The 55,002-nt window shown below is 71.6% G+C and carries 57 protein-coding genes (2 of these 57 only partly in view); 22 read left to right on the forward strand and 35 right to left on the reverse strand.

Features of this window, described 5'->3' with window-relative positions:
- A protein-coding gene (gene xoxJ, locus ASG63_RS19310) for a rare earth element methanol dehydrogenase accessory protein XoxJ (protein ID WP_056220259.1) crosses the window boundary here: on the forward strand, positions 1-691 show its 3' portion. It extends 164 nt beyond the left edge of the window; 691 of the gene's 855 nt are visible here — the last part of the coding sequence; its start codon lies off the left edge, out of view; its stop codon occupies positions 689-691.
- 470 nt (positions 692-1,161) lie between these two features.
- On the opposite strand, the gene folK is transcribed toward xoxJ, so the two are convergent.
- The 16 genes from folK to ASG63_RS19390 form a co-directional block, all read right to left on the reverse strand.
- Entirely contained in the window at positions 1,162-1,653 is a 492-nt protein-coding gene (gene folK / locus ASG63_RS19315) for a 2-amino-4-hydroxy-6-hydroxymethyldihydropteridine diphosphokinase (protein ID WP_056220262.1), read from the reverse strand.
- Positions 1,650-2,024 carry a dihydroneopterin aldolase gene (gene folB, locus ASG63_RS19320; protein ID WP_056220265.1) on the reverse strand — a complete coding sequence of 125 codons (375 nt, stop codon included), beginning with the start codon at positions 2,022-2,024 and terminating at the stop codon, positions 1,650-1,652. The genes folK and folB overlap by 4 nt, the downstream gene beginning before the upstream one ends.
- Positions 2,021-2,794, reverse strand: coding sequence for a dihydropteroate synthase (folP, locus tag ASG63_RS19325; protein WP_156394257.1), 774 nt, complete (start codon positions 2,792-2,794; stop codon positions 2,021-2,023). The genes folB and folP overlap by 4 nt, the downstream gene beginning before the upstream one ends.
- 238 nt (positions 2,795-3,032) lie before the next feature.
- The gene (locus tag ASG63_RS19330) at positions 3,033-3,413 is read right to left on the reverse strand and encodes a hypothetical protein (RefSeq protein ID WP_056220271.1); all 381 of its coding nucleotides are present in this window, start codon (positions 3,411-3,413) and stop codon (positions 3,033-3,035) included.
- Complete coding sequence (locus ASG63_RS19335; protein WP_244472515.1) at positions 3,394-4,128, reverse strand: hypothetical protein; 735 nt, start codon at positions 4,126-4,128, stop codon at positions 3,394-3,396. Before ASG63_RS19335 ends, ASG63_RS19330 begins: the two co-directional genes overlap by 20 nt.
- A complete protein-coding gene (pqqE, locus tag ASG63_RS19340) occupies positions 4,125-5,282 on the reverse strand; it encodes a pyrroloquinoline quinone biosynthesis protein PqqE (protein WP_056220274.1) in 1,158 nt (385 codons plus the stop codon). Before pqqE ends, ASG63_RS19335 begins: the two co-directional genes overlap by 4 nt.
- Entirely contained in the window at positions 5,279-6,361 is a 1,083-nt protein-coding gene (gene pqqC, locus ASG63_RS19345; protein ID WP_056220277.1) for a pyrroloquinoline-quinone synthase PqqC, read from the reverse strand. The genes pqqE and pqqC overlap by 4 nt, the downstream gene beginning before the upstream one ends.
- 143 nt (positions 6,362-6,504) lie before the next feature.
- Entirely contained in the window at positions 6,505-7,407 is a 903-nt protein-coding gene (gene pqqB / locus ASG63_RS19350) for a pyrroloquinoline quinone biosynthesis protein PqqB (RefSeq protein WP_056220280.1), read from the reverse strand.
- Positions 7,408-7,450: 43 nt separating this feature from the next.
- Positions 7,451-7,540: a pyrroloquinoline quinone precursor peptide PqqA gene (gene pqqA / locus ASG63_RS19355; protein WP_055889187.1), complete on the reverse strand. Its 90-nt coding sequence runs from the start codon at positions 7,538-7,540 to the stop codon at positions 7,451-7,453.
- A gap of 200 nt (positions 7,541-7,740) precedes the next feature.
- On the reverse strand, positions 7,741-8,445 hold the full coding sequence (locus ASG63_RS19360) for a response regulator transcription factor (protein WP_055951546.1): 705 nt from the start codon (positions 8,443-8,445) through the stop codon (positions 7,741-7,743).
- Entirely contained in the window at positions 8,442-10,064 is a 1,623-nt protein-coding gene (locus ASG63_RS19365; RefSeq protein ID WP_056220283.1) for a sensor histidine kinase, read from the reverse strand. Before ASG63_RS19365 ends, ASG63_RS19360 begins: the two co-directional genes overlap by 4 nt.
- Positions 10,065-10,320: 256 nt before the next feature.
- Complete coding sequence (locus ASG63_RS19370) at positions 10,321-10,527, reverse strand: hypothetical protein (RefSeq protein ID WP_056220287.1); 207 nt, start codon at positions 10,525-10,527, stop codon at positions 10,321-10,323.
- 203 nt (positions 10,528-10,730) lie between these two features.
- Entirely contained in the window at positions 10,731-11,525 is a 795-nt protein-coding gene (locus ASG63_RS19375) for a formylmethanofuran dehydrogenase subunit C (protein WP_056220292.1), read from the reverse strand.
- Positions 11,522-12,478 (reverse strand): formylmethanofuran--tetrahydromethanopterin N-formyltransferase, encoded by a 957-nt coding sequence (fhcD, locus tag ASG63_RS19380; protein WP_056220295.1) that lies wholly within the window; start codon positions 12,476-12,478, stop codon positions 11,522-11,524. Before fhcD ends, ASG63_RS19375 begins: the two co-directional genes overlap by 4 nt.
- 33 nt (positions 12,479-12,511) lie before the next feature.
- On the reverse strand, positions 12,512-14,155 hold the full coding sequence (locus tag ASG63_RS19385; RefSeq protein ID WP_056220298.1) for a formylmethanofuran dehydrogenase subunit A: 1,644 nt from the start codon (positions 14,153-14,155) through the stop codon (positions 12,512-12,514).
- Positions 14,149-15,240 carry a hypothetical protein gene (locus tag ASG63_RS19390; RefSeq protein WP_056220301.1) on the reverse strand — a complete coding sequence of 364 codons (1,092 nt, stop codon included), beginning with the start codon at positions 15,238-15,240 and terminating at the stop codon, positions 14,149-14,151. The genes ASG63_RS19385 and ASG63_RS19390 overlap by 7 nt, the downstream gene beginning before the upstream one ends.
- Before the next feature lie 282 nt (positions 15,241-15,522).
- Between ASG63_RS19390 and ASG63_RS19395 the strand changes: the two genes are divergently transcribed.
- The 7 genes from ASG63_RS19395 (at position 15,523) to fae (ending at position 22,339) form a co-directional block, all read left to right on the forward strand.
- Complete coding sequence (locus ASG63_RS19395; RefSeq protein WP_082559405.1) at positions 15,523-16,509, forward strand: beta-ribofuranosylaminobenzene 5'-phosphate synthase family protein; 987 nt, start codon at positions 15,523-15,525, stop codon at positions 16,507-16,509.
- Between the two features lie 110 nt (positions 16,510-16,619).
- On the forward strand, positions 16,620-17,513 hold the full coding sequence (locus ASG63_RS19400; RefSeq protein WP_056220304.1) for an NAD(P)-dependent methylenetetrahydromethanopterin dehydrogenase: 894 nt from the start codon (positions 16,620-16,622) through the stop codon (positions 17,511-17,513).
- 104 nt (positions 17,514-17,617) lie between these two features.
- The gene (locus ASG63_RS19405; RefSeq protein WP_082559406.1) at positions 17,618-18,676 is read left to right on the forward strand and encodes an ATP-grasp domain-containing protein; all 1,059 of its coding nucleotides are present in this window, start codon (positions 17,618-17,620) and stop codon (positions 18,674-18,676) included.
- The gene (gene mch / locus ASG63_RS19410; RefSeq protein ID WP_056220310.1) at positions 18,673-19,659 is read left to right on the forward strand and encodes a methenyltetrahydromethanopterin cyclohydrolase; all 987 of its coding nucleotides are present in this window, start codon (positions 18,673-18,675) and stop codon (positions 19,657-19,659) included. Before ASG63_RS19405 ends, mch begins: the two co-directional genes overlap by 4 nt.
- A gap of 166 nt (positions 19,660-19,825) precedes the next feature.
- Positions 19,826-20,737, forward strand: a complete 912-nt coding sequence (locus tag ASG63_RS19415) for an ATP-grasp domain-containing protein (protein ID WP_056220313.1) — start codon at positions 19,826-19,828, stop codon at positions 20,735-20,737.
- Positions 20,734-21,579: a triphosphoribosyl-dephospho-CoA synthase gene (locus ASG63_RS19420; protein ID WP_056220316.1), complete on the forward strand. Its 846-nt coding sequence runs from the start codon at positions 20,734-20,736 to the stop codon at positions 21,577-21,579. Before ASG63_RS19415 ends, ASG63_RS19420 begins: the two co-directional genes overlap by 4 nt.
- 247 nt (positions 21,580-21,826) lie before the next feature.
- Positions 21,827-22,339 carry a formaldehyde-activating enzyme gene (fae, locus tag ASG63_RS19425; RefSeq protein ID WP_056220318.1) on the forward strand — a complete coding sequence of 171 codons (513 nt, stop codon included), beginning with the start codon at positions 21,827-21,829 and terminating at the stop codon, positions 22,337-22,339.
- Positions 22,340-22,475: 136 nt separating this feature from the next.
- On the opposite strand, the gene ASG63_RS19430 is transcribed toward fae, so the two are convergent.
- On the reverse strand, positions 22,476-23,159 hold the full coding sequence (locus ASG63_RS19430; RefSeq protein ID WP_056220320.1) for a HisA/HisF-related TIM barrel protein: 684 nt from the start codon (positions 23,157-23,159) through the stop codon (positions 22,476-22,478).
- 62 nt (positions 23,160-23,221) lie between these two features.
- On the opposite strand from ASG63_RS19430, the gene ASG63_RS19435 reads away from it, so the two are divergent.
- Both ASG63_RS19435 and ASG63_RS19440 read left to right on the forward strand, forming a co-directional pair.
- A complete protein-coding gene (locus ASG63_RS19435; RefSeq protein WP_244476309.1) occupies positions 23,222-24,247 on the forward strand; it encodes a hydantoinase/oxoprolinase family protein in 1,026 nt (341 codons plus the stop codon).
- Positions 24,248-24,268: 21 nt separating this feature from the next.
- On the forward strand, positions 24,269-24,469 hold the full coding sequence (locus ASG63_RS19440; protein WP_056220325.1) for a hypothetical protein: 201 nt from the start codon (positions 24,269-24,271) through the stop codon (positions 24,467-24,469).
- Positions 24,470-24,729: 260 nt separating this feature from the next.
- On the opposite strand, the gene ASG63_RS19445 is transcribed toward ASG63_RS19440, so the two are convergent.
- The 8 genes from ASG63_RS19445 to ASG63_RS19480 form a co-directional block, all read right to left on the reverse strand.
- A complete protein-coding gene (locus ASG63_RS19445) occupies positions 24,730-25,752 on the reverse strand; it encodes a zinc-binding alcohol dehydrogenase family protein (RefSeq protein ID WP_056220477.1) in 1,023 nt (340 codons plus the stop codon).
- Between the two features lie 418 nt (positions 25,753-26,170).
- Positions 26,171-27,199 carry a beta-propeller fold lactonase family protein gene (locus ASG63_RS19450; protein ID WP_443189816.1) on the reverse strand — a complete coding sequence of 343 codons (1,029 nt, stop codon included), beginning with the start codon at positions 27,197-27,199 and terminating at the stop codon, positions 26,171-26,173.
- Entirely contained in the window at positions 27,196-27,732 is a 537-nt protein-coding gene (locus ASG63_RS19455; RefSeq protein WP_056220328.1) for an SRPBCC family protein, read from the reverse strand. Before ASG63_RS19455 ends, ASG63_RS19450 begins: the two co-directional genes overlap by 4 nt.
- Positions 27,733-27,762: 30 nt before the next feature.
- Positions 27,763-28,359: a DUF447 domain-containing protein gene (locus tag ASG63_RS19460; RefSeq protein WP_056220330.1), complete on the reverse strand. Its 597-nt coding sequence runs from the start codon at positions 28,357-28,359 to the stop codon at positions 27,763-27,765.
- 4 nt (positions 28,360-28,363) lie between these two features.
- Positions 28,364-29,977, reverse strand: a complete 1,614-nt coding sequence (locus tag ASG63_RS19465; protein ID WP_056220332.1) for a DUF6513 domain-containing protein — start codon at positions 29,975-29,977, stop codon at positions 28,364-28,366.
- Positions 29,974-30,564, reverse strand: coding sequence for an amino acid kinase family protein (locus tag ASG63_RS19470; protein WP_056220334.1), 591 nt, complete (start codon positions 30,562-30,564; stop codon positions 29,974-29,976). The genes ASG63_RS19465 and ASG63_RS19470 overlap by 4 nt, the downstream gene beginning before the upstream one ends.
- The gene (locus ASG63_RS19475; RefSeq protein WP_056220336.1) at positions 30,564-31,292 is read right to left on the reverse strand and encodes a (5-formylfuran-3-yl)methyl phosphate synthase; all 729 of its coding nucleotides are present in this window, start codon (positions 31,290-31,292) and stop codon (positions 30,564-30,566) included. Before ASG63_RS19475 ends, ASG63_RS19470 begins: the two co-directional genes overlap by 1 nt.
- A 177-nt stretch (positions 31,293-31,469) precedes the next feature.
- On the reverse strand, positions 31,470-31,997 hold the full coding sequence (locus tag ASG63_RS19480; RefSeq protein WP_443189817.1) for a DUF3280 domain-containing protein: 528 nt from the start codon (positions 31,995-31,997) through the stop codon (positions 31,470-31,472).
- 338 nt (positions 31,998-32,335) lie between these two features.
- On the opposite strand from ASG63_RS19480, the gene ASG63_RS19485 reads away from it, so the two are divergent.
- From ASG63_RS19485 to ASG63_RS19530, 10 genes are all read left to right on the forward strand, one after another.
- Complete coding sequence (locus ASG63_RS19485; protein WP_082559408.1) at positions 32,336-33,613, forward strand: ABC transporter substrate-binding protein; 1,278 nt, start codon at positions 32,336-32,338, stop codon at positions 33,611-33,613.
- Between the two features lie 160 nt (positions 33,614-33,773).
- Positions 33,774-34,790: a YVTN family beta-propeller repeat protein gene (locus tag ASG63_RS19490; RefSeq protein ID WP_056220338.1), complete on the forward strand. Its 1,017-nt coding sequence runs from the start codon at positions 33,774-33,776 to the stop codon at positions 34,788-34,790.
- A gap of 244 nt (positions 34,791-35,034) precedes the next feature.
- Positions 35,035-35,469, forward strand: a complete 435-nt coding sequence (locus tag ASG63_RS19495; protein ID WP_056220340.1) for a hypothetical protein — start codon at positions 35,035-35,037, stop codon at positions 35,467-35,469.
- An 11-nt stretch (positions 35,470-35,480) separates the two neighbouring features.
- Complete coding sequence (locus ASG63_RS19500; protein WP_056220342.1) at positions 35,481-35,738, forward strand: hypothetical protein; 258 nt, start codon at positions 35,481-35,483, stop codon at positions 35,736-35,738.
- Entirely contained in the window at positions 35,735-36,478 is a 744-nt protein-coding gene (locus ASG63_RS19505; protein WP_056220345.1) for an ABC transporter ATP-binding protein, read from the forward strand. The genes ASG63_RS19500 and ASG63_RS19505 overlap by 4 nt, the downstream gene beginning before the upstream one ends.
- A 5-nt stretch (positions 36,479-36,483) precedes the next feature.
- The gene (locus ASG63_RS19510) at positions 36,484-37,371 is read left to right on the forward strand and encodes an ABC transporter permease (protein WP_056220490.1); all 888 of its coding nucleotides are present in this window, start codon (positions 36,484-36,486) and stop codon (positions 37,369-37,371) included.
- Positions 37,371-38,006, forward strand: a complete 636-nt coding sequence (locus tag ASG63_RS19515) for a hypothetical protein (RefSeq protein WP_056220347.1) — start codon at positions 37,371-37,373, stop codon at positions 38,004-38,006. Before ASG63_RS19510 ends, ASG63_RS19515 begins: the two co-directional genes overlap by 1 nt.
- Positions 38,007-38,270: 264 nt before the next feature.
- Positions 38,271-40,712 (forward strand): TonB-dependent receptor, encoded by a 2,442-nt coding sequence (locus ASG63_RS19520; RefSeq protein ID WP_056220349.1) that lies wholly within the window; start codon positions 38,271-38,273, stop codon positions 40,710-40,712.
- 386 nt (positions 40,713-41,098) lie between these two features.
- Complete coding sequence (locus tag ASG63_RS19525; RefSeq protein WP_056220352.1) at positions 41,099-41,482, forward strand: calcium-binding protein; 384 nt, start codon at positions 41,099-41,101, stop codon at positions 41,480-41,482.
- A gap of 41 nt (positions 41,483-41,523) precedes the next feature.
- Positions 41,524-41,883 carry a hypothetical protein gene (locus ASG63_RS19530; protein ID WP_056220355.1) on the forward strand — a complete coding sequence of 120 codons (360 nt, stop codon included), beginning with the start codon at positions 41,524-41,526 and terminating at the stop codon, positions 41,881-41,883.
- Between the two features lie 93 nt (positions 41,884-41,976).
- On the opposite strand, the gene ASG63_RS19535 is transcribed toward ASG63_RS19530, so the two are convergent.
- From ASG63_RS19535 to ASG63_RS19545, 3 genes are all read right to left on the reverse strand, one after another.
- Entirely contained in the window at positions 41,977-43,503 is a 1,527-nt protein-coding gene (locus ASG63_RS19535) for an undecaprenyl-phosphate glucose phosphotransferase (protein ID WP_056220358.1), read from the reverse strand.
- Positions 43,504-43,582: 79 nt separating this feature from the next.
- Positions 43,583-44,818, reverse strand: coding sequence for a glycosyltransferase family 4 protein (locus ASG63_RS19540; RefSeq protein ID WP_200917471.1), 1,236 nt, complete (start codon positions 44,816-44,818; stop codon positions 43,583-43,585).
- A gap of 212 nt (positions 44,819-45,030) precedes the next feature.
- Complete coding sequence (locus ASG63_RS19545; protein WP_056220364.1) at positions 45,031-45,603, reverse strand: polysaccharide biosynthesis/export family protein; 573 nt, start codon at positions 45,601-45,603, stop codon at positions 45,031-45,033.
- 186 nt (positions 45,604-45,789) lie between these two features.
- Between ASG63_RS19545 and ASG63_RS19550 the strand changes: the two genes are divergently transcribed.
- Positions 45,790-48,141, forward strand: a complete 2,352-nt coding sequence (locus tag ASG63_RS19550) for an exopolysaccharide transport family protein (protein ID WP_056220367.1) — start codon at positions 45,790-45,792, stop codon at positions 48,139-48,141.
- A gap of 82 nt (positions 48,142-48,223) precedes the next feature.
- Here ASG63_RS19550 and ASG63_RS19555 read toward each other — a convergent pair whose 3' ends face one another.
- Complete coding sequence (locus ASG63_RS19555) at positions 48,224-49,417, reverse strand: GNAT family N-acetyltransferase (protein WP_056220372.1); 1,194 nt, start codon at positions 49,415-49,417, stop codon at positions 48,224-48,226.
- 191 nt (positions 49,418-49,608) lie between these two features.
- On the opposite strand from ASG63_RS19555, the gene ASG63_RS19560 reads away from it, so the two are divergent.
- Positions 49,609-50,718 (forward strand): polysaccharide deacetylase family protein, encoded by a 1,110-nt coding sequence (locus ASG63_RS19560; RefSeq protein WP_082501143.1) that lies wholly within the window; start codon positions 49,609-49,611, stop codon positions 50,716-50,718.
- Between the two features lie 5 nt (positions 50,719-50,723).
- Here ASG63_RS19560 and ASG63_RS19565 read toward each other — a convergent pair whose 3' ends face one another.
- The 6 genes from ASG63_RS19565 to ASG63_RS19590 form a co-directional block, all read right to left on the reverse strand.
- Positions 50,724-51,134 carry a hypothetical protein gene (locus tag ASG63_RS19565; RefSeq protein ID WP_056220377.1) on the reverse strand — a complete coding sequence of 137 codons (411 nt, stop codon included), beginning with the start codon at positions 51,132-51,134 and terminating at the stop codon, positions 50,724-50,726.
- A gap of 123 nt (positions 51,135-51,257) precedes the next feature.
- Complete coding sequence (locus ASG63_RS19570) at positions 51,258-51,476, reverse strand: DUF2842 domain-containing protein (RefSeq protein ID WP_056220380.1); 219 nt, start codon at positions 51,474-51,476, stop codon at positions 51,258-51,260.
- A gap of 143 nt (positions 51,477-51,619) precedes the next feature.
- Entirely contained in the window at positions 51,620-52,393 is a 774-nt protein-coding gene (locus ASG63_RS19575) for an ABC transporter ATP-binding protein (RefSeq protein ID WP_056220383.1), read from the reverse strand.
- A gap of 1 nt (position 52,394) precedes the next feature.
- Positions 52,395-53,147: an ABC transporter permease gene (locus ASG63_RS19580; protein WP_056220386.1), complete on the reverse strand. Its 753-nt coding sequence runs from the start codon at positions 53,145-53,147 to the stop codon at positions 52,395-52,397.
- A gap of 145 nt (positions 53,148-53,292) precedes the next feature.
- Positions 53,293-53,622, reverse strand: a complete 330-nt coding sequence (locus ASG63_RS19585; protein ID WP_056220389.1) for a hypothetical protein — start codon at positions 53,620-53,622, stop codon at positions 53,293-53,295.
- A 427-nt stretch (positions 53,623-54,049) separates the two neighbouring features.
- On the reverse strand, positions 54,050-55,002 hold the 3' portion of the coding sequence (locus tag ASG63_RS19590; RefSeq protein ID WP_056220393.1) for an inorganic phosphate transporter. Its footprint extends 688 nt past the window's final position; only the last 953 of its 1,641 coding nucleotides appear in the window; its start codon lies beyond the right edge, outside the window — the gene reads right to left on this strand; it ends in the stop codon at positions 54,050-54,052.

The raw sequence follows: 55,002 nt of genomic DNA on the forward strand, positions 1-55,002 counted from the left end.
CGGCTTCGAGAACCGAATCGCCGCGATCATCGCCGACGAGCTCAAGGTCAAGATCCGGTACTACTGGCTGACGCAGGGGCCCGGCTTCGTCCGCAATACCCTCGGCACGGGCCTCTGCGACCTCATCATCGGCTCGGCCGCCGGTGGAGAGCTCGTCCAGCACTCGAATCCCTATTACCGCTCCGCCTATACGCTGGTCACCCGCACGGGCGAGTTCGACGGGGTGACCCGGCTCGACGATCCCAAGCTGAAGGGCAAGTCCATCGGCGTCATCGGCGGCACGCCCCCGGTGAACCGGATGGGCGAGGTCGGCCTCGTCAGCTCCATGAAGGCCTACGCGCCCTATCAGCTCGATCCGGCCCGCAAGCACCAGACGGTCTCGGCCGAGGTCATCGCGGATCTCGCCGAGAAGCGCATCGATGCCGCCATCCTCTGGGGACCCGCCGCCGGCTGGCTCGCCAAGCACAGCGGCGTGCCGATGACGATGGTGGCGCTGCTGCAGGAGCCCGATCGGCCGCCGCTCACCTTCCGGATCGCCCTCGGGGTGCGCCTGGAGGAGAACGACTGGAAGCGCACCCTCAACACGATCCTGCGCAAGCGCCGCGCCGATATCGAAAAAGTGTTGCGCGACTACGACGTGCCGCTGCTGGAGGAAGAGGGCAACAAGCTCCTCGACGCTCCAAGCCCCTGATATTGCCCCCGAGGATGTCCGGGGGCGACAGGAGAGAGAGACCGCGATGGCGGCGATCGGATGGGCTCCGTCGCCGCCATCGTCGTTCAGACCCCTGCGCGCGCATCGTCGACCAGCGCCCATGGCCGCGGTTCGCGACGGCCCTTCGGATCGAACCGGACAGGGCCGACCGCATCCGCGTGGAGCTAGGCATTCGCCGCCTGACGCCTCTCTGCGCGGGAGCTGGGATCCTCGTGCCCCGATCCGCTCTCCCTCGGGGTCAGCCCGGAGGGGCAGAAATCCCGCGCGGGCGACGGGCGCATGCCGGAAAGTACCGACGCGATCGCCGAACGCAACTTGGGCTGTCTCGGCTCGGCCCCTTGCACCGCCTCGTCGCCTGGATCGACGGCTGCGTCGGCGTCACGAATGCCGAGAGGGCGGCCCTTTCCGCCGGGGTCGATCCCAGATCCCCGATCGAGATCCGGCCCGGATCAGACCCGCTCGATGCCGGCGGCGTCGAGCTTGGCGAGGGCTGCGGCGACCGTCTCCGGCCCAATACGCAGGGTGGGGGCGATCTCGGCCAGAGGCACCAGCACGAAGGCGCGCTCGCGTACGAAACGGTGTGGCAGCACGAGGCGCGCATCCGAGATCGTCGCCCCCTCGTAGGACAGAACGTCGATATCGATCACCCGCGGACCCCAGCGGCGTTCGCGCACCCGGCCCATGGCGGTCTCGATGGCGAGTCCCACCTCCAGGAGTTCGTGCGGGGTGAGGCTGGTCTCGATCCCGATCGCGGCGTTGAGGAACCAGTCCTGGTCGGTGTCGCCCCAGGGCGGCGTGCGATAGTTCGACGAGCGCGCGGTGACGCGGATGCCCGGTGTGGCCGCCAGCCGCGCCACCGCATCGGCCAGGGTCGCGGCCTTGTCGCCGAGATTGCTGCCGAGGCCGAGATAGGCGGCGTGCCAGTCCGGTCCACGCCTCATCGGGCGGCCTCGCGGCGGCGCACGATCTCGATGGCGACGCCGTCGATCACGGCCGGGACCGGCGCGCTCGGCTTGTCCACCCGTACGCGGATCTCGGTGATGAGCGGGTGCCGGTCGAGGATCTCGCCCGCGATGGCTTCCGCGAGGGCCTCGATCAGGTCGAAGCGCCGCTGCGTGGCGATCCGGGTCACGATCTCGGTGAGGTCGGCGTAGCTCACGGTCCGGGCGACGTCGTCGGAGCGCCCGGCCGCCCCGAGGTCGAGGCGCACATCGAGCGAGACGTAGAAGCGCTGCCCGAGGCGAGCCTCCTCGGGCAGGAGGCCGTGGAAGGCAAAGACCGCGATCCGGTCGACGAGGATGCGGTCGCTCATGCGGAGCGTCCCATCACGGCGTCGACCACCCGCAGGGCATCGACGTGCGGGCGGACATCGTGAACGCGCACGATCTGCGCCCCGAGGGTGGCGGCGAGGACGTGACTGCCGATCGAGCCGAAGAGCCGGTCCACCGGCTTGGTCTCGGCATCGTGCAGGCGTCCGAGGAGGGATTTGCGCGAGACGCCGACGAGGACGGGAAAGCCGAGGGCCACGATCTCGGGCAGGCGCCGCAGGGCTTCGAGGTGCTGCGCCCAGCTCTTGCCGAAGCCGATACCGGGATCGAGCACGATGTCGCCGTCGCGCAGGCCGGCGGCCCGCGCGATGGCCAGCGAGCGCTCGAAGAAGCGCAGCATGTCGGCGACGATATCGAGGGCCGGATCGATGGTCTCGCGGTTGTGCATGATCATCACGGGCGCGCCGTAATCGGCGGCGACCCGGGCGATATCGGGCTCGCGCTGCAGGCCCCAGACGTCGTTGACCATGCGGGCGCCGGCCTCCAGCGCCACCCGGGCGGTCGAGGCCTTATAGGTGTCCACCGAGATCGGAACGGGCAGGCGGGCCGCGAGGTCGCGGATCACCGGCAGGATCCGAGCCTGCTCCTCCTCGGCCGGGACGGGCACGTGGCCGGGGCGGGTGGATTCGCCGCCGATATCCACCAGGGCCGCGCCCTCCGCCACCAGGGCCTCGGCCTGGGTGCGGGCGGCCACGACATCCGCGAAGCGGCCGCCATCGGAGAACGAATCGGGCGTGACATTGAGAATGCCCATCACGAGCACGCGCCGACCGAGATCGGGCAGGAGCGTCGTCAGCGGAGCCGGCAGGTCTGGGGGCACGGGATGCTCGGGTTCGAAGGCGGGCGCGACCGGAGCGCGTCCTCGGCCGGGATGCCGCTGTCTTTGAACGCAATGCCCGGTCGGAGCAACGCCCCTGCCGGCGCTGGGGCCGAACGGGGCCAAGTCCTGCGCCGCCGCCGGGCGGCGCCCCTGCGACGTCCGCGTGACCCGGTCAGGTCCCGCCGCGGTAGCAGCGGATCTCGGCCTCGGCCTGGGCCCGGCGCAGGTCGGCCACCTGATCGTCGAAGACCTTGGTCGACTTGAACTGGGCCGTGCGCTGGCCGATGCCCTGGCGCAGGGACAGCACGGTGCTGGCCTGGACATACTTGTCGTAGGGCAGCAGCGAGGCGAGGGCATCCAGGGAGCAGGAGCAGCGCGACAAGGATTCGCGCGACTGGCCGTTCGCCGCCATGCAGCCGAAGATGTAGTCGGCCCGGGCCTCCGTGGGGTAGTCGTTCTCTGACTCGGCCGCGGTCGCCGCACCCGCCAGGAAGGCCGCGGCGCAGGCGCCGGCGGCGAGGTGCGGGAGCCGCTTAACCAGCGTTCGGATCATAGCTCAGGTTCTCCTGCAGGAGTTCGCCGCCCTCGGCGTTCTTGGAGCTCGCCTCGATCGAGACGAGCTCGCCCGGCACGGCCGCAGACGTGACGAAGGTGTATTTCAGGTTCTCGAAGCCGCGCATGCGCTCCTTCATCTTGTCGTCGAGGAAGGGCTGAGTTTCGATGCGCCATGCGTCGACCTTCTGGCCCTTGTAGTCGATCTGCATCGGCGTCACGGTCGCGTTGTCGCGCAGGCCCTTGCGAATGGCATTCTTGATGTAGCGCGGATTGGCCATCAGCACGCGGGCGAGATCCATGAGATGGTGCTCGAGGAAGAGCGTCATCACCGGGTTGCCGGGCATGTCCTCGAACGGGCCGGCCGGGAAACGGTTGGCCCCGGAGAACATCTCCACGCGGATGTTGCGGTTCTCCGCAGCGTTGCCGGGCTCGATCCCGAGCTTGATCGTGTCGTTCAGCGGCGGTCCGAACGGGCCCTTCGAGATGCCGCTGCGGCGCAGGTAATCGTAGGTCAGCTTCGACCCGGGCGGGACGTTCTTCATCTGCGGCTGCTCGAAGAGCAGGTCCGAGGCGTCGGGCGTCGTCGCGGTGCTGGCCTTTGTCACGGCGGACGCGTCGGGCGTCGCCGGTGGCGCGGGGGTGGTCGGCGGGGTCTGGGCGAGGGCGGGTGCGCCGGCGAGCATCAGCAGCGCGGCGAGTGTGACGGGCTTCAAAGCGGCGCTTCCTCATTCAACGGCGGACGCACATTGGGCTGCACGTTACTGCCGATGGTCCGGTAGATGTAGTCGGGCGGGGTCTCGGCCGCCTCCTCGGCGGCGAGGCCCCGCACCTTGGCGTGGAGCGGCGAGAGCGAGCAGGCCGGATCGGTGGCCGCCGCATCCCCGGCGAGAGCCAGGGCCTGGCAGCGGCAGCCGCCCCAGTCCTTCTCGCGCCGGTCGCAGGAGCGACAGGGCTCCTGCATCCAGTCCGTGCCGCGATAGGCCGTGAAGGCCGGCGCGTTCGCCCAGATGTCGCCGAGCGAATGGTCGGATACGTACCAGAATTCGAGGTTCGGGATCGTCTCGGCCGCGTGGCAGGGAAGCACCTTGCCCTGCGGCGTCACGTTCATGAGCTTGCGCCCCCAGCCGCCGGCGCAGGCCTTGGGGTATTTCGCGTAGTAGTCCGGCACCACGAGGTCGATGACGAGCTGGCCCTTCAGGCGCTCGCGGGCGGCCTCGACGATGCGGATCGAGCGGTCGACCTCCGCTTTATTCGGCATCAGGGCGGCGCGATTCACGTAGGCCCAGCCGTAATACTGGGTGTGGGCCACCTCCAGGCGCTTGGCCCCGAGCTTCACCGCGAGATCGATGAAGCCCTCGACCTCGTGGATGTTGCCCCGGTGGATCACCGAGTTCAGCGTCAGCGGCAGGCCGAGCTGGGTCACCCGCTCGGCGAAGGCGAGTTTCTGCGGCTGGGCGTTCTTGAGGCCGCCGATCTTCTCGGCATTGGCCGCGTCGACGCCCTGCACCGAGAGCTGCACGTGGTCGAGGCCGGCCTCGTAGAGCGCGTCGAGCTTCTGCAGGGCGCCCCCGACGCCGGAGGTGATGAGGTTGGAATACAGGCCGAGTTTCGCGCAGGTCGCGGTGATCTCGACGATGTCGTTGCGCGCCGTCGGCTCGCCGCCCGAGAGGTGGACGTGCAGCACGCCGAGGCCCGCCGCCTCCGTCAGCACCCGCTGCCACGTGGCGGTGTCGAGCTCGCCCGAACGCCGGTCGAGTTCGAGCGGGTTCGAGCAGTAGGGACAGCGCAGGGGGCAGCGATGGGTGAGCTCCGCCAGGAGTCCGACCGGTGCCGGCAGGGTGGGGACGTTCGGCGTGATCGCGTTCATCGCTCCAGGACCCGTTTCGTGGCCAGATCGTTCAGCATCACGAGGATGTCGGCCTCGATCACGGCGGGGTCCGCCGTGAATTTCTCGCCCAGCAGGGCGGCGATGGCGCGCACGCTGCGCTGCCCGTCGACCAGTTCGAGAACCGCCACCGCGTTGGCGTCGAGGTCGAAGGTGCGCTCGGGCGCCAGGAGGACGTGCTGGTTGCGCACGGCATCGTGGCGCAGGCGCACGCCCCGGGGCAGGCGCGGCACGTCGTGCGCCGCGAGGGTGCCGGTCCCGGCCGCCTGCGCCACGGCGGGCTCGGGGACGAGCCCCGTGCCGGGCGTCCAGGCGTCGGGCGGGGTCAGGCCGGGGGCCACGTAGGCGAAGTAGAGGGCATCAAGCTGGGTCCAGAGCACGTTGCACTTGAAGGTCAGGGCATCCATCGCCTGGCGCTGCAGGGCCGGCGTGGTGGCGTGCTCCTTGACGTACGCGATGGCGAAGTCGGCATCGCGCGGGGCCTGGGTCAGGCGCTTGTCGAAATAGGCCAGCGTGTCCTTGGTGATGAAGTCGTAGTTCTTCAGCATCCCGGCCACCCGCTCCGAGATGATGGTCGGCGAGAACATCTCGGTGAGCGAGGAGGCGATGGCCTCCAGCAGCGAGCGCTCCTTCACGAAGTGCACGTAGGCATCCACCGAGAACCGGGTGGCCGACAGGATGCCTTGCGTCGATTCCACGTAGTCGCGGGCAAAGCCCACGCCCTCGGCGAGCTTGAGCCAGCGCTCGATGCCGCCGTCGCCGGGGGCGTCGCCGTCGTGGTCGACGATGCGCTGGCGCCAGACCCGGCGCAGGGACGCGTCGGTCATGCGCGCGAGGACGGCGGCGTCCTTCACCGGGATCATCGCCTGATAATAGTAGCGGTTCAGCGCCCAGGCCCGGACCTGATCCTTGCTGAGCTTGCCGTCGTGCAGGAGCCGGTGGAACGGGTGCAGGTTGTGGTAGCGGCGCGCGCCGATGTCGCGCAGGGCCGCTTCCAGCTCCTCCGGCGAGAGCAGGCGCTGGGCCTCATCGGTCTTCGGGGTCGGGAAGGGCGCGGTCATGGCGTGGCTCGCGGATCAGCGTGGAGCGGTTTTAGGAACTTTTCTTATCAATCGCGCCGCGCCCCGTGAAGGCCGCGGGCGCGCCGACGCAATTCAATCGGACACAATGTATGTCGTCGGCACTAAACTGCCAGATGGACGCCTCACGAAAGAGTCAGCGTCAAACCGTCATGGGCCACGGTCCAGCCCGCGGCCTCGACCTGGCGCCGCGCCTCGGAGCCCTCGACCAGCACCGGGTTGGTGTTGTTGATGTGGACGAAAACCCGGCGGCCGATCGCGACGTCGGACAGGGCCGCGATGGAGCCGCCCTCGCCGGTCATCGGCACGTGGCCCATGCGCCAGCCGGTCTTGGTGCCGACGCCGGCGCGGATCATGTCGTCGTCGAGGAGCACGGTCCCGTCGAAGAGCAGGCCGTCGACCCCGCCGATGCGGGCCTTCAGGTCCTCGGTGACGCGGGCGCAGCCGGGAATGTAGGCGAGGCGCCGCCCGCCGGCCTCAATCATCGCGCCCACCGTGGTCTCGGTCTCGGCGCCGATCTGCAGGGTCTCGTCCTCCAGCCAGAGGGGCACCTTGCCCGGCACCGCGAACAGGGTGACGTGCAGGCCCGGCACCGGCTCGAAGCGCCGGTCGAGGGCGATCGGCTCGCGGGCGACGACGCCCGTGGCCATCACGTCGAACACCCGGTTGGCGTTGACGGAGTCGAGGATGCCGGCGGTGCCGTAGAGGGTGAAGGGCTGGCCCTCGCGCAGGGTCAGCAGGCCGGCGACGTGGTCGACGTCGCCGTTGGTCAGCAGCACGGCCTGGATCGGCGAGTGCCGCAGCCCCGTGCGCGGGTGCATCGCCGGATTGTCGAACAGCTGCTGGCGGAGATCGGGGGAGGCGTTCACCAGGAGCCAGCGCTCTCCATCGGGGGAGACGGCGATGCTCGACTGGGTCCGCGGCCTGACGCGGGTCTCGTCCTCACGGGCGAGGGAGCAGATCGGGCAGCGGCAATTCCACTGGGGAAGGCCGCCGCCCGCGGCCGAACCGAGGATCAGGACATGCATGGTGGAACCGACGCTGCCTTCGGACCCTCGGGTTCGACGAAACTCAGTTGAAGGTGTCGATCTCAGCCGACTCGTAGCTGGTGACTTCCATGCCGACGCAGATCTCGGAAACGATGGGGGCAGCCCAGGTCATGGTGTTTCTCCTGAAGGTTTCTTCTGAACGTCAGCAGCATCCCGATCGCCTCTAAGAAGATCGTAAGACACTGACGGCGCAGAGATTTCTGTCGCCGCGCTGGTATCGACAATTTGGCCCGGCAGTTCAAGCGCTAAATTGCCGGTTCCTCCCGTCCACCCCCGCGAATCCGGTGTCGGCGTTAACGCGGCATGCCCGTTTCAGTGCCGGAAATCCTGTCCCTTCAGGTCCAGCATGAAGCCCCGGCCCCGCACCGTGACGATGACCGGGCCGCCGAGGCGGACGAAGTCGGACAGCTTGGTCCGCAGGTAACCCACGTAGACATCGACGACATTCAGGGAGAGGCCGCCCTGGCCGGCCCAGAGCTTGTCGAAGATGTCGCCCCGCGAGACCGGGTGGTTGGCGTTGTCCATCAGCAGGGCGAGGAGCTCGGCCTCGCGGGGGGTGAGGCGCGCCGTCGCATCCGCGAATCCGACCTGACGGACGGTCAGGTCGAGCATCAGCTTGCCGGCGGTGACCAGGGTGCGGGGCTCCTCCGAGGCCTTGCGGCGCAGGAGGTGGGTCTGGAGGCGGGCCAGGAGCTCGTCGAAGACGAAGGGCTTCACGATGTAGTCATCGGCCCCGAGCGCCAGCCCCTCGGCGCGGTCGCGGACCTCGTCCCGGGCGGAGAGGAAGAGTATCGGCCCCGGATAGCCGCCCTCGCGCAGGGAGCGGCAGACATCGTGGCCGGAGCCGTCCGGCAGGGTGATGTCGAGAACCACCGCCTCGGGCGCCTCGGCGCGGGCGGCCGCGAGGGCGTCGTCGACCCGTCCGGCGACGCCGACGGAGAAGCCCTCCGCCTCCAGGCCGCGGGCGAGCATGGCGCGAATGTCGCTGTCATCCTCGACGATCAGTACGCGCGTCATGCCACGGTCTCCTGGGCGCCCGTCGGGTGAGGCGAGGGGGGATGCTCGGCGTCGCTGGGGGACAGCGCGGGCAGGTCGAGGGCCACCTGCGCACCGCGCCCGCCCGGACCCGCCCCGAGGCGGATCGTGCCATCATGCCGCTCCACGACCCAGCGCGCCAGTGCCAGACCGATGCCGAAGCCGGCCTCTCCCGTGGGGCTGTCGCGGCGGAAGCGCTCGAACAGGCCGTCGCCGAGGTCGGGGAAGCCGGGCCCGTCGTCGGTGATCGTCACCACCACGTGCCCCCCCTCCGCCCGCGCCAGGGCGACCGCCACCCGGGTGAGCCCGGTGGCGTGGCGCAGGGCGTTGTCGATCAGGCTCTCGACCACCTGGCGCAGCCATTCCCGGTCGGCGAGCAGCATCGGGTCGGCCTCGACCAGAGCGAGGCTCAGCGCCACGCGGCGGCGGGCGGCCTCGGAGCCCATGCCGTCGACGGCGTCGGCGAGGATCTCCCCCGCGCCCACCGGGCGGCGGTCGAGTTCGATCTGCCCCGATTCGGAGCGGGCGACGCGCAGCAGGTCCTCGACCCGGCGCTTCAGGCGCAGGGCGCGCTTGCGGATGGTGGCGAAGACCGGGGTGACGTCGGTCTGGCGCCCGGTCGAGCGGGCCGCGATGTCACATTCGCCCAGGATGACCGTGAGGGGCGTGCGCAGCTCGTGGCTGACATCGGCGAAGAAGCGCCGGCGCGAGCGGTCCACCGCTTCCAGGCGGGCATTGGCGGCGCGCAGATCGAGGGTGCGGGCCGCCACCGTGTCCTCCAGGGCGGCCCGGTCGGCCGCGAGCCGGCCCTCGCGCCGGGCGAGGCGGGCGGCCATGCGGTTGAAGTTCGCCACGAGCAGGCCGAGCTCGTCGCGGGTCGCCACCGACAGGCGGGTGTCGAGCTCGCCCCGGCCCACGGCGCCGGCGGCGCGGCGCACCGCCTCGATCCGGGCCAGCACGGGACGGGTCACCGCCCGGTAGAGCAGGAGCACGAGGGCGAGCGCCCCCGCCACGGCGGCCAGCGACGCGACCCGCAGGGTGCCGGAGAGCGCGCGCGCCGCGTCCGAGCCGGCGATCATCGAGCGCCGCTCCACCTCGATCAGGAAGGAGAGCGGTTGCCCGGTCATGGCACCGAAGCCGTTCAGGGCGCCCCGGATCGCCGCCCGGCGCGACTCGTCCTCCGACTGGCGCAGCACCTGGGTCACCTGCCGGTCGAGGACGGCGCGGGCCGCGCGCAGCTGGGCGAGAGGCCGGGTGCGGGCGGCGTACTGGGTGCGGTCGAGGGGGTCGTCACTCGACGCGATGGAGCGCCCCAGGGCCTCGTCCACCGCCACCAGGGCGCGGTCGACATGGGCGCGCGCCACCGCGAGTCCCTCCGGCTGCGCATCCGGGTTGCTCACCGCCTCCAGGGCGGCGAGCCCGTACTGGGTCATGCGCCCGGAGAGTTCGACCAGAAGTTCGAGGCGCCCCTGGGCCGCCAGCGTCCGGTCGATGGTGCGCTCGGCGGCGCCGATCGAGGCGAGGACGCCGAGGGCCGCCAGGACCACGAGGAGCGCGGTGCCGCCGAGCAGGAGCGCGAACCGGACCTTCAGCGAGCGCATGGTCGTGCCGACATCGTCTTGCCCGATCGTCCTGCCAAACCGTCTTGCGCAATCGTCCCGACGTGTTTTTCGGGCCTTGACCAGGACGGCCACCCGGACTGCACTGCATTCCGCGTTTGCCTGATCATCCCGTCTGCTCCGACGACCTTGCGATCAACATCGGGCGCGCATGCTCTGTAGGCTCAGGGCCGGTTCGGTTGCAAGCGTTGCCGCGCGGCGGGCGCGGGGCGCGCGCCCCTGATCGCGGGCGCCCCGCTTACAGGTCGCGCGGCTGGCTGCCCCGGCCGGCGCAGCGCCACCGCGTCACCTGCCATTCCGGGTGCTCCGCCTGCCACTTGGCGATGGCGCTCTGGGAGTTGCGCAGGCAGATGTTCGGGCTGCGCGCCTCGAACGAGAGGTCGATCCTGTCCTCGCGGCACTGCGAGGGCTGCGACAGGAGGCAGATCGAGAGCAGGATGAGCATGAGGAGGCCGGATTCGCGCTGGGGACAAGCGGGACACCGGCACTATGGTACCGCCCGCGGACGCAGAAAATTGTCCGATCGGGAGGATTGTGCAAGTCCGGAGGGTCATCGGCCCGGCATCGAGGGCCGCCCCTCCGGGGCCGAGACGGTGGGCCCGGCCCTCCGGTTCGCCGTGGGCGCGCCCGAAAGAGCCGGAGACGGCCTCAGGCCGCCACCCAGAGCTCGCCCTTGCCGAGGGTGGCGAGGTCGCCGGAGTAGCGCGTCAGGGCCCCGGCGGCGAGATCCGCGTGGGCCGGGCTGAGGGGGCGCAGCGAGCGGGCCAGGAGGCGCAGGAACACGAGATCGTGCGTGCCGGTCTCGACGAAGCTCGGGGACAGGGCCCCGACGGCGCCGGCCAGGAGGGTGCCCCGGCGCATGCCGTAGCCCGGATGGTCGCCCAGGCTCGTCGCCGCGATGGTGCCGGCGATCATCCGCGCGCCCGCATGGGCGCCCGCCCGGCCGACCAGGATCAGGCCACGCCGCATGCGGTCGCCGAGATAGTCGCCGGCGCTGCCGCGGATCACCAGGGTGGCGCCGTCGAGGCCGGCCTTGGCGGCGTAGACCGCGCCGCCGGCATGGTCGCCGGCATCGCCCTCGATCGTGATCGTGCCGCCGGTGGCGCCCGAGCCCGCGAAGGGACCGGCCGAACCCGTGACCGTCACCGAGCCGCCGGCCATGCCTTCGCCGAGGCGCTGCCCGACATCGCCGGTGACCCGGATGCGGCCGCCGCTGAGCGATGCGCCGACCCGGTCGAGGCGCGACGAGCCCCCCTCGATGACGAGGTCGTCGGAACCGTCGAGGGACAGCGTGAAGCAATCGCCGAGCGTCAGGCCGCGCCGGCCCGTGCCGACGGGGAGCTTGCCCGCCTCGGCCTCGGTCAGGCCGCTGAGCGCGAGCGGGGTGACGTGCCGGAAATCGAGCCGCTCCGGCGGCTCCTGGCGCAGGGTGAGGGTACTCATGCCGCTCCAGCCTCGCTGCCCGGCTCCTTCGAGAGCAGGTTCTTCAGATGATAATGGTGGCGGCCGAGATTGCCGCCGTAATTGCCGGCCGTGACGGCCACCAGCCCGTGCGCCGCCCCCGCTTCGGTCGCCGCATGCAGGGCCGCGCGCATTGATTCGGCCACCGCGTCGGAGGTGAGCGCGTCGATGACGATTTCCAGCACGACGCCGACCTCGGCCGAGAGCTCGGTGCCGGCCCGGCCCTTGAGGGTCGGGCAATAGGCGTCGTTGGTCGAGGCCATCATGCCCTTGGTGCGCGCGCCCACCTTCGAGCCGGAGCGGACGATGCCGCCCGGGAAGGGCAGGATCGCGCCGGAGACCGCGCGGGCGGCCTCCACGGCGATCTCGGCGACCTTCAGGGTGTCGGCGTGCTTGCGCCCGAGGAACAGCAGGTTGCCGCCGCCGACCGCGCCGTCCACCGCGCGGACGAAGTCCTCGCACAGGAACTCGCCGTCCATGACGGGGATGCGCCAGTAGCGCCGGGCCTTTCCGGTGACCGGGTCGGTCAGGCGCTTGGCCACCGCGAAGCCGTCGCCGAAGTAGCGGATCGCGCCGCCGAGCTTGATCTTCGTGGGGCCGTCCACGCCGGCGTAGCAGGCGGTGCCCGGGCAGGTGAGGATGCACTGGCCGACCCGCTTGAGGAGCTGGTCCTTGAGGCCGTTCGGCTCGAAGCCGAACAGCAGCACGCGCACGCCGGGGCGCCCGTCCGGGGTCTCCTCGGGGGAGAGCTCGCAGTCGATCCCGGCCTCGGCGCCGCAGCCGATCACCGAGGTGGCGAAGCCCGTCATCACGGTGGCGGCGATCATCGCCCACTTGGCCGTGTCGTTGGTGATGATGATCGCCGTTCCGGCGACGTCGAACGCCTCCGCGAAGGTGTCGATCACCGGAATGCCGTTGAGGGTGAGGTCCGTCATCTCAGTCACCCGTCCCCACGCGACGCATCTTTCTCACGACCGACATGCGACCTCCGCGAACACGTCCGGCTTCGGGAAGGCCTCGTCCGGCACCGCGAAGCTCTTCAGGCCGGTGCCGAAGCGGTCCTGCAGGTAGGTCTCGGAGCGGGCCACCATCGCCTTGTCGGACTCGACGGCGAGTTCCAGGGTGCGGCCCGAGCGCCAGGCCACCACCTCGCCGTCCTCCACGATGGTCTCGCCGTCCTTGAGCACCAGCTTGGCGCGGGCGAACATGGCCGTGCGGTCGGGGTCGTCGCGGTAGATCGCGACGTCGGCCCGGGCGCCCTCGCGCAGGTGGCCGCGATCGGCAAGCCCGAGGAGCTTGGCGGGACCCGAGCGCGTCAGCTGGGCGATCTCCGAGAAGCTGTACTCGCGCTCGATGGCGCAGAGGCCGGAGCGCTCGGCGATCACCTTGTGCAGGGAGGATATCTCACGGTCGCGCTCCTCCTTGTCCATCAGGAAGTGGATGATGCGCGGGTAGTCGGTAAAGGGACCGCCGTTCGGATGGTCGGTGGTCAGGATGGTGCGCTCCGGCTCCTTGGACAGGAGCATGAGCTCGAGGCCGATCGCCCATTGCAGGGAGCTCACGGCGCCGCGCGGCTTGTAGAGGAACGGCACCACGCCGCCGCCCTCCGCGTCGCCCGCGGTGACGATCCACTTCTTCGGGTTGGCGCCCTTGCGACCGGCGAACTGGCGCAGGATGTCGAGGGAGATCGTCACGGTCTGGCCGAAGGCGACCTGGCCGACGTCGTAGGTGGCGTTGGGGTGCGCCTCCATGGCCTCGGTGATGCGCTCGGCCGCCGAGCGGAAGCCGCCCGTGAGGGGGTTCTCGGGGTCGGCGACGCCGTAGCCGTAGAACTGGGCATGGGCGAAGTGGATGCGCCGCCCCTCCGCCGCCTCCAGGGTGTCCACGAAGGACTCGTCGGCGCCCGGGATGCCGAGGTTGTTGCAGTGGACGTGCAGGGGGTGCGGTACGCCGATCTCCTCGACCGCGTCGAGGAGGGCGCCCATGATCTTGCGGGTGGAGAGGCCGTAGACCGGGATCTCGTCGTCGAGGCTGAGCTTCAGCATCCCGTCCTTGAAGGCCGAGGCGCCGCCCGCGTTGATGCACTTGACGCCGAGGCCCCGCGAGGTCGCCACCGAGAGGGCGACGAGGTCGCGCACCGCCGCCTTGCCCTCGCGCGCCCGCAGGAGCTGGAGCAGGTGGTCGTCGTTGCCCATCACCGTCAGGGCGCCGCGGTCGAGCAGCGGGATGTCGGCGAGCTCGAGCTGGGTGGCGAGCGCGTTGGCGGGCGGCATCGCCGGCTCGACCGCCAGGGTGTAGCCCATCCGGGCGTAGTTCGCGCCGATCCAGGCGGCCGAGCCGCCCGCATGCGCGAAGGGATGGCCCTCGGGCGCGGCCTCGCTGGCGTAGAGTTCGGGCAGCAGCAGGCGGCTCATCACCACGTTGCCGCCGGCGATGTGCGAATGGACCTCGACGCCGCCCGCCATCACCACGCAGCCGGTGGCGTCGACGGTGCGATCGGGCGCGCGGTCGGAGGCGGGCACGACGCGCCCGTTCTCGATCCAGACCTCGCCGACCGCGTCGCGGCCGGCCGTCGGGTCGACGACCCGGCCTCCGTGAATCCGGATCAGCATGCGGCGGCCTTCTTCTGCATGAGGCGGTGTTGAAGTCGATCGTGGATGGCGGTGAGGATGCCGGCCGCGCTCAGCTCGGCGGTCGGGCCGGGGGCCGGCGCGTAGGTGATCGCCGCCCGGCGCTCGTCCCACAGGCTGCCGCCGGCGCTCTCGCCGGGAACGCCCACGGCGAAGACCACGTCGGCGACGTCGCCGCCGGCCTCCGGGCTGCCGACGCCCACGATGGCGACGCTGGGGAGGGTGCCGAGCCAGTCGGGGCGCGGGGCGGGCAGGGAGGCGAGCCACAGGGCGGCGTCCGCCTCGCCGGCGGCGATCTGGCGGGCGCTGTCGAAGCGCCAGGGATCGTGCTCGGGCACGTGCCGGCCGAAACCGACGCGGGGGGCCTGGCCGGTGGTCCAGGCGGCGAGCTGCAGGAGGGCCCGGCCCTGGAACGGATCGGCGAGGGGCAGGCCGAAGAAGCGCGTGACCTCGTTGAGGTCCTTGATCATGCCCTGGAGCATCTCGACGCCCAGTTCGCCGATCTCGGCCGGGTCGTACAGCACGACGCCGTACTGCGCGGCGGCAAGGCGGCGGGCCAGGTCGGCATAGGCCGCCTCGCCGCCGAGGTTGCCCTTCAGGAAGGCGCGCAGATGCGCGACCGAGACGGCGAGGCCGCCGGCCTCTGCCGGATAGGCCACGTGCCGGGTGGCGCCGTTGCGCGGGCCACCCAGGGACAGGATCACCCGCTCGGAACCGGCGGCGCGGCCGCGCATCGCCTGCGTGCCGGCGATGTCCTGGACGATGGGGCGTTCCCAGGGGGCGTTGCCCACGATGAGGACCGCATCGGCCCGGCCGACGGCCTCGGCGGGCGTCGTCGTCATGGCCCCGCTGCGGCTGAGCGATCCGAGCTCGGCATAGAGGCTCGGGCCAGCCACGGGATCGACGGAGGCACCGAGGGCATCGGCGAGATGGTAGGCGGCGCGCACCGCGCTCAACTCGGCGCAGAGCCCCGCCAGGACAACATTCTGCGCTGAAGCGAGGAGCGTGGCGGCGGCCTCCACCGCCGCGTCCGCGTCCGTCGCACCACCCTTCACCCAGGCCGCCATGCGTTGCACCTTGGAAAATCGAGGGCCCGGCGCGCGCCGTATTCGGCGTCGCGCACGGCGGGACTGAGCCAGTCCGTGTCGTTGGGGCGGCACGTTTGCATCGCCGCCGCCCCCCAGGCAACCCCCCTGAACCGCGTCGGGCGAATCAGACGCCCGGCACCGCGGCGGGAGATTTGTCCGATGCGCTTGCGACGGGTCGGCGCTCCGTGGGAGAAGCCGGCGGCGCGGGATCGGCGGCCCGCGGGGGCACGAGGCCGTTCGGAGCGGGGAGGACGGGGCACGATGGAGGGGATCGACGTGATGCGGATCCCGAGCGGGCCGGGCGGACCCGGCGCCGGCCTTCGCGTGCACGCCCCGGCCCGCCTGCATTTCGGTTTCCTCGACCTGCATGGCGGCCTCGGCCGGCGCTTCGGCAGCATCGGCCTCGCCCTCGACGCCCCCGCCGTGACCCTGACCGCCCGTCCGGCCGAGCGCCTCGACGTGACCGGGCCGGAGGCACGCCGGGCCGCCGCCTACGCGCTGGCGGCCGCGGGCCACCTCGGCATCGCCGGTCACGCCGCACTAACCATCGAATCGGCGATCCCCGCCCATGCGGGCTTCGGCTCCGGCACGCAGCTGGCGCTCAGCGTGGCGGCCGCGCTGGCGGGCCTGGCCGGGCGGCCCTTCGCGCCGGAGGATTTCGCCGACGCCCTCGACCGGGGGAACCGCTCGGGGGTCGGCCTCGCGGCCTTCACCCAGGGGGGCCTCATCGTCGATGGCGGCCGCGACCCCGACGGCAACCCGCCGCCGGTGATCGCCCGCCTGGCCTATCCGGAGGCCTGGCGCGTGGTGCTGATCCTCGACACCGAGATGACCGGCGTCCACGGCACCCGCGAGGTCGCGGCCTTCCGCGATCTGCCGCGTTTCCCGGAGGCGCAGGCGGCCGAGATCTGCCGCATCGTGCTGATGCAGGTGCTGCCGGCCGCGGTCACGGCCGAGCCGGAGGGGTTCGGCGCCGGCATCACCCGGATCCAGCAGCTCATCGGCGACCACTTCGCGCCCCACCAGGGCGGGCGCTTCGCCAGCCCCGCCGTGGCCGCGGCGCTCGCCGCCGTCGCCGACCTCGGACTCGCCGGCTACGGCCAGAGCTCCTGGGGCCCCACCGGCTTCGCCCTGGTGCCCTCGGATGCCGAGGCCCGCGCCCTCGTGGGCATGCTGGAGCGGCCGGGTCCCCTCAGGTTCCTGATCGCCCGGGGACGCAACACCGGCGCGTCGGTCACCGCGCTTTAAGACGAATCCCGCTAGAGCCGAGCTTCCGCCCACCCGAACCCGGCGGGCTTTGACAATTCGACGCCTCCGCGCACGATCGGGCCGCGTCACAGCACGAAGGGAGTCCGACGATGGCCCGCTCGATCCTGCACATGATCACGCCCCTGAAGCACATGAGCCCGTTCGACGTGAACATGGCGGTGGATGCGGGCTTCGAGACGATCGCGACCTACACCAACGCCACGCTCGCGGACGTGACGACCCTGGTCCAGGACTCGATCTTCTCGCGCAGCCCCCAGGACGGCGTCCGCACCGGCATCTTCATTGGCGGCAAGAACGCCGAGGACGCCCTCGACATGGTCGACCGGGCCAAGAAGGCCCTGGTGCCGCCCTTCGCCAACCACATCTTCGCCGACCCCGCCGGCTCCTTCACCACTGGCGCCGCGATGGTGGCCGAGGTGACCCGCGCCCTGAAATCGAAGTTCGACACCGGCCTCGAGGGCAAGCGCATCGTGATCTTCGGCGGGGCCGGCGTCGTCGCCTATGTCGCGGCCGTGATCGGCGCCCTCCACGGCGCCAACGCGGTGATCGTCGGCCATGACGGCGAGGAGCGTGTCAGCAAGATCGCCAACACCATGCGCTGGCGCTTCGGCGTCGAGGTCGAGGCCGTGGACGGCTCCACCGTCGCCGCGCGCCGCGCCGCGATCGGCAAGGCCGACGTGATCCTCTCGGCCGGCCCGGCCGGCATCCCGATCCTCACGGCGGAGGATCTCGAATCCGCCCCGAACCTGCTCGTGGCCTCCGACGTCAACGCCGTGCCGCCCGCCGGCATCGCCGGCATCGACGTCAACGCCATCGACGTGCCCCTGCCCACGGGCCGGGGCGTCGGCATCGGCGCGCTGGCGGTCGGCAACGTCAAGTACCAGACCGAATCCCGCCTGTTCCGCCGCATGCTCGAATCCCACGAGCCCCTCTGCCTCGATTTTCGCGATGCCTACACCCTGGCGGTCGAGGTGGCGGGCTGAGGGCGGCCCACCCGGGGCTGGGCCCCGGACAGACCCTCCTCGTCGCCGCCCAGTCCGGCCGCGCCCTGGCTCAGGCGGCCCGGCGGGCGGGCCTGCGGCCCCTCGTGCTCGACCTGTTCGGCGATGCCGACACGCAGGCGCTGGCCGAGGGGTACCGCCAGGCCGAGGGCCGCTTCGGGGCCGGGCTTGCGGGTGATGCCCTCGTCGCCCGCTTGGACGAACTCGCGTCCCTCGGATCGGAAAAGCCCCTCGGCATCGTGCTGGGCAGCGGCTTCGAGGCGGCGCCCGCGCTGATGCGGGCCATCGCGGGCCGCTACCGTCTCCTCGGCGCCGGCCCGGATTGCGTCGGTGCGCTGAAGGACCCGGCCACCTTCGCGGCCCTGTGCCGGGCGCACGGCGTGCCGCACCCGGCCGTGACCCGCGCCCCCGTGCCGGATCGGTCCGCCTGGCTCCTCAAGCGGGCCGGGGGCTCGGGCGGCACCCACATCCGCCGGGCGACCGCCGGTGCGGCGCCGCCCGGCGCCTACTTTCAGGCCCGGGTGCCGGGCCGCGCCGTCGCAATCTCGGTCCTGGCTGCCGGCGGCGCCGTCCGAGTCGTGGGCGTGACCGAGCAATGGTGCGCCCCGTCGCCCCTGCACCCCTTCCGCTATGCCGGCGCTCTGGAACGGGGCCGCCACGAACCACCGATCCTCGAGCCACGTCTGCAGGCGGACATCGTCGCGGGCGTGACCCGCCTCGCGGCGGCGACCGGCCTCGCCGGCCTCGCCAGCGCCGACTGCCTGGTCGACGGCGAGGCCTGGTGGCTGACCGAGATCAATCCCCGCCCGGGTGCGACCCTCGACGTGCTCGACCGGCGCGCGACACCCCTGCTCGGCCTGCATATCGCCGCGAGCCTCGGCCGCCTCGGCGATCCCGAACCCGCACCGGTGGATGCGGCGGCGTCCGAAATCTGCTACGCGGCCAGCGGCTACGCGCCGATACCGCCGATCACCTGGCCGGATTTCGTGCGCGACCGCCCAAGACCCGGCACCACGGTGGCGCGCCACGCGCCCCTGTGCACCCTGTTCGCCACAGGGCCGGACTCGGCCGCCACGAGAGCGATGTTGCGAGGCCGGGCCGCCGAATTGCGGATCCAGCTCGCCCTGACGGAGGGACACCCATGACCACGAGCCCGAGCGGCGCGAAATTCCCGTTTCCGAGCGTCAACGCTCTGACCGCTCCCCTGGTGGAGCGGCTGGTCGCCGATGCCGAGGCCCTGCGCCTGTCCGTGACCACCGAGAACGGCGCCCGCATGATCGATGCCGGCGCCACCGTGCGCGGCTCCATCGAGGCCGGCCGCCGCATTGCCGAGATCTGTCTCGGCGGCCTCGGCACCGTCTCGATCGCGCCGTCCGGCCCGATCGCGTCCTGGCCCTACTCGGTGATCGTGCACGCCGCCGATCCGGTCATCGCCTGCCTCGGCAGCCAGTATGCCGGCTGGTCGCTGGCCGACGAGACCGGGGATTCGGGCTTCTTCGCCCTCGGCTCCGGCCCCGGCCGCGCCGTCGCGGCGGTGGAGGACCTCTACGGCGAGCTCGGCTACAAGGACACCGCGCAGCGGACCGCCCTGGTGCTGGAAGCCGCCGGCGGCCCGCCGGCCTCCGTCATCGCCAAGGTGGCCGAGGCCACCGGCCTCAGCCCCGAGCAGCTCACCTTCATCTACGCCCCGACCCAGAGCCTGGCCGGCTCGACCCAGGTCGTCGCCCGCGTCCTCGAGGTGGCCCTGCACAAGGCCCACACGGTCGGCTTCGACCTGCACACGATCGTGGACGGCATCGGTTCCGCGCCGCTCTCGCCGCCGCACCCGGACTTCATCCAGGCCATGGGCCGCACCAACGACGCCATCATCTACGGCGGCCGGGTGCAGCTCTTCGTCGAGGCCGATGAGGCCGACGCCCGGCAGCTCGCCGAGCAGATCCCCTCGTCGAACTCCGCCGACCACGGCGCGCCCTTCGCCGACATCTTCTCCCGGGTGAACGGCGACTTCTACAAGATCGACGGCGCCCTCTTCAGCCCGGCCGAGGTCATCGTCACCTCGGTCACCACCGGCAAGAGTTTTCGCGGTGGCAAGCTGATGCCGGAGCTGGTCGAGGCGTCGTTCCGCTGAGCGGACGTGCAAGAACCCTCCCCCTCTGCGGGGGAGGGTACCTGCGGAGCAGGCGGGAGAGGGGGCGACGTATCCGGATATGGCGCTCCCCTCATCCGACCCGCTGACGCGGGCCACCTTCTCCCGCAGGGGGGAGAGGGAACCGACGTTGAGGTGGTGAGAAAGCATGCGGATCGGGCTCGCGGCCGATAACGGCAACTGGCACAAGGCACGCCTGAGGGCCGCCCTCGAACAGCTCGGCGCCGCGCCGGTGCTGTTCTCCATGGCCGACGTCGCAGTGGTGACGGGGGGCCCCGAGCCCCTGCGGGTGCCCGGCTTCGAGACCCTGCCGGACGGCGTCCTCCTGCGCACCATCGCGGGGGGCACCTTCGAGGCGACCACCATGCGCCTGGGCGTGCTGCACGCCCTGGTGGCCAGCGGCACGACCGTGTGGAATTCCCCGAGCGCGATCGAGCGCTCGGTCGACAAGGCGATGACGAGCCTGCTCATCGACCGGGCCGGCCTGCCGACCCCGGAGACCTACGTGCTCTCGAAGCGGGACGCCGCCGCCGCGGTCGTGGCCCGGGAGGCCCGCCCCGGCCGTCCCCTGGTGCTGAAGCCGCTCTTCGGCTCGCAGGGCGAGGGCCTCCAGCTGATCGAGCACCCCGAGGACCTGCCAGACGAGGAGGCGGTGTCCCGGGTCTACTACCTGCAGCGCTACATCGCCCGCACCGACGGGCTGTGGCGCGACTACCGGGTCTTCGTCTGCGAGGGCCGCGCCATCGCGGGCATGATCCGCGAGGGCGACGGCTGGATCACCAACGTCCATCGCGGGGGCCGGCCCCTGGCCTGGGCGATGCCGCCCGCCGCGGCCGAGCTCGCCGAGCGCGCCGCCGCGGCGGTCGGCGTCGACTATTCCGGCATCGACCTCGTCGAGGACGGGCAGGGGGGCTACCTCGTGCTGGAGGTGAACTCGATGCCGGCCTGGTCCGGGCTGCAGCAGGTCACCGAGGTCGACATCGCCCTCGCCGTCGCCCGCGGCTTCCTCAACGCCGTGCGGGCCGCCCGTCCGCCCCGCCTCGTCTCGGCCCTCGGATGATGGCACCCGGGACCGTCGCCGCCGCCTACCGCGCGAGCTGCCTCGACGAGCTCGACGCCCTGAAGCCCGGCAACGTCCACGCCTTCGCCGACGGCCACCGCATGGCGGTGGCGGATTTCGTGACGAGCGCCGAGGTCTCGGCTCCGGCCCTGGCCGAGGCGGGCGCGCCGGTCGGCCGGCGGGTGCTCCGGGCCGTCGAGGCGACGATGGACCGCGTCGGCCAGAACACCAATCTCGGCATCCTGCTCCTCTGCGCGCCCCTCGCCCGGGCGGCGGAGAGCGCCCCTCCGCTGCGGGCCGCCCTCGCCACCGTGCTCGACGACTTCGACGCCGCCGATGCCCGCGACGTCTTCGCGGCGATCCGCCGGGCCAATCCGGGCGGCCTCGGCCGGGCCGAGCGCTACGACGTCACCGATTCGCAGGGTCCCGATCCACAAGGCCCCGCCTCGCTTCGGGCCGCCATGGCGGAGGCCGCCCCGCGCGACGCCATCGCGCGGGCCTACGTGACGGGCTTCGCCGATCTGTTCGCCATCGGCCTGCCGGCCCTGGCCGCGGCCCGGGCGCGGGGTCTCGCCCCTCCCTGGTGCACCACCGCCCTGTATCTCGCCTATCTCGCCCGGGTGCCCGACAGCCACGTGGCGCGCAAGCACGGCCCCGACCGGGCGGAGGCCCTGCGGGCCGAGGCCGAGGCGCTGCTCGCCCTCGATCTCGCCGCGGCCCCCGTGGACGCCCTCCTCGACCGGGACCGCGCCTGGAAGGCGGCCCGACTCAACCCGGGCACCAGCGCGGACTTCACGGTGGCGACGCTGTTCCTCGACCGCCTCCTCCGGGCCGAAGCCTGAATCCGGCCGATCGACCGGGATTTCACGGCCTCTCGGGAAGGTTCCGTCCACCGATGAATAAATTGCCAAGCCGACCGGGCTGCGCAGGGTTGTTCCCGGCCGGACCCCAGAGTAGGGTCCGCGCCGCGATCCGGGCTAACCGGTCCGGTCCCTCGATGGACTGGACGCCGTGAACAAGGATAGCTGCCGGCCGCCCCCTGAGCTCGGGAGCGGCCACGTCTTTTCAAGACTTTGGGAGAAACCCCACATGGCGAAGATCAACAAGGTTCTGGTCGGCGAAGCCCTCGTCGGCGATGGCAACGAAGTCGCCCACATCGATCTGATCATCGGACCGCGCGGTTCGCCGGCCGAGGCCGCTTTCTGCAACGGCCTCGTGAACAACAAGCACGGCTTCACCAGCCTGCTCGCGGTCATCGCGCCGAACCTGCCCTGCAAGCCCAACACCCTGATGTTCAACAAGGTCACCATCAACGACGCCCGTCAGGCCGTCCAGATGTTCGGCCCTGCCCAGCACGGTGTCGCCAAGGCCGTTCAGGATTGCGTGGCCGAGGGCACGATTCCCGCCGATGAGGCCGACGACCTGTTCATCCTGGTCGGCGTGTTCATTCACTGGGAAGCGGCCGACGACGCCAAGATCCAGAAGTACAACTACGACGCCGTGAAGCTCTCCATCGAGCGCGCCGTCAAGGGCGAGCCCACCGCTGCCGTCGTCACCGAGCAGCGCAACTCCGCGTCGCACCCCTTCGCGTCGAACGCTTAGATCGGGGGCAGTCCTGGGCAGAGCGCGCCTCCGCCCGCACCGCGGGGCCTGCTCCAGCGACTGGCTTCCATCTTCCTCGGACGATGAACATGAGACGGGGCGGCCTTCGGGCCGCCCCTCTTTTTTGGGCGCGCCCTCAGCCGCGCAGCGTCCCGTCATGGATGGCGGAGGCCACGAGGGCGCCGGCCACGCCGCGGCGGCGCAGGACCTCCACATCCGCCGGGCCCCGCACACCGCCCGCCGCGTAGAGGCGCGTCGCCGGGCTCGACGCCGCCACCGCCGCCAGACGGTCGAGGTCCGGCCCCGCCCCGACGCCGATCCGCCCGAGGGTCATCACGATGACGTCGCGCGGCCAGTGAGCCGGCGTGTCGTGCAGGCTGGACGGCCCGAGGCGCTCGCCCTCCCGCGTATCGAGCGAGAACACGGCACGCTCCCCCAGGGCGCGCACGAGCCCTTCGTCGGCCTGGCTCTCGCTGCCGATCACCGGCCGGCCGAGACCGGTCGCCAGGAAGGCCTCGACCCCGGCCGGCCCGGAAAATCCCGCATCGACCCAGAGGGTGATGCCGGGGCAGGCGGCCGCGATCGCGGCGAGGCTCGCCCGGTCGGGGGCCGCGCGGTCGACGATCGCGTCGAGGTCGGCCACGTAGAGGATGCGGGCCGGCACCGCCGCCAAGAGCCCGCGGGCGACGTCCGCCGGCGCCGACCCCTTTGCCAAGGGCGTCACGATCGGGGCATAGGAAGCACGGTCTCCGGCCCGCGCCCGCACCACCGTTCCGTGGCGCAGGTCGAGCACCGGAATGATCTCGAATTCGTCCGCCATCCGGCTTTCTCCCGTGTTCAGGCCCGCCCGTGACCCCACAGACTCCATCCCCTGACACGCCGGTGATCGGCTGGGATCTCGGCGGGGTCCATGTCAAGGCGGCCCTGGTCCGCGACGGCCGCGTCGCGGCCGTGGTGCAGGCGCCCTGCCGCCTCTGGCGCGGGCTTCCCGCCCTCGACGAGACCCTGGCGCAGTTGCCCGACTGGGCGCGGGACACGGCCGATCACGTCGTCACCATGACGGGGGAACTCACCGACTGCTTCGCCGGCCGCACCGACGGCGTGCGGCAGATTTCCGCCTGGGCCGAGGCGACCCTCACCGGCCGGGTGCGGATCTATGCCGGCCGGTCCGGCCTCCTCGCCCCCGAAGCCGCCGCGGCGCACGCCGCCGACATCGCCTCGGCGAACTGGCACGCCACCGCCGCCCTGATCGGCCGCCACGTCGCCGACGGGCTCCTCGTCGATATCGGCTCCACCACGGCCGACTTGATCCCGATCGCCGCCGGGGTTCCGGTGGCGGCCGGCTACAGCGACGCCGAGCGCCTGGAGACGGGGGAACTCGTCTATACCGGGGTCGTGCGCTCGCATCTCGTGGCGCTGGCCGACCACGCCCCGTTCCGGGGCCGGCGCACCGGTCTGATGGCCGAGACCTTCGCCACGGCCGCCGACATCCATCGCATCCTCGGCGACCTGCCGGAGGGCGCCGACCAGCAGCACAGCGTCGACCTCAAGGGCAAGTCGATTCCCGAGAGCGAGACCCGCCTCGCCCGTATCGTCGGCCGCGACCGCGACGAGGGCAGCGCCGCCGAGTGGCGCGCCCTGGCGGCCCATTTCGCAGAACGTCAGCTCCGGCTGCTGCACGATGCGGCGGCCCTGGTGCTCTCGCAGCGGCCCCTGCCGGACGCGGCGCCCGTGGTGGCGTGCGGCGCCGGCCGCTTCCTCGCCGAACGCCTGGCCGCGCGCCTCGGACGGCCGGTCGTCGCCTTCACCGACCTGATCGCCGGCCGCCTCGCCGAGGCCGGGGCCGACTGGGCCTCCACCTGCGGCCCCGCCGTCGCCGTGGCGCTGCTGGCCGCCGATCCGTCCTGATCCCCTGGAGAGACCCCGCGCATGAGCACGCCGCAGAAACTCGCCCGCATCCTCGCCACCCGCTCCAGCGGCGGCATCGAGCTCGCTCTCGCCACCGAAACCGGCCAGACCGTGCGGGTGCTGGCGACGCCGGACCAGATCGACATGCTGGTGGACGAGCTGGAGGACATCCTCAACTCGCCCGAGGAGCCCGACGCCCCGGAGCCGCCCGCGGCGGCCTGAGGGGCAGGGGGTCGCAGGGTCTCGCGGTCGGAGCTTGATGCCCGGTCCCATCCGTTTGCCACCCCGGAAGCTTCGCTTCGCGCCAGCTTGGTGGAGGATGAGCTACGTTTGGGTGGGGTGGTTTCCGCAGGTCCGCTTTCGAGTGGCTGCGGCATCAGAGCCGACGTCGAAATAGCGTTAGCCCAGGCCACGACGCGGAGGCATCTTGGGCTGATGCAGGAAGCGTCTCGGTTCCGAGCCGGGACGCTTCGCCTGCCGGCTTAGTCGCTGAACCCGGCGAGGACGACCTTGCCCCTCGCCTTCCCGCTCTCGATGAGCGCGTGGGCGCGTGCCAGGTTGGAGGCGTTGATCGGACCGAAGGTCTCGCTCAACGTCGTGTGCAGCCGTCCCGCATCGATCAGGCGGGCGATCTCGGTCAGGATCGCGTGCTGTCGTTCCATGTCGGCGGTCTGGAACAGCGAGCGGGTGAACATCAGCTCCCAATGCAGCGACAGGCTCTTGGGCTTGAGCGGCATCACGTCCAGGGTCTCGGGGTCGTCGATCGGGCCGAGGCGTCCTTGCGGCGCGAGGAGCTCGATGATCTGCGGGAGATGCGCACCGGTCTGCGTGGTCGCGAATACGAACCCGGGCTCGCCGGGAAGACCGAGCGCCGCGACCTCGGCGGCGAGGGGCTTCGCATGGTCGATCACGTCGTGGGCCCCGAGGTCCCGGCACCATTGCGCCGTCTCCGGGCGCGACGCCGTGGCGATCACGGTGAGATCCGTGAGCTGCCGGGCGAGCTGAATCGCGATCGAGCCGACACCGCCGGCGCCGCCGACGATTAGGATCGCCGGTGCGGCACCCGGCACGGGCTTGGCGACGTCGAGCCGGTCGAACAGCATTTCCCAGGCGGTCAGGGCCGTGAGCGGCAGCGCCGCGGCGGCGGCAAAATCGAGGGTGGCCGGCTTGGCACCGACGAGGCGCTCGTCCACGCATTGGAACGCGGCGTTGCTACCCGGCCGGTCGAGCGCTCCGGCATAGAACACCGCATCGCCGGGCTTGAACAGGCGCGCCTCCGGTCCGACGGAGACCACGATCCCGGCCGCATCCCAGCCGAGGATCTTCGGTTCGCAGCCTTGCTTGTAGGCGCCCTGACGCACCTTCGTGTCGATCGGGTTCACCGAGACCGCCTCCACGCGCACGAGGAGGTCGCGTCCGGTTGGAACAGGATCGGGGAAAGTCGTGTCCAGGAGGGCGTCCGGCGCATCGATCCGGGCGCCTTCGGTGTAGGTAACGGCACGCATGAGCATCTCGCAGGATGTGGCGACGGGCGGCTCCGCGCCACCGTCTCAGACCGTCTAATCGCGTGCCGCTTCCTTTGGCGCAGCGGCGTGACGCGCACATCACGCCCGTGCTGCTGAAACCGTGAGGCAGTGGCGGGATGTCGACCCGAACGAATTTCGAGATCGGCAATCTAGCGACCTCGAATCTAGACGTCGATATGCACCCTCGCCTCATCTGCAGCAGAGCTGAGCTGACATGAAGACAGGGCATCGTGGACGCCCCCCCCGCACGTCCGCGCCGAAGCCGGTGGGAGCGCAGGCGGTGTACCGCGTGCGAGCACTCCGAGTGGCCGACGAATGTCCGCTTCGGGGCGACAGACTCGTACCCTCTCTCCGCACGATCCGGCCCCTCACGCGCGGCGCACCCCGCCTCCGATACTCACCGCAAGAAATCCCCGAACGCGCGCGGCCCGTCCGGGACCTTGATCTCGCCCGTCACCTTGAGCGTGGTCGCGTCGATCAGACTCAGGGTGTTCGAGCCCCAGTTCGCCACCGTGAGGGTGCGGCCGTCGCGGGAGGCGGCGATGCCCTCGGGGTGGTCGCCGACCTCGATGGCGGCGACGTTGGTCAGCGTCTTCAGGTTGAACACCGTGACGGTGCCCGAATACTGGTCGGTGACGAAGCCGCGCGGGCCGGCCAGCGCGATCACGTAGGGCCGCTCGCCAGTGGTCACCCGTCCAATCTCGAGCCGGCCGGGCACGTCGATCACCGAGACGTCGTTCGAGGTCACGTTGGCGGTGTAGGCGCGGGCGCCTTCGGCATCGAGGGTGATGCCGAACGGATGCTGGCCGACCGGGATCTTCTGGACTTCCCGGGCCGTGGCGACGTCGACCACCGAGACCGAATCGCCCTCGCGGTTGGCGACCAGCAGCGTGGCGCCGTCGGGAGTCACGGCGAGGCCGGACGGGGAGGCGCCGACCTGGATCTCGGTCACCAGCGTCGTGCCGTCGGGCGAAACCACGAAGATGCGGCTGCCGTACCAGTCGGCCACGTAGACGGCGCCGGATTTCGGATTGACCGCGATGCCCAGCGGCCCGCCGGGCAGCGCGAGGGTGCGGGTCACCGTGCGGGTGGCGAGGTCGACCACCGCGAGGCCCGGCCCCTCGGGGCGGGTGACGTAGGCGGTCCGCCGGTCGGGCGAAAGAGCGATGCCGGCGGGCGCGCCGTCGATGGGGATCTGGGCGGCCACGCTGCCGGCTTCGAGATCGACGATCGCAAGGGTGTTGGCGCCCTGCGCGGTGACGAGGGCCTCGTCGGCCCAGGCCGGCGCGCCGAGCAGCAGCAGGCCGAGAAGCGGGAGGCCGAGACGTGTGCGGCCGAGATACGTGGGGCCAAAGCGTGGCAGGCCGGGGAGGAGAGGGCCGGCGAAGCGCCGGCCCGTCCCCGTTCTCGAACGTGGAGCGATCAAGAACCGCTCTTTTCGAGCTTGGCCTTGAGGGCGTCGAGGCCCGTGCGATAGAGGCCGCGCACGGCCTTCTGGGAGGCCTCGTCGTTGAGCTCGGGCGGCGGATCATTGTTCATGTAGCCGCGGTAGAAGGCGCCGTCCCAGACGACCTTGGACTTGCCGCCGCCGGCATCCTCGACCTTGAGGGTGGAGGAGTAGTCGTTCACCGGCAGGGTCTTCACGTCGACCTTGGTGATCCGGTACGAGTAGCTCATCTTCTCGGCGGAGTACTTGTACAGCTCTTCGTCGACGGTGGCGCCGCCCTTGAGCGTCAGCGTCCGGGTCGCCTTGACCTCGTTGCCGCCCTTGCCCTCGGTCTTCTCGACCGGCGGCAGCCAGCTCATGTCCTGGAAGTTGCCGATCACGGCCCAGACCTTGTCGGGAGCCGCGTTGATCTCGACGGTCTCCTCGACCTTCTTGCGGGTCGGGCCGTGCGCCTGGGCGCCGAACGACACGACGGCGAAGGCCGCCACGGTCGCCAGAGTGAGTAGCTTCATCGGGTCCTCGTCTCCTCGGGAAAGCACAGTCTAGGGTGCTGGGGGGGAACGCTCGAGGATGCGGTCGTCGCGGCCGAGGGCCGCAGCGACCTTGTCCTCGATCCAGTCCCAGGCCTCGCGCTCGGCGGGCCCGGCGGTCTTGGCGATCGCGATGGCGTGGTAGCGCATCTCGGTCAGGATCTTGTCGGGCTCCAGCATGTGCAGGCGGGTGGAGAGGATCGCCGCCTCCAGCACCGCCGCCTGCGCCCGGTTATAGCCGAAGAACGGCATGTGCGCGGCCGAATGGACCATCCGTCCCCGGTAACGCGGCCGCACCGGGTCGTCCTCGATCGCCACCACCTCGAACTCCGCATGGCCGAAGCTCTCGGCGAGGCGGCGCCCGGCGATCCGGTCGCAGGGCAGGGTCGCCCAGTCGCGCCGGCCGGTGACGGCGCCGGCGATCACCCGCACGTCGCTGGGGCTCGAGGCGGCGAAGACCGGGGTGTCGGCGAGGTTGAGGATGGTGGGGGAGGGCCGGAACGGGGCCAGGATCCAGTCCGCCCCGTCCTGGATCAGCCCGAACGGCACCAGGTGCAGCGCGCCGTCGCGGGCGGTGGTGGTCACCACGGTCTCGAGGATCAGCGGCACGGGATCAGGCCTCGTCCGCCGGCACGAGCTTGCCGCAGACGATGCGCGCGTCCGCGTCCGGGGGCGTCTCCGACACCGCGTCGGCGGCCGGCGTCCGATCCGGCCCGGTGGTTTCCGGCGAGGCCGCGCCGGCCTCGACCGGGGTCGCGTCGCGGGCGGCCGTCTCGGCGGCGGACGGCCCGGAATGCTTCGTGTGCCCGGCCTTCTTGAAGGCGGTGGTGTCCTCCACCTCGGCATCGGCGGCCGCGCCCCAGGCCAGGGCCTCGTCCTGCACGTAGCGCTTGCCCAGCCGCCAGGCGGTCTCGGCCTTGGTCAGCTCTCCGCCGAGGTAGAAGGCGTGGGCGCCGTCGCTCGCCAGGTCGCCGGTTCTCTGGAGGTCGGGGAAGAACGCCATCGCGTCGGTGCCGATCGCGTGGACGTCGCGGTTGAACACGTGGATGCCGTCCTCGGCCACGGCGATGCGGTAGTTCGGGTCCTTCACCTCGGCCGCCTGCATCGCGATCTCGTCCGGGGTCTGCACATAGGGCCGCTTGTCGTGGAGCGCCAGCAGGCTCCGGCCATAGCCCTTGGGCAGGGCCGAATCGGCACGGGCCGCGAACATCACCCGTCGGGCGGCGTCGTGCTCCTCCACCGTGCGGCGGGTGTGGTTCGAGACCTGGACGATGAGCACGTTGCGGATGGCGAGCTCCGAACACATGCCCACCAGCAGGGCGGTGACGCCGAGGCTGTCGGCCTCGGTCAGCTCGGTGAGGTTGCCGGTGCCCATCATCATCTCGATGCCGGGCCAGCGCCGCCGGGTCTCGTGGTAGCGGGTGATCGACTCGACGAAGCCGAAATGGATCGGCTCCAGGATCGGGTCGGCCATGTAGGGCCGCCCGGCTTTCTCCATGCGTTCGATGGCCCGGTCGAGGGAGGGCAGGTCGTCGGGCCGCACCGGCACCAGCACCGGCACGGCGTCGGTCTCGAAGGCCAGATCCAGGGTCTGCTCGTTGAGGCTGAGCAGGTAGTCGGCTCCCGCCCGGGCCCCGCGCGTCAGCTCGTCGAGGGAGAACGAATCGACGCTCACCTTCAGTCCGGCGCCCTTCAGCAGCCGAACGCAATCCTCGAGATGCGGGAAGTCGGTGTCGGGCAGGCCGCCGAGGTCGATCACGTCGGCCCCGCGCCGGGCGAGGTCGAGGCCCTTGGCCAGGATCTGCTCGGGCGTCATCTTCGAGGCGTCGACGATCTCGGAGAAGATGCGCAGGTCGTGACGCGACAGGTCCACCTGGCGCCCGGCGAGTCCCAGATAGGCCGGCAGGTCGACGATCTCGTCGGGGCCGCGCTCCACCGGCAGGCCGAAATGCGCGGCCAGCGCCTCCGGATTGGCCCGGCAGCGCCCGGGCAGGACGATGCGGGTGGCGCCCTCGGGAATCGTCACCCGGCGGCGGATGATCTCCTCCGTCATCAGGGCGGCGACCTTCACGCCCGCATCGGCGATGCTCCAGGCGTAGCGCTCCGGCGGCAGCGTGGCGGCGACCTTCTCCAGGCGCGCCTTGGCCATGCGGCCGGTGATGAAGACGAGGTGCTCGGGCGAGCCCTGCGCCGGCGGGACCGGTCCGGATGGCGTCGGGGTGCTCATGCGGCGGCCCTCCGCAGGTCCGTGCCGGGGCCGAGGATCTCGATGCGCCCGGGATAGCGTTCGGCGAAGGCCGGGAAGGCCGCATCGACCAGACCCACCCGGGCGAGGTCGGTCCAGCGGGTGCGCAAGGGGCGGTCGACCGACTTCACCAGGAGGCAGAGCGGCGCCCCTACGGCGCCGGCGAGCCAGAGCGCGAGGCTGTCGGAGGTGACCTCCCAGGTTTCCGGAATGTCGGGATGCCCGGCCTTGAGGGCGACGGGGTCCCAGACCGGGACCCGCCCGGCCGCGAGGGCGTCCGCGATGGCCGCGAGGTCGCGGGCGACGACGAGACGCGGCTCCAATTCCGAAACAATCTCGGCCATGTGACCCATGGCGTCGAGGGCGAGGCGATGGGCGAGGGCGTCGGGAAAGCCCAGCGCGCTCTGCGTCGTCCGCACCGCGTCGGCGAAGGGGCCGCCCCCGGGCACGAGGAGGCAGGGGCCGAGTTCGCCGTCGGCGAGGCGCACGAGCTGCGCCCGCAGGCGGCGGGCATCGGCAACGAGGCTGCCGCCGATCTTTACCACGGTCGGGGCGGTGCCCGCGCCCATCAGGCGGCGTCCCGCCGGGACTGGGCGCGCAGGAGGCGCACCGCCTCCGCCACCCGGGCGGGATCGAGACCGCCCCTGCGGTCGCTTGCCGCGCAGAGGCCGCCGCGAAACCCGAGATAGCCCGCCCCGAGGGGGGCCAGGATGGCGATGTCGGCGAGCGCCAGGGAGCCGGCGAGGCCCGAGACCAGGCCGTGCGCCCGGCAGGTCCGGGTGAAGGCCGCCAAGGCCGGCAGGGGCAGGTGGTCGGTGAGGCGGCGGCCGTCCTTGGCGGCGGTGTCGATCATGGCCCCGACAAATCCGGCGCGCGCCAGGCGCGGCACGAGGACGAGGGCGCCGCCCGCCTCGGCGAACAGCACCGCGATCAGGCGGCCCGGCGCGGCGCCGGCGGCCTCGGCGAGATCGCCGTCCGACCACGCGGCCCGCACCGCCACCTTCACGAAGCCGACGCCGGTCGCCGCCATGGCGTCGATGCAGGGGCGCAGGGCCGGCCGGTCCGGCTCGCCCGCCACCGCGCTGGTGCGCGCTTCGCCCGCGACCCGCGCCACGATGGCGCGGACGCGGTCGGGCGGGAGGGCGCCGAGCGCCCCGCGGTCGGGGTCCTTGGCATCGACGAGGTCGGCGCCCGCGCGGGCGGCCAGGACGGCCTCGTCCGCGTCCCGCACGCTCACGAGGAGGCGCGGCACGGACGCGTCGGAAGCGAAGGGGGGGCAGGCGCGGGACGAGGACATCAGCGCGGGTTTCGGTTGCTCGGGATGGACCAACGACGACGCCCGGGTCGGGAAGCGCCGCACCCGTGACGGCGCGGCCGGGGCAGGTTCGGCCTCGAGCGGGAGCTTCCGGCCTGAACGGGGCCTAGCGCATGGACCGGAGGAAGGGAAACCCCCCGGCGTCGAAAGCTTGCCCGATCACGACCGGTTCGGGAGCGGCTCGGCCAGGATGCGATTCTTCACCACCCAGCGCATGGCATGGGCCCAGGTGTCGTCGGTGTCGGCGCGGATCACCACGCGGCCGCCGCGGATGACCTTGCCGGTGGCCGATTCCGCGATGGTGACGGTGAGGTTGAAGATCTGGTTGGACCCCTTCTCGACGTAGCCGCTGACCGCGAGGTCGGCCCCGAGGGTCTTGGCGATGGCGGCGGCGCAGCCGTCGCACTTGTAGAGCGGCGCCTGCTTGGCGATCTCGGCGGCCTGGGGCGCCACGTCGACCGGCTCGACGCTGTCCCCGAGCGCCTTGCGCAACTCGTCGGTGACCAGCCCGAGGCGCCGGACCTCGTCGGGCCGGGCCTTGCGGCCGCCGACCACGCCGGGATCGAACAATTCGACGCCGAAGATGGCGGCCTTCTCCGGAGCGGCCTGCGCCGGAGCGGCGAGGGCACCGGCCGCCGTCAGGACGGCGAGGGCCCATCCCAGGCGGGAGCGGGCCGGGGACGGCACCGAAGACCGATCCGTGCAAGACCGGATCATGGAAGACTGGACCCTGGAAGACAGGACCATGGGGAGAACTCTCCGCAGGACGCCGGAAGCGACGGGGATCGGGAAACGCGCCGGCACGGTCCGCGATCCCGCCCGCGCCATCCGTTCCGCACGATTTGCGGTTCCGCGCGATTGAGGGCGCCGTATGAAACGGCCGCGAAACGGACGGGCGCCCCCTTGTCGCACGCGGCCGGGGCTCGACCCCGCACCTTCCCGAGGGGCCGGATCGAAGCCCTTAGAAAGCCCTTATCAATCCGCGATTGAGCGCGGGTCCGCAATGTTGTTAGCCTGCCGGCCACATGCACAATCCTGCCCGCATCCTCCTCGCCCCGCTCGCCCTCGGCCTCTTCGGCCTCGGCTTCACCGGCGTCCCGGCCGCATGGGCCCAGGAACCCGTTGCCAAGGAAACCGCGGCCCAGGGATCCGTGGCCGCGCCCGCGATCGTCCCGAGCGAGACCGCGATCGGGCTCATCTACCGGCCGGAGGTGGCGCCTTCGTCCTACGACGCGGAGGCCGTGCCGGAGGACGAGGGCGTGGCCGGCGCCCGGATGGCGGTGAAGGACAACAACAACACCGGCCGCTTCACCAAGCAGACCTACCGGCTGGACGAGGTCGCCCTGGAGCCCGGCTCGGGCCGCGACGGCGGCCAGAAGGCCGTGGCGGCGGCCCGCGATCTCGCGGGGCGGGGCATCCGCTACCTCGTCGTGGCGCTGCCGGCGGACGAGGTGCTCGCCGTCGCGGACGCGCTCAAGGGGCAGGGCGTCACGGTCTTCAACATCGCGGCGCCCGACGATCGCCTGCGCGGGGCCGATTGCCGGCGCAACGTCTTCCACGTCATCCCCAGCCGGGCGATGCAGACCGACGCCCTGGCGCAGTTCTTCACCCTGATGCGCTGGCGCAAGATGTTCCTCATCGTCGGGCCTCAGGAGAACGACCGGCTCTATGCCGAAGCGTTCAAGAACTCGGCCCGGAAGTTCGCCCTCAAGATCAACGCCGAGAAGCCCTGGACCTTCGGGCCGCTCGCCAAGGCGCGGGGCGACACGCCGACCCGCTCCGAGGCGATGGTCTTCACGCGGGGGGTGGACTACGACCTCGCCGTGGTGGCCGACGAGGCCGGCGACTGGGGCGACTACGTTCCGTTCCGCACCGTGGACCCGCGCCCGGTGGCCGGCACGCAGGGGCTGATCGCCACCACCTGGCACCCGATGCTGGAGACCTGGGGGGCGGCCCAGGCCCAGAACCGGTTCCGGCGCCAGAGCGGCCGGCTGATGCGGCCCCTCGATTACCAGGCCTGGGCGGCGGTGCGCTCGGTGGGCGAGGCGGCGACTCAGAAGAAGACCGCCGATCCGGCGGTGCTGGCCCCCTATTTCGCCGAGCCGACCTTCAGCCTGCCGGCCTACAAGGGCGTCTCCCTGACCTACCGCCCCTGGGACCACCAGCTGCGCCAGCCCCTCATCGTGGTGCAGCCTAAGGCCCTGGTCTCGGTGGCGCCCGAGCAGGGCTTCACCCACCAGCGCACGCCGCTCGACACCCTCGGCATCGACCTGCCGGAAACCACCTGCAAGTTCGCGGATTGAGCCCTCACGTTCGCGGGAGACCCCGGCCGATCCGCGACCGCCTGCGGCAACGCGGTCCTGTGCCCGCTTGCAGTCCCGCGCTCCCCGTGAGACGGGGCTGCACTATAGTAACGCCCGATCAATCGCGCACGACACAGCGATGGCCCCGAGGAGGAACCCCATGAGCCGCGGCTTCAGGGCAGGCGCGCCCGGTACGGTACTGGGCCTGGCCTTGCTGGCCGGCCCGTCGTTGGCGGGCCTGTCGCTCGCCGGCGTGTCGCCGGCGCAGGCCTATACGGTCTACGTCACCAACGAGAAGGGCAACTCCGTCAGCGTCATCGACACCGAGACGATGGCGGTGACCGGCACCTGGAAGGTCGGCCGGCGTCCGCGCGGCGTCACCACCAGCAAGGACGGCAAGGAACTCTTCGTCTGCGCCAGCGACGACGACCGCATCGACGTGCTCGACACCAGCACCGGCAAGGTGGTGCGCTCGCTGCGCTCCGGCCCCGATCCGGAGCAGTTCATCCTCGGCCCCCAGGGCAACCTGCTCTACGTCGCCAACGAGGACGACAGCCAGGTCACCGTCATCGACGTCGAGAAGAACAAGGTCCTGGCCGAGGTGCCGGTGGGTGTCGAGCCGGAGGGCATGGGCCTGTCGCCGGACGGCAAGATCCTGGTGAACACCTCCGAGACCACCAACATGGCGCACTTCATCGACACCACGACCTTCGCGGTGATCGACAACGTGCTGGTCGATGCCCGCCCGCGCTTCGCCGAGTTCACGGCGGACGGGAAGTATCTCTGGGTCTCGGCCGAGGTCGGCGGAACCATCAGCGTCATCGACGTCGCCGCCCGCCGGGTGATCAAGAAGATCACCTTCAAGATCCCGAGCGTGAACGACGAGGCGATCCAGCCCGTCGGCATCCGCATCACCAAGGACGGGACCAAGGCTTTCGTGGCGCTCGGCCCGGCCAACCGCATCGCGGTGATCGACGCCAAGACCTACGCGGTGGAGAAGTACCTGCCCGTGGGCCAGCGCGTCTGGCAGCTCGCCTTCACGCCGGACCAGAAGCTGCTGTTCTCCACCAACGGCTCCTCGAACGACATCTCGGTGGTGGACGTGGCGGCCGAGAAGGTGGTGAAGAGCATCCCCGTGGGGCTTCTGCCCTGGGGGGTCGCGGTCTCGCCGAACTAGGCACGCGCCCCTCAGGAAGGCTTCCGGATTGGCTCATCCGCGTTTCCGGCAGCTGGACGCGTCCCTCTCCCCCTTGTGGGGAGAGGTTGGGAGTGGGGGTGGTGCCGCTGGCCCCGGGGGCCTGAGGGTCACCCAGCCCCACCTCCAACGCCTCCCCACAGGGGGGCGGAGAGCTCCGTGAGATCGAAAACGACGACCGCTCCAAGGCGGCACCGCCCTCGGGCGGCCAACGGGAGGACAACGAATGACGCGAACGATGCAGCTTGCCGCCCTCGCCCTGGCGGCGTGTCTCGCCACCGGTCCGGCCGGGGCCCTCGACCTGACGAAGAAGCGCCAGAACCTGCCCGATCTCGTCCTCGGCAACGAGGAGGGCAACGACTTCGTCGTGGAGAACAAGGAGATCGAGCTCGAATCCGGCAAGGCCTACCGCCTGCGGATCGTCGCCAAGGGCCGGCAGGAGTACAAGTTCTACGCCACCGAGTTCTTCCGCAACATCTGGTTCAACCAGATCGTCATCCAGCACCTGGAGATCCACGGCAGCGGACCGCCGGACCACTTCGAATTCGACGATCCGGGCGAGATCGCGATCGAGTTCGTGGCCATCCGGCCCGGGGAGTATCCCTGGTCGGTCCATGGCCTCGAATCCAAGGGCATGACCGGCAAGTTCATCGTGAAGTAGGACCCCTGTTGATGCGCGCGCCCCCGGTTCTTGCCTTCTCCGTCCTCCTCGTCCTCGTCCTCGGGAGCGTCGCCGCCCACGCGGACGACAAGGCCGCCTGCGTGGAGGGCATCGCGATGATCAAGGCCGAACTCGCCAAGCCCGCCCCGGAGGCGGCCCAGCCCAAGCTCAACAAGGCCCTGCGGGTGGCCGAGCGCGAGTTGGGGGAGGGCGAGTTCGACGAGTGCCTCGACGCGGTCGGCGACGCCCGGCGGGCCTTGAAGCCGTGAGCGCAAGCCCCGCCCTCGAGGTCGCCCATGTCAGCCACCGCTTCGGCACGCGGGCGGCCCTGTCCGACGTCTCCCTCAGCGTGCCCCGCGGGCACTTCACCGCCCTGCTCGGGCCGAACGGGGCGGGCAAGACCACCCTGTTCTCGGTGATCACCCGGCTCTACGCGAACCAAGACGGCCAGGTCTCGATCCTGGGCCATGCCCTCGACCGGGAGCCGAGCCGGGCGCTGGCCCGCCTCGGCGTGGTGTTCCAGGCCCGCACCCTCGACACCGACCTCACCGTCGCGCAGAACCTGCTCTACCACGCCAGCCTGCACGGCATCACCCGCAAGGCCGCCAAGGCGCGGATCGAGAGCCTGCTCGCCCGCGTCGGGCTGCGCGACAGGCGGGACGACAAGGTCCGCACCCTGTCCGGCGGCCAGTCCCGCCGCATCGAGATCGCCCGCTCCCTGGTGCACGAGCCCCGGCTGCTGCTCCTCGACGAGCCCACCGTCGGCCTCGATCTCGAATCGCGCGCCGACATCGTCGCCATCGTGCGCGCCCTGGTGCGCGAGGAGGGATTGTCGGTGCTCTGGGCCACCCACATCTTCGAGGAGATCGACGCGGGCGACGACGCGGTGGTGCTGCACAAGGGCCGCATCGTGGCGCGCGGCACCGCCGGCTCCATCGCCCGAGGCGAAGAGACCCTGGAGGCGGCCTTCCGCCGCCTCGTCGCCGAACCCGCCCGGCAGGCCGCATGAGCACGATGGAGCGCACGCCCCCCTATCCGGCCGTCTCGGCACAGGCCGAGGCGCCCGTGCCCCATCTCGGGCGCCTCGACGCGGTCGGCTACCTGATCTGCCTCGGCGGCATCGTGCGGCGCGAGCTGCTGCGCTTCTTCAACCAGAAGGAGCGCTTCTTCTCGGCGCTCGTGCGCCCCCTGGTCTGGCTGTTCATCTTCGCGGCGGGCTTTCGCAACACGCTCGGCGTCTCGATCGAGCCGCCCTACCAGACCTACGTGCTCTACGAGGTCTACGTGGTGCCGGGCCTCGCCGTGATGATCCAGCTCTTCAACGGCATGCAATCCTCCCTCTCGATGGTCTACGACCGCGAGGTCGGCTCGATGAAGGTGCTGCTCACCAGCCCCTATCCGCGCTGGCTGCTGCTGCTGGCCAAGCTGATCGCCGGCGTCACCGTCTCGGTGGTGCAGGCCTACGCCTTCCTGGCCATCGCGTGGTTCTGGGAACTCGACATCCCGGCCATCGGCTACGTGGCGGCGCTGCCGGCCTTCATCGCCTCGGGACTGATGCTCGGCGCCATCGGCCTGCTGCTCTCCTCCATGGTCAAGCAGCTGGAGAACTTCGCCAGCGTGATGAACTTCGTGATCTTCCCGATGTTCTTCGCCTCCTCGGCGCTCTACCCGCTCTGGCGCATCCGCGAATCCTCCGAGACCCTGTACTGGATCTGTCAGGCAAACCCCTTCTCCCACGCCGTGCAGCTCGTGCGCTTCGCCCTCTACGGGCAGTTCGAGCCGGTCGCCTGCGCGGTGGTCGTGGGCACCACCCTCGCCTTCTTCACCCTCGCCGTCGTGGCCTACGATCCCGGCCGTGGCATCATGGCCCGGCGCGGCGGCCCGGCCGGAGACAATTCCTGATGACCGTTCGCACGATATCCGCCCGTACCCTGATGAGCCTCGCCGCGCTCGCCCTCGGGGCCGGAACGGCCCTGGCGCAGCCCAAGGGCGATCCCGACTGGCCCTGCGTCCAGCGCAAGGTCTCGACCCTCAGCCCCGGTACGGTCTGGACCGGGCCGGACCTTGAGGCCGCCGGCGCCTGGGGCGACGATTTCGAAGCGGCGGCGCTCGCCCAGAAGATCGCCTCGCGGCGCACCGCCCTCGACGAGGTCGACCCGCTCCTCGACGCCTTCGCCGCCAAGGTCGCCCCCGAGAAGGACAAGCGCCTGACCCGCGTCTTCGCCGGCGTGTTTGAAGTCATCAACGGCGAGCGCAACAAGGTGATCTCGGGCATCGGCCGCTACGCCCAGGGGCAGCGCCGCATGGCCGAGCGCATCCGCGACGAGGCCGATCAGATCAGCGCCACCAAGGACGGTCCGAGCGCCCAGGACGCCCGCGACATCCCCAAGGACGCCTCCGAGCTGGAGACCAAGTTCACCTGGGACCGGCGCATCTTCCAGGAGCGCAGCCAGTCCCTGACCTATGTCTGCGAGGTCCCGACCCTGCTGGAACAGCGCCTCGGCGAGATCGCCCGGCGAATCCAGGCGCGCCTTTGAGGGCAGGGGGCCGGCCCCGGCCCGCGCCCTTGCGGTCGCCATTGCCAGTTTATCCCGGGTGCCTTGCTGAAACGTCCTTAAGGCCTTGAAATCAGGCCCGAAATTGTGTCCGCGACGCCACGCCGGACGGCCAAGCAAGCTTTGGCGCCGCAAATCCACGGAAACGGCCCGCCGCACGATTGTTCTTCATCCTGGATCCTCTCAAAGGTGTGACCGAAGCCCCGGACAAGGGGCAGGGACACCAAGACGACCGAGGGGCTGGGGATGATGAAGCGGACCTTGCGCGGCAGCCTGTTGCTGTCGGTGGCACTGATCCCGGGCGCGGTCTGCGCCCAGGGCGTCGCGCCGGCGGGTGGGCAGCAGGCGGTGACGCTGAGCGAACTCGACGTGGTGGCGACCACGCCGGTGAGCGCCACGGGCGGCGGCGGCGGCGTCTCGCTCTACAGGATCCCCAACACGGTCGAGACCGTCACGGCGGCCGACTTCGCCCAGGACCGGGCGACCCTCGACCCAACCTTCACCCTCGCGCGCAAGACGCCGGGCGTGAACCTGTCGGACGGGCAGGGCAACAGCTTCCGCCAGACCCTGACCTATCGGGGCTTCGACGCCTCGCCGCTGCAGGGCGCCCCGCAGGGCCTCGCCGTCTACCAGAACGGTGTGCGCATCAACGAAGCCTTCGGCGACGTGGTGAACTGGGATCTGATCCCCTCGGTGGCGATCAACCGGATCGACATCGTCACCGGCAACCCCGTCTTCGGCCTTAACGCCCTGGGCGGCGCCGTCAACATCGAGATGAAGAACGGCTTCACCTGGCAGGGCAAGGAGGTCACCGTCAGCGGCGGCTCCGACGGGCGCATCAGCGGCTCCCTGCAATACGGCGAGGTCATCGGACCCTGGAGCTTCTACTTCGCCGGCGAGGGCCTGCGCGACGGCGGCTGGCGCTTCCGGTCGCCCTCGGAGATCGGCCGCGTCTACGCCGATCTCGGCCACAAGACCCTGGATTCCGAGTTCCACATCATCGCCTCGGGCGCCAAGACCTTCTTCGGCGCCGCCGCCGCCACGCCGGTGGACTTCACCCACGTCAACGAGCGGGCGATCTTCACCTCGCCCCAGACGATCTCCACCGAGCAGGGCCAGATCCAGGTCACCGGCAAGGTCGTGGTCTCGCCGACCTGGGACCTCCAGGGCAACGCCTACGTGCGCCGCCTGAGCCAGTTCGTGATCGACGGCAACGACGGCAATTTCGAGCAGTGCAGCACCCGCTCCAGCAACCGCGGCTTCCTCTGCTTCGAGGATGACGGTTTCGAGCGCGGCGCCCTGAGCGACCGGGCCTTTCGCGACCAGTTCACGATCGTCGGGCGCCAGGGCCAGCGCATCCCGTTCACCACGGGCGTCCCCTACGGCACCCTCGACACCATCCGCACCGAGGCGGTCGGCTACGGCGGAACGCTGCAGGCCACCAACCGCGACCAGGTCTTCGGCCACAACAACACCTTCGTGGTCGGCGGCAGCATCGATGCGGCCAACTACTCCTACAAGTCCTCGAGCACGCTCGGCGTGATCAACCCGGATCTCAGCGTCACCACCGATCCGCTGAACCCGAACTACGGCACCATCCCGGGCCTCGGCACCGAGGCGATCCGCACGGCGGCGGCCCTCGGCATCGCGCCCAGCAACGTCACCGGCTCGAACCTCTACATGGGCCTCTACGCCCTCGACACCTTCGACGTCACCGACGCCCTGTCGCTCACCGCCGGCGCCCGGCTCAACTTCGCCCGGATCTCGACCCAGGACCAGACCGGCTTCTCCCCGGACGTGACGGGCACGCACTACTTCACCAAGGTGAACCCGGTCGTGGGCGCCACCTACCGGTTCTTCCCCTGGCTGAACCTCTACGGCGGCTACTCCGAGTCGAACCGCGCCCCGACGCCCCTCGAGCTCGCCTGCGCCAATCCCGACCGGCCCTGCCTGCTGCCGAACTCGCTCGTGGCCGATCCGCCGCTCAAGCAGGTCACCGGCCAGACCTACGAGGTTGGTTTCCGCGGCACCGTGCCGAACTTCTACGAGAACGGCCTGTTCAACTACAAGATCGGCGCCTTCCGCACGGACCTGCGCAACGACATCCTGCAGGTCGCGGTGCCGGGCAACGCCGCCCGCGGCTACTTCGTGAACGTGCCCGCCACCCAGCGCCAGGGCATCGAGGTCTCGGGCGAGTATGTCGGCGAGCGCCTGAGCCTCTACGGCAACTACGCGCTCATCGACGCCACCTTCCAGTTCGAGGGCGAACTGTCCTCGCCCAACAACCCGTTGGCGGATGACGGCCTGATCAACGTGCGCCGCGGCAACAACGTGCCGCTGATCCCGAACCACCAGTTCAAGGCCGGGTTCAACTACCTGATCACCCCGATCTGGACCTTCGGCATGAACCTGTCGGCCTTCTCCTCGTCCTACTACCGGGGCGACGAGTCGAACATCAACCGCAAGCTGCCGCCCTACTTCACCGCCAACCTAAACACGAGCATCCAGGTCACCCAGAACGTGCAGGTCTTCGCCCTGGTCACCAACCTGTTCAACAACCGCTACGCCAATTTCGGCACCTTCGCCGAGACCGGCGCGGTCGCGGGCAACTTCGTGATCAACGATCCGCGCACCACGACCCTGGTGCAGCCGCTCTCGGCCTATGGCGGCGTCCGGGTGACCTGGTAGACCGACGCGTCGCTTCGGGGGCCTCCCCCGAAGCGCGCGGTCCCTGCGCACGGCGCCCCGGCAAGACCAGGCCGGGCCCGAATGCAGATCTTCCGCCTGACAAGACGAACGGCGCAGCCTCGCGGCTGCGCCGTTCGTTTTTGGTCCGTCCGAACTCACCCCTGAAACCCCACCCTGACCTCACGATCCAGCGATTTTGCCGCTTCGAACCAGGCATGAGTTCAAAACATCCCCGCAGGGGTTGCCGGATTCTCCCGATTCTTCTACCAGATGGCAAGTTGAGTCGTCGACTCGACTCGCCATGACTCGGGCCGACTCGCCCCGGTCATGTCCTTCTCGGGGAAGTACCTGACAGTTCTTCCCGATGATCTTCGGAGTATTCAGAGATGTCGTCCCGCCTGTCCGCCGTCACCCTCATCGCCGTCCTGCTCGGCGCCGCTCCTGCCTTCGCGGCCGACGTCTCGGCCTTCGATCCGGACAAGGACGGCACCATCGACCTCGCCGAGGCGCAGGCCGCCGCCTCCAAGAAGTTCGACATGCTCGACCCCGACAAGGACGGCACCCTCGACGCCAAGGAGCTGAACGGCCTCCTGACCCCCGCCGAGCTGAAGGCCGCCGATCCGGACAGCGACGGCACCCTCGACAAGAAGGAATACCTCGCCGTGGTGGCGGCGCGCTTCAAAGCCGCAGACCCGGATGCCGAGGGGACCATCGACGCGAAGGAACTCTCGTCGCCCGCAGGCGTCTCTCTGGCGACCCTGATGAAGTAAGGCTGCCCGCGGGGCGGCCGACCCACCCGGAGAGCCCATCCATGCGGATCACCACCGTCCTGCCCGCCGCCCTCATCCTGCTCGGCGCGGCCGGACCCGCCGTCGCATCGTCCTGCTCGGAGCAGATCGCCACGATCGAGCGCCGCCTCGACAGCGCCGGCGCCGAGCAGGTCACGGGCAAGGAGCCGCCCGGCGGCCCGACCTCCTCGCACTCGGACAAGGCCCTCGATCACGCCCCCAAGGGAAAGCCGACCGACCCGTCCACCACGGCCAGCGCCGGTGGCATCTCCGAGGCCCGCGACCTGATCAAGAAGGCGCGTGCCCAGGACAAGGCCGGTGACATGAAGGGCTGCGAGGACACGATGACCGAGGCCAAGAAGAAGGCCGGCGCCCTGCCGTAGGCCCTCGCCGCCTCGATCCCGCGAACGGCACAAGGGCCGCCCCCTCCCGGGGGGCGGCCCTTGTCGCGTTCCGGGGGCGGCGGGCCCGTCGATTCAGTACGCGTTCCGGGTCCGGAACAGCGAGACCGGGGTCGCCAGCATGATCTTCACGTCGAACAGGATCGACCAGTTCTCGATGTAGTGCAGGTCGTGCTCGACGCGCTTCTGGATCTTGTCGCTGGTGTCGGTCTCGCCGCGCCAGCCGTTGACCTGGGCCCAGCCGGTGATGCCGGGCTTGACCTTGTGGCGGGCGAAGTAGCCGTCCACCACCTGGTCGTAGAGGGTGTTGGCGGCCTTGGCCTGGAGGGCGTGCGGCCGGGGACCGACGAGGGAGAGCTCGCCCTTGATGACGTTGAACAGCTGCGGCAGTTCGTCGAGCGAGGTCTTGCGGATGAACCGGCCCACCGGGGTCACGCGCGGGTCGTCCCGCGTGACCAGCCGGGCCGCGCCGGCATCGCTCTGGTTCACGTACATCGAGCGGAACTTGTAGACCTCGATCAGCTCGTTGTTGAAGCCGTAGCGCTTCTGCCGGAACAGCACCGGCCCGGGCGAACCGAGGCGCACCGCTAGGGCGACCGCCAGCATCACGGGCGCCAGGACCACCAGCATCGCGCAGCCGACCACCCGGTCGAAGATGCTCTTGGCGACGATGTCCCAGTCGGCCATCGGCTTGTCGAAGATGTCGAGCACCGGCACCGCGCCGAGATAGGAATAGGCCCGCGGGCGCAGGCGCAGCTTCGAGGCCTGGGCCGAGAGCCGGATGTCGATGGGCAGGACCCAGAGCTTGGCCAGCATCTGCAGGATGCGGTCCTCGGCGGCGATCGGGATCGTGAAGATGATGAGGTCGAGGCGCGTGGTGCGGGCATAGGCGACGAGGTCGCTCACGGTGCCGAGCTTCGGGTAGCCGGCCACCACCGTGTCGGAGCGCATGTCGCCGCGGTCGTCGAACACGCCGACGATGCGCACGCCGGACTCCGCTTCCGCGTCGAGGGCGCGGATCAGGTCCTCGGCGACGGGGCCGCCGCCGACGATGGCGGTGCGGCGGTCGAAATGGCCGCGCTGCTTCCGGGCGGTGATGAACCGCGCCAGGGCGAGGCGGCCGGTCAGGAGGGCGGCGAGGCCGGCGACGAAGACGCTGGCCATCCAGACCCGGGAATAGTGGTCGGCGATCTTGGCGAACACCATGGCGGTGGCCGCCAGGAGGAAGGCCAGCGACCAGGCGCCCACCAGCCGCAGCGCGGAGCCGCGCAGGGTGCGGAAGGCCGCCATGCGGTAGGCCCCCACGGCCTGGAGCAGGCAGACGGCCAGGGCGGCGAGGCCGAGGGTGGCGGCGAGGTAGCGGGGCGACAGCGGCACGATCCCGGCGAGCTGCAGGCGCTGGATCACGATCCCGAGAATCGCCACGAGGGCGAACTCCGCGATCCGGACGCAGCCGGCCAGCACCACCGGCGACAGCAGCTTCGGGGCGGCCGGGCGCATCCGCGCCTCGGCGGGCGGCAGCGCCGTGGCCGCCCCCCCCTCGGACTGGGGTCCGAAGCGGCCCGCGGCATCCAGCAGGTCACGGACATCGAAGGCGCTCATGGCTGACTTCCGGGCTCGGGCACGCGTCTTGGAAACGGGGAGCGGGGTTGCGGGTCGGATGGGGACGGAAGGGCGGGCGTCACGGAGCCGTGGGCGCGACGGCGTGGCCCGCACCGGGCATCCGGGCGCGCAGGGCCGCGGCGTAGCCGGAGAGCACGTCGGAGCCCATGCGGGTCATGGAGAAGCGGGCCCGAACCGAGGCCGCCAGGGTCTCGAAGCGCTGCCGGGAGGCCTCGGGATCCTCGTCGAGGACCCGCGCGATGGCCTGGGCCAGGGCCTGCCCGTCGCGGGGCGGCACCAGGTCGGAGGCCGCGGCCCCGAAGATTTCCGGGATGCCCCCGACATTGGTGGCGACGAGGGGCTGGCAGGCGGCGGCCGCCTCCAGCACCACGTAGGGGAGGGATTCGGCGAGCGAGGGCACCACCATGAGCCGCCCCCGGGCCAGCACCGGGCGGATCGCCTGCGGCGGCTCGAAGGACACCGCCTCGCCGAGGCCCATCGCCACCACGCGGTCGGACAGGATGGCGGAATCGGGGCCGGAGCCCACCATCAGCAGCCGCAGGGGACGGCCCGCGGCGCGTAGGCGCAGGAGGGCGTCGAGGAGGAAGGGCACGCCCTTGGCGTCGCGCAACTCGCCGATATAGACGAGGTCGACCCGGTCCGCGGCGGGCACGATCGGGGCGAATTCGGCCTCGCTGATCCCGTTGTGGACGATGCGGGTGATGCGGCGCGGGTCCCCCGCATGGGCCCGGTGCCGCCCGGCGACGTACTCGCTCTCGAACAGGAACACGTCGGTGCGCAGGCCCATCAGGCGCTCGAGGCCCATGTAGAACCGATGGCGCAGGGTGCCGGGCTTGTAATTGTAGCTGCCCCCGTGGGGCGTGTAGGCGCGGATCGGCGCGGGGCCGGGCACCACGGCCAGGCGGGCGTAGACGCCGCCCTTGGCCCCGTGCCCGTGCAGGACGGTGGCCCCCACCGCCGCGGCGCGCCGGGCGATGGTGCGGAGCGCCGCGAGGTCGGAGGGATGCGGGTTGCGCCGCATCGGCAGGCGGGTGATGCCGAGGGCGAGGCTGGGCGCGAGCTCGGCCAGGGCCTGGGCGGCGCGCTCGCCGCCGGTGGAGGCGTCGCAGACGATGCCGACCTGATGGCCCGCCGAGGCCTGCAGGCGGGCGAGATCGACCACGTGGCGGAACAGGCCGCCCACGGGCGCGCGGAACACGTGCAGGATGCGCTGGGCGGGGAGGCCGCCCGAGGCGGCGCTGAGCGCCGCGCCCGGGTCGCTGGCACCGGTCGAACCGAGGGGGAACGCGTTCACGACAGCTGCTCCACGCACCGTAGCGCGAGCGGCCGGGCCGCTCGTCCGTCGCGAGACCTTGGCGCACGACCGGTGCGTGGACCGTTAAGGCGGGACCCGCGCCGAGTCGGGCGAAGGCCCGGACGAGCGGAATAGTTCTCGGTTCAGTTAGGCGAGTCCTAACCGCCGCGAGGGCATCGTCCGCATCCGGCCGCGGCCGGGACGAGGGGCTCCTAGAAGAAGCGCTCCTTGATCACGATGGTGTCACCGGGGCGCACCGGGTAAGTCATCGGCACGATGCCGGAGACGAGGCCGTCCCGGCCCTCGCGGGTGAGAACCGCGTAGTCGCGGGCGGCGCGGGGCCCGAAGCCGGCGGCGATCGCCACCGCGGTCTCCACGGCCATGCCGTTGACGTAGGGATACTGACCCGAGGTCGTGACTTCGCCGAGGATGTAGAACGGCCGGTAGGCGTCCACCTCCACGGTGACGTGGGGCTCGCGGACGAATCCGGCCGAGAGCTTGGCCTCGATGGTCCGCGCCGCCTGGCTGGTGGGCTGGCCGCCGACCTTCACGAGACCGATGAGGGGCATGGCGATGTTGCCGGCCCCGTCGACCGCGTAGATGTTCGAGAGGTTGTCCTGGCCGAAGACGATGACCCGGAGGCGGTCCCCGGCGGAGAGGGTGTAGCGGGCACCGATGGAGCCGGTGCCCGTCGCGTCGAGCTGATCGGTCCGGAAATCCGGGCGCAGGCAGCCGCCGAGCGCCAGGCTCGACGTGAGAGCTAAGAGGAGTGATCGCCGGTTCATCACTACTGCCGTCGTGAGGAGAATTCGAACCCAGCCCTAAGCCGATATGGTTAACGAACACTGACGTCCCGCTTCGGGGTGCAGGAAACGCGCGGTTCTTAACGTCCGGTCAACCTTAAACCGGTCTAGTCGTGGAAAGCCGGCCGCTCCGCGGTCGACGCCCTTGCCTTGCGTAAAGATCGAGCCATGCCCCGCTCTTCGCTGTTCGAGCCCACGCGCGATGCGTCCCCCGCCGGAAGCGAGGGCCTGGGGCTGTCGCAGCTCGCAGGCGTTCTGCGCCGGTCCTGGCGCTGGATCGTCATCCCGACCGCCCTGGCCACCATCGGCGCCATCGCCTTCGTGCAGGTGGTCTCGCCGCGCTACACCGGCGAGGCGAAGATCCTGCTGGAGAGCCGCGACACGCCCTACACCCGCACCGCCCAGGAGCGCGGCGAGCAGCCCCAGCCCATCGACGAGCAGGCGGTGGCGAGCCAGGTGCAGGTGGTGATGTCGCGCGATCTCGCCCGCGAGGCGATCCGCCGGCTGTCGCTCGCCGGCAATGCGGAGTTCGACCCCGGCGTCGCCGGCTTCGGCCCGCTCCAGCGCGCCCTGATGATGATCGGGCTGGCCAAGAACCCGATGGAGCGTCCGCCCGAGGAGCGGATGCTGGAGACCTACTTCGACCGCCTGACCGTCTACCCGGCCGGCAAGTCGCGCATCCTCACGGTGGAGTTCCGCTCGAAGGACCCGCACCTCGCGGCCCAGGCGGCCAACACCATCGCCGAACTCTACATCGCCTCCCTCGACGCGGCCAAGACCGACACCGCCCGCTACGCCTCGACCTGGCTCGGCGGCAACATCGAGACCCTGCGCACCCGCGTGGCCGAGGCCGAGGCCAAGGTCGAGACCTATCGCGCGAGCCATGGCCTGATCGCCACCGGGGGGGCCGGCGGCCAGCCCCTCGGCGCCCAGCAGCTCGGCGAGCTCTCGACCCAGCTCTCCCAGGCCCGCACCGCCAAGGCCGACCTCGCCGGCCGCGCCAAGCTGATCAAGGAGATGATCAAGGACGGCCGCGCCTTCGAGATCCCGGATGTCGCCAACAACGAGATCATCCGGCGCACCGTCGAGCAGCGTATCACCCTGCGCAACCAGCTCGCCCTGGAATCCCGGACCCTCCTGTCCGCCCACCCGCGCATCAAGGAACTGACCGCGCAGATCTCCGACCTCGACGCCCAGATCAAGGCCACGGCCGAGCGCGTGGTCCGCACCCTGGAGAACGATGCCCGCATCGCCGAGGCCCGGGTCGAGAGCCTGAACGCCGCCGTCGACGCCCAGCGCGACGTGGTCTCGAAGGGCAATTCCAGCGAGGTCCAGCTGCGGGCCCTGGAGCGCGAGGCCAAGGCCCAGCGCGAGCAGCTCGAATCCTACCTCGCCCGCTACCGCGAGGCCTCGGCCCGCGACGCCGAGAGCGCGGCCCCGGCCGATGCCCGCGTGGTCTCGCGCGCCATCACGCCGGAGACGCCGTCCTTCCCCAAGAAGCTGCCGATCGTCCTCCTGGCGGCGGTGCTCGGCCTGCTGTTCTCCATGGGCGGCGTGATCGCCCACCACCTCCTCGGCGACCCCGACGGCCCGGGCCGCCGCCGGCGGCACGAGGCGGACTCCGAGGGGGAGGCCGAGCGCCCCGCCTATGGCCGCCAGCCCTTCGCCTTCCCCGAAGCCTCCCTCGCCCTCGCGCGGCCGGGTGCCGCCGCCACGGCGCAGGCCGGCGGCTCCGGGGCGGCCCCGCCGGTGGCCGAAGGCGCGGCCCCGACGGCCGAGGCGGCGCCTGCCCGGCCGACCCTCGCCCCGGCACGGACCGAGGCGGCCGAGGCCGCCGCGACCTCCGCCCGGACCTCCGTCCCGGCCCCCGCCGACGCGGGCGCCTACGCCCTCGACCCGCTCATCGCCCGCCTGCGCACCGGCGCGGGCCCGGCCCGGTCCGGCGCGGGCCGCGCGGTCCTGGTGATCGAGGCCGTGCCGGCCAGGCGGCTGGAGGCGGGCCTTGCCGTCAGCCTCGGCAGCAGCCTCGCGGCCGGCGCGAGCGTCGTGGTGCTCGATCTCAACGGCCCCGCCTGCGGTGCGGACGAGGTGGGCCTCACCGACCTGGTGGCGGGCGAGGCCGCCTTCCTCGACGTGATCCAGTCGATCCCCGGCTCGCGCCTGCATGCGATCCCGCGGGGCTTCGTGGACGCCGCCATCCTGGCCGAGGAGCCGCAGGCCCTGGCGATCACCCTCGACGCCCTGGCCCAGGCCTATGACTGGGTGGTGTGCCGCCTCGGCACGCCGCAGGCCCGCACCGCCCGCGACATCTTGGCGGTGGCGGGCAGCCTGATGGATACGGCGATCGTCGCCTCGGACCGCGACCCCGAGGATGCCGACCTCCTCGACCTCTACGCCCTGGCCGAGGCCTCCGGCGCCGCCCAGATCCTGGTGGCCCAGGACCACGCCGCCGCGGCCCTGGCCCCCGAGGCGCCCGCCTTCGCCGACGAGGCGATGCCCCTGCGCCTCTCGGCCGCCTGAGCCGGCCCACCCGGGCGTCCGTCCCGCCGGCACCGCCCCCCGCATCCGCGAGGGGCGGTGCCGCGCGTCCGGCGGGACCCCGCTACTCCGCCGCCGCCCGGCGCCGGCGCAGGTGCGTCACCAGGGCCATCAGGCGCGGGTCGCGCTTGATGCGCCGCTTGAGGCGGGCGGCCGCGACGGTCCGGAGGGCGAAGGCCTGGCCGCGCAGGGTCACCGGCAGGGCGACCTCGCCCAGTTCGATGGTCTCGTCGCAGATGCTGCTCTTGTAGCGGGCCTCGCCCACGCCGAGGTCGAAGGTCCGGCGGCCCCGGACCGTCTGGTCGCCGATGAGGTGGTGCAGCAGGATGTCGCCGGGGCTCGACCGGCTCACGGCCGGGTCGGCGTCGAAGGCGGTGAACATGCCGCTGTAGCGCTGGGCGTCGACCGCCCCGGCGAAGACCGCGAAGATGCGGCCGGTCTCGGTGGCGACGAGGGCCGTCACCTCAAGGACCGACCCGCCCGCCGGGGAGGCCGCCCGGGCGAGGAAGTCGCGCACCGCCGGATCGGCATAGGGGTCGGCGAGACCCATGGCAGCGAAGCGCGCGGCCTTCTGGGCGTAGAACGCGGCGAGAAAGGCCTCGGTCTCCTCGGGGGTCTCGGCGCGCCGGCAGGCCACGGGCCCGAAGGCCTCCACCAGCTTGCGCTCCTTGGCGCGGAGCTTCTTGCGGGCGTCGCTGCTGAAGACGCGCTTCAGCGTCGCGTCCGGATCGGGGCCGAGGATCAGCCCGTAGCCGTCGCTCGGGGCCGGCTCGGCCCGGTGATGCAGGGGATTGGCCGCGCCGTCCCAGAAGCGGGGCTGGTGCGAGAGGGCGAAGACGTCGATCCCGGCCTCCCGGCCGAACCGGTGCAGGGCCTCGGCGAGGTCCTCCGGGGGCATCGCCGCCGCCTCGCGCGAGGCGAAGAGCGGCATGTGGTAGTTGGCGTGCTTCGCGCCCACGACCCGGGCCACGGTCGCCCCGCCCTCGCGGGCGACCACGAGGGGGAGGAGCATGCGGGGACGCCCGGCCGCATCGCGCAGGACCACGATCCGCAGGTCCGCGCCCGGCGCGGTCCGGGCGAAGGCCGCGACCCAGTCGAAGCGCTGGTAGGGCGTGGCCAGCACGGCCGGATCGGCCTCCAGGGCGCGCCACAGGGCCTCGGCGGCGGCCAGATCGTGGAAGACCTCCGCGGCGAGGCGGGGCCGCATCCGTGCGCGCATCGCTCCGGCTCCGGTCAGTTCATGGGCGAGAACGGCCATGCCATCATCCTTGCCATCATCCTGGGTGACCGGCGGATCGGGATCCGCCGGACGTCTGGGCCGACCCTGGCCCCGCAGCCCTTAACCCGGCGGTGACGCCGGGGCGCCACGCTCCCGCTGTCTGCGCGCGTGGGTAACGAAACCTTGCCGGTTGGCGTGGTCCCCTGGGGCGAGGCCGAAACGGATTCACCATGTCCGCTCCTGAGACCCCCGCGACCCAGACGTCCGCGACGCAGCCCCCTGCCGCCCCGGCGCCCCCCTTGAGCCGACGCCACCGCCTGTTCGCCGCCGGCTTCCGGGCCATCGCGGCGAGCCGGGCGGACCTTTGGCTCGGGCCGGTGGCGCGCGGGCGCGGGCTGATCCTGACCTTCCACCACGTCCGCCCCGGGCGTCCGGGGCCCTACGACCCCAACGGGCTCCTGGCCATCACCCCGGATTTCCTCGACCGGACCCTGGCGCTGGTGCGCCGGCGCGGCTTCGAGATCCTTGGCCTCGACGCCCTGCCGGAGCGCCTCGCCGCGGGCGGGCGCCCCTTCGTCGTCCTCACCTTCGACGACGGCTATCGCGACAATGCCGAACACGCGGCCCCGATCCTGCGGCGGCACGGGGCGCCCTGGACGCTGTTCGTCACCAGCGACTTCGCGAGCGGACAGGGGCGCCTGTGGTGGCTCGAACTGGAAGAGGCGATCCGCCGCCTGGATCGGGTCCGGGTGCCGGAGGCGGGCCTCGACCTGCCGGCCCGCGACGCCCACGAGAAATCCGCCGCCTTCGCGGCCGTCTATCGGCGGCTGCGGTCGGGCCCGGAGGCGCGGCTCCTTGCGGGTATCGCCGCCCTCTGCGCCGAGGCCGGCCTGGCGCCGGGGCGCATGGCCGGCGGGCTCTGCCTGTCCTGGTCCGAGCTGCGGGATCTCGCCCGCGACCCCCTCGTCACCTTCGGCGCCCACACGATCAGCCACCCGATGCTGGCCAAGCACGGCGAGGCCGTCGCACGCCGGGAGATCGCGGAGGGGCGGGCGCGGATCGCGGCCGAACTCGGCCGCCCGGTCACGCACCTGTCCTACCCGGTGGGCGATCCGACCTCAGCCGGCCCGCGCGATTTCACCCTCGCCCGGGACCTCGGCTTCGCCACGGCGGTCACGACCCGGCCGGGCCACCTCTTCGCCGCCCATGCGGATCACCTGCACGCGCTGCCGCGGGTCTCGGTGAACGGGCACCACCAGACGGAGGCCGCGCTCTCGGCCCTGCTCTCGGGGGTGCCGTTCCTGGCCTGGAACCGGGGCCGCCGGCTCAACGTCGCCTGAAGCCCTCAGCGCCGGCGGCGGTGTCGGCGAGAGGCGCGGCTCTCGCCGCCCGCAATGGCGAAGCTGACGCTCTGGCGGCCGTGGCGGGCATGGCGGCCGCGCCGCGTGCGATGGCCGATGGAGGCGATCGCCGCCCCCGTCGCCGCGGCGCTCGCGGCGATGCTCTGGGGGATCGCCGCCAGCGCGTTGGCAACCTCGGCCGAGGCGGCGCCGGCGGAGACGCCGCCGGCGACGTTCCTGGCGGCCGGGCCGAACAGGGCGAGGCACTGGTTGTAGGCGAGGTCGTTCTTCAGGCGCTCGCAGTCGGAGACCGAGCGGGGCGCCCCCTGCGCTTGCGCGGGACGCACCGCCAGGAGGGGGAGGGCCGACAGGATCGCGAGGCCGAGCAGAAGCGAGGGCGTGCACAGGCGTGGCATTGAGCGGGACGACGGCCTTTTAACGAATGACACGGCGCGTGTCTGGCGCCCGAGTGCGGCGAAAACCCGACGCCGGCCGCCGTTTTCTTGCCGGTCCGGAGGTTCTCCCCGGTTCCGGCACCCTCAGCCCCGATCCCCGGCGTCGTTCTTGCCCATCCAGCTGATGAGCGGCATCAGCGGGAAGATCCAGGCGATGCCCAGCAGGGCGTAGAGCACCGCCTGCACGGCCGCCGGGGTCTCGGAGATCCGGCTGTCGGCCAGCGCCATGGCCAGCGGCGCGTAGATGATGATGAAGGCCAGCATCACGATCGTGCCGATCAGCGAGCGGGTGCGGCGGCGCATCGGCTTGGTCCTCGAAGCGAACGGGTGTCTCCCAGGGGGGGGGGGTAGAGCGCCGGGCGAGCGATGGCAACGGCCGGGCCCGCGACCCTTTTCGCACCCTGCCCCGGGGCTTCTTTCCAGGCTCCTTGCCGTAACCCTTCGCCTCAGAGCTCCGCCGAGCGGTTCGACAGCTCCATCCGCAATTGCCGGGCGGCCTCCTGCAGGGCGGCGTCGCGGCGGCGGCGGGGCCGGGGCACCGTCACAGGCATCTCGGCCGCCAGCCGGCCGGGGCTGCCGGCGAGCACGACGACCCGGTCGGCAAGGGTCACGGCCTCGTCGATGTCGTGGGTCACGAACAGGATGGTCTTGCCCGTCGCCGCCTGGATGCGCTGCAATTCGTCCTGAAGGCCCTCGCGGGTGAAGCTGTCGAGCGCCGAGAACGGCTCGTCCATGAGGAGCACGTCCGGGTCGACGGCCAGCGCCCGGGCGATGGCGACGCGCTGGCGCTGGCCGCCGGAGAGCTGGTGCGGCCAGCGCTGGCCGAGGTCGCCGAGGCCCACGAGGTCGAGCATCGCCTGCGCCTTGGCCAGGCGCTCGGCCTTGGACAGGCCGCTGCCCTCGAGCCCGAAGGCGACGTTGGCGACGACCCGCCGCCAGGGCAGCAGCCGCGCATCCTGGAAGACCAGGGCCATCGGCGTGCGGCAGTCGGGGCGGGCGCGGAGGCGCACGGTGCCCGAGCTCGGCTTGGCCAGGCCGATCAGCACGCGCAGGACGGTGGACTTGCCGACCCCGGATTCGCCGACGATGACGAGGAACTCGCCGCGGGCCACGTCGAGGTCGAGGTCCTCCAGGATGACGGTCCGGGTGCCGGCGCGCGCGTAGGCGAGGCTCAGGCCCGCGATGGAAATGATCGGTTCAGGCGTGATCGATTCGGGCATCTCAGGCGCGCCACCGTAGGAGCCACCCCTGGAGGGCGACGAAGGCCGTGTCGAACAGGCCGTAGAGGGCGGCCATGGTGAGCATGTAGACGACGACGATGTCGGTGGAGAGCAGGCTGGAAGCCTGCATCATCCGGGCGCCGACGCCGGGCACGCCGAAGATCTCGGCGGCCACCACCGCCATCCAGGCCTGGCCCAGCGCCGTGCGCAGGCCGACGAGGATGCCCGGTGTCGCGGCCGGGAGCAGGATCTTGGTGAGCCGGGACCAGGGCGAGCCGAAGCCGAAGGCCTGCGCCACCTCGACGAGGTCGCGGTCGACGCCGCGCACCGCCCCCTGCGTCGCGAAGAAGACGATCCAGAACACGCCGATGGCGATGATGAAGACGGCGGCCTCCGGCTGGACGCCGAACCAGATGATGGCGAACGGCACCCAGGCCAGGCCGGGAATCGGACGCAGCAGGCGCACGATCCAGGCGGTGGCGGCTTCGAACCAGCGGAACATGCCGCTGAGGAGGCCGAGGGCGATACCCGCCCCCGCGCCGACGGCGAGGCCGGTCACGTAGTGGCTCAAGCTCGACAGCACCGCCTCACCCCAGACGCCGAGGCGCACCTCGTTGAGGAAGGCGGCCGGGATCGTGCTCGGCGGCGGCAGGAAGGCCGGGTTGATCAGGCCGAGGCGCGGCATCGCCTCCCAGAACAGCAGGAAGGCGAGGAGTCCGGCCGCCGCCAGGGCGGTGGAGCGCAGGGCCATCATGGCCGGCGCCCCGGCAGGCTGCGGGCCGGACCGGAGCGGGGGCGGTGCCGCGGTAGGAGGGGTCTGGGGGTCATCGGGCTCGTGGGTTGTGAAGGCATCGCGGCGCAGCCGGCCGGAGCGGATGCGGAGGGGCGGGTGGGGGCATTCAGGCCCCGCCAGTGGCGGCGGCGCGGGTCCGCGGCCTCACGACGGAGGCGGTCTCGCGGGACCGGCCGGGCGCTGGGCCACCCTGGGCCGGGCCGGTGGAGGCGAACAGGCCGGTGGAGGCGAACAGACGGTGACGCCCCACAGGCCTCCGCAGCGCCGCGATCGCGCCGGGTGCGCCGACGCGGCCGGCGCGGCGCGCCCGCGCCAGGGCGACGTCGTCATCGTCGCGGAGGCCAGCCAAGCCCGCGACCGCGTGATCCGCGTCGCGGAGGCGCCGTGCGAACGGGTCGCCGATGAAGCCGGCCGTGCCGGTGAGGAAGACGCGCATGGGGTCCCTGGCGGCCGTCCGAACCGGGTCGAGCCTGTCCCCGACCTACACGCAGCGCCGCGCGACCTCAAGAAAGCGGGGGGCCGCCTCCATAGGCCCGCCGACCCGGAGGCCGTTGGGGTCCGTCATCGCTCCCGGGGGCTCCGTCGGCGATTGTCCCGGCGGGGGTTCGTCGTGCCGGAAACCCGCTTGCACCCCCCGTCATCCCGGGGCCGCGCCGCTCGGGATCCAGACACACAGGTGGTGCAGGACCATCGACGGGCGGCGCCCCTGGATCGCACGCCGCTGCCCCTTCGGGTCCGGGCTCGCCTGCGGCGCCCCGGAATGGCGGCGCGTCCTCCCCTGCGATCACCCTGTCCACGGGGGGCCGCGTCGGGCTGGATCGACCCCTGGGAACAGGGGGGTGGGACGCGATGCGCCCTCGTCGTCAGAACACGTGCCGCAGGATGACGAACAGCCCGCCCGCCAGGGTGATGGCGGCCGGCAGGGTCAGCACCCAGGCAAGCGCCATGTTGCGCACGGTGGCGACCTGCAGACCCGAGCCGTTGGCCGCCATGGTGCCGGCGACGCCGCTCGACAGGATGTGGGTGGTGGAGACGGGCAATCCGTAGAGCTCGGCCAGCCCGATGGTGCCGGCGGCCACCATCTCGGCCGAGGCGCCCTGGGCGTAGGTGAGGTGGGTCTTGCCGATGCGCTCGCCCACCGTGACGACGATGCGCTTCCAGCCGACCAGGGTGCCGAGGCCGAGCGCCAGGGCGACGCAGACCTTCACCCAGGTGGGGATGTAGCGGGTGCCGTCGTTGAGCAGGCCCTCGTAGGCCTTGAGTACCTTGCCCTCGGCCTCCGGGAAGCCGGCGCCGGCGGCCGGCAGCAGCCGCACCGCGTCGGCGGCGAGGTACATGTCGTTGCGCAGGTTCGGGGTGGCGGCGGCCGGCACCTGGCGGATCGCGCCGTGGCGCTGCACCGAGGCGGCGATGTCGTCCGAGAGGGCGGCCAGCGCCGCATAGACGGCGGGGGTGTTCAGCGCCTTCGTCCGCAGGGCCTCGCTGACCTGCGCCCGGGCGGCCGCCGCATCGGGACGGGCCGCACCCGCGGCCCGGGCGGCGAACACCGTGCGGGCGTCCCGCGACTGCTGCACGAAGACCGGCGTCATGTCGTCCGACATGGTGCGGTTGAGGGCGTAGGCGGTGGGGGCCGCGCCGATCAGGATCAGCATGATCAGGCCCATGCCCTTCTGGCCGTCGTTGCCGCCGTGGAAGAACGACACCAGGGTGCAGGTGAGGATGAGGAGGCCGCGGATCCAGAGCGGGGGCGGGGCCTCGCCCGCGGGGGCCTCGTAGAGGTCCCGGCGCCGGACCACCGCCTTCATGGCCACGAGCA

Origin of the sequence: Methylobacterium sp. Leaf94 (assembly GCF_001426045.1) — a bacterium.
Taxonomy (GTDB): Bacteria; Pseudomonadota; Alphaproteobacteria; order Rhizobiales; family Beijerinckiaceae; genus Methylobacterium.

Coding starts and splice junctions, on each gene's coding strand:
- ASG63_RS19385 (WP_056220298.1), bottom strand. CDS start 14,155: ATGCTGATCCGGATTCACGGAGGCCGGGTCGTCGACCCGACGGCCGGC.
- ASG63_RS19465 (WP_056220332.1), bottom strand. CDS start 29,977: ATGAGCACCCCGACGCCATCCGGACCGGTCCCGCCGGCGCAGGGCTCG.
- ASG63_RS19400 (WP_056220304.1), top strand. CDS start 16,620: ATGGCCCGCTCGATCCTGCACATGATCACGCCCCTGAAGCACATGAGC.
- ASG63_RS19490 (WP_056220338.1), top strand. CDS start 33,774: ATGAGCCGCGGCTTCAGGGCAGGCGCGCCCGGTACGGTACTGGGCCTG.
- pqqA (WP_055889187.1), bottom strand. CDS start 7,540: ATGACCTGGGCTGCCCCCATCGTTTCCGAGATCTGCGTCGGCATGGAA.
- ASG63_RS19520 (WP_056220349.1), top strand. CDS start 38,271: ATGATGAAGCGGACCTTGCGCGGCAGCCTGTTGCTGTCGGTGGCACTG.
- ASG63_RS19550 (WP_056220367.1), top strand. CDS start 45,790: ATGCCCCGCTCTTCGCTGTTCGAGCCCACGCGCGATGCGTCCCCCGCC.
- ASG63_RS19360 (WP_055951546.1), bottom strand. CDS start 8,445: ATGACGCGCGTACTGATCGTCGAGGATGACAGCGACATTCGCGCCATG.
- ASG63_RS19560 (WP_082501143.1), top strand. CDS start 49,609: ATGTCCGCTCCTGAGACCCCCGCGACCCAGACGTCCGCGACGCAGCCC.
- ASG63_RS19580 (WP_056220386.1), bottom strand. CDS start 53,147: ATGATGGCCCTGCGCTCCACCGCCCTGGCGGCGGCCGGACTCCTCGCC.
- mch (WP_056220310.1), top strand. CDS start 18,673: ATGACCACGAGCCCGAGCGGCGCGAAATTCCCGTTTCCGAGCGTCAAC.
- ASG63_RS19420 (WP_056220316.1), top strand. CDS start 20,734: ATGATGGCACCCGGGACCGTCGCCGCCGCCTACCGCGCGAGCTGCCTC.
- ASG63_RS19485 (WP_082559408.1), top strand. CDS start 32,336: ATGCACAATCCTGCCCGCATCCTCCTCGCCCCGCTCGCCCTCGGCCTC.
- ASG63_RS19545 (WP_056220364.1), bottom strand. CDS start 45,603: ATGAACCGGCGATCACTCCTCTTAGCTCTCACGTCGAGCCTGGCGCTC.
- ASG63_RS19555 (WP_056220372.1), bottom strand. CDS start 49,417: ATGGCCGTTCTCGCCCATGAACTGACCGGAGCCGGAGCGATGCGCGCA.
- ASG63_RS19395 (WP_082559405.1), top strand. CDS start 15,523: ATGGAGGGGATCGACGTGATGCGGATCCCGAGCGGGCCGGGCGGACCC.
- ASG63_RS19495 (WP_056220340.1), top strand. CDS start 35,035: ATGACGCGAACGATGCAGCTTGCCGCCCTCGCCCTGGCGGCGTGTCTC.
- folP (WP_156394257.1), bottom strand. CDS start 2,794: ATGGGCATTCTCAATGTCACGCCCGATTCGTTCTCCGATGGCGGCCGC.
- pqqB (WP_056220280.1), bottom strand. CDS start 7,407: ATGCATGTCCTGATCCTCGGTTCGGCCGCGGGCGGCGGCCTTCCCCAG.
- ASG63_RS19365 (WP_056220283.1), bottom strand. CDS start 10,064: ATGCGCTCGCTGAAGGTCCGGTTCGCGCTCCTGCTCGGCGGCACCGCG.
- ASG63_RS19430 (WP_056220320.1), bottom strand. CDS start 23,159: ATGGCGGACGAATTCGAGATCATTCCGGTGCTCGACCTGCGCCACGGA.
- ASG63_RS19530 (WP_056220355.1), top strand. CDS start 41,524: ATGCGGATCACCACCGTCCTGCCCGCCGCCCTCATCCTGCTCGGCGCG.
- folB (WP_056220265.1), bottom strand. CDS start 2,024: ATGAGCGACCGCATCCTCGTCGACCGGATCGCGGTCTTTGCCTTCCAC.
- ASG63_RS19390 (WP_056220301.1), bottom strand. CDS start 15,240: ATGGCGGCCTGGGTGAAGGGTGGTGCGACGGACGCGGACGCGGCGGTG.
- ASG63_RS19470 (WP_056220334.1), bottom strand. CDS start 30,564: ATGGGCGCGGGCACCGCCCCGACCGTGGTAAAGATCGGCGGCAGCCTC.
- fae (WP_056220318.1), top strand. CDS start 21,827: ATGGCGAAGATCAACAAGGTTCTGGTCGGCGAAGCCCTCGTCGGCGAT.
- ASG63_RS19440 (WP_056220325.1), top strand. CDS start 24,269: ATGAGCACGCCGCAGAAACTCGCCCGCATCCTCGCCACCCGCTCCAGC.
- ASG63_RS19510 (WP_056220490.1), top strand. CDS start 36,484: ATGGAGCGCACGCCCCCCTATCCGGCCGTCTCGGCACAGGCCGAGGCG.
- ASG63_RS19525 (WP_056220352.1), top strand. CDS start 41,099: ATGTCGTCCCGCCTGTCCGCCGTCACCCTCATCGCCGTCCTGCTCGGC.
- ASG63_RS19475 (WP_056220336.1), bottom strand. CDS start 31,292: ATGTCCTCGTCCCGCGCCTGCCCCCCCTTCGCTTCCGACGCGTCCGTG.
- fhcD (WP_056220295.1), bottom strand. CDS start 12,478: ATGACGGACCTCACCCTCAACGGCATTCCGGTGATCGACACCTTCGCG.
- ASG63_RS19575 (WP_056220383.1), bottom strand. CDS start 52,393: ATGCCCGAATCGATCACGCCTGAACCGATCATTTCCATCGCGGGCCTG.
- ASG63_RS19585 (WP_056220389.1), bottom strand. CDS start 53,622: ATGCGCGTCTTCCTCACCGGCACGGCCGGCTTCATCGGCGACCCGTTC.
- pqqC (WP_056220277.1), bottom strand. CDS start 6,361: ATGACCGCGCCCTTCCCGACCCCGAAGACCGATGAGGCCCAGCGCCTG.
- folK (WP_056220262.1), bottom strand. CDS start 1,653: ATGAGGCGTGGACCGGACTGGCACGCCGCCTATCTCGGCCTCGGCAGC.
- ASG63_RS19330 (WP_056220271.1), bottom strand. CDS start 3,413: ATGATCCGAACGCTGGTTAAGCGGCTCCCGCACCTCGCCGCCGGCGCC.
- ASG63_RS19375 (WP_056220292.1), bottom strand. CDS start 11,525: ATGAGTACCCTCACCCTGCGCCAGGAGCCGCCGGAGCGGCTCGATTTC.
- ASG63_RS19570 (WP_056220380.1), bottom strand. CDS start 51,476: ATGCGCCGCCGCACCCGCTCGCTGATCGGCACGATCGTGATGCTGGCC.
- ASG63_RS19515 (WP_056220347.1), top strand. CDS start 37,371: ATGACCGTTCGCACGATATCCGCCCGTACCCTGATGAGCCTCGCCGCG.
- ASG63_RS19535 (WP_056220358.1), bottom strand. CDS start 43,503: ATGAGCGCCTTCGATGTCCGTGACCTGCTGGATGCCGCGGGCCGCTTC.
- ASG63_RS19445 (WP_056220477.1), bottom strand. CDS start 25,752: ATGCGTGCCGTTACCTACACCGAAGGCGCCCGGATCGATGCGCCGGAC.
- ASG63_RS19415 (WP_056220313.1), top strand. CDS start 19,826: ATGCGGATCGGGCTCGCGGCCGATAACGGCAACTGGCACAAGGCACGC.
- ASG63_RS19370 (WP_056220287.1), bottom strand. CDS start 10,527: ATGCTCATCCTGCTCTCGATCTGCCTCCTGTCGCAGCCCTCGCAGTGC.
- ASG63_RS19565 (WP_056220377.1), bottom strand. CDS start 51,134: ATGCCACGCCTGTGCACGCCCTCGCTTCTGCTCGGCCTCGCGATCCTG.
- ASG63_RS19455 (WP_056220328.1), bottom strand. CDS start 27,732: ATGAAGCTACTCACTCTGGCGACCGTGGCGGCCTTCGCCGTCGTGTCG.
- pqqE (WP_056220274.1), bottom strand. CDS start 5,282: ATGAACGCGATCACGCCGAACGTCCCCACCCTGCCGGCACCGGTCGGA.
- ASG63_RS19500 (WP_056220342.1), top strand. CDS start 35,481: ATGCGCGCGCCCCCGGTTCTTGCCTTCTCCGTCCTCCTCGTCCTCGTC.